Annotated in this window: 32 protein-coding genes and 1 pseudogene; 15 read left to right on the top strand and 18 right to left on the bottom strand. The window is 69.9% G+C overall.

Annotated elements, in window-relative coordinates; translation table 11 throughout:
- Window positions 1–20: 20 nt before the first annotated feature.
- The 3 genes from Ssi02_RS37535 to Ssi02_RS37545 form a co-directional block, all read right to left on the bottom strand.
- Window positions 21–632: a transcriptional regulator gene (locus Ssi02_RS37535; protein WP_204033478.1), complete on the bottom strand. Its 612-nt coding sequence runs from the start codon at window positions 630–632 to the stop codon at window positions 21–23.
- Window positions 629–1,723 (bottom strand): TetR/AcrR family transcriptional regulator, encoded by a 1,095-nt coding sequence (locus Ssi02_RS37540; protein WP_204033484.1) that lies wholly within the window; start codon window positions 1,721–1,723, stop codon window positions 629–631. The genes Ssi02_RS37535 and Ssi02_RS37540 overlap by 4 nt, the downstream gene beginning before the upstream one ends.
- A 205-nt stretch (window positions 1,724–1,928) precedes the next feature.
- Window positions 1,929–2,858 carry a LysR substrate-binding domain-containing protein gene (locus tag Ssi02_RS37545; protein ID WP_204033497.1) on the bottom strand — a complete coding sequence of 310 codons (930 nt, stop codon included), beginning with the start codon at window positions 2,856–2,858 and terminating at the stop codon, window positions 1,929–1,931.
- A gap of 139 nt (window positions 2,859–2,997) precedes the next feature.
- Here Ssi02_RS37545 and Ssi02_RS37550 point away from each other — a divergent pair, with 139 nt between their 5' ends.
- The 6 genes from Ssi02_RS37550 (at window position 2,998) to Ssi02_RS37575 (ending at window position 10,053) form a co-directional block, all read left to right on the top strand.
- Window positions 2,998–3,999, top strand: a complete 1,002-nt coding sequence (locus Ssi02_RS37550; RefSeq protein ID WP_204033499.1) for an amidohydrolase family protein — start codon at window positions 2,998–3,000, stop codon at window positions 3,997–3,999.
- Between the two features lie 306 nt (window positions 4,000–4,305).
- Window positions 4,306–5,679, top strand: coding sequence for an MFS transporter (locus Ssi02_RS37555; RefSeq protein ID WP_204033501.1), 1,374 nt, complete (start codon window positions 4,306–4,308; stop codon window positions 5,677–5,679).
- An 18-nt stretch (window positions 5,680–5,697) separates the two neighbouring features.
- Window positions 5,698–6,897 carry an NAD(P)/FAD-dependent oxidoreductase gene (locus Ssi02_RS37560; protein WP_204033510.1) on the top strand — a complete coding sequence of 400 codons (1,200 nt, stop codon included), beginning with the start codon at window positions 5,698–5,700 and terminating at the stop codon, window positions 6,895–6,897.
- 551 nt (window positions 6,898–7,448) lie between these two features.
- Window positions 7,449–7,694 (top strand): class I SAM-dependent methyltransferase, encoded by a 246-nt coding sequence (locus tag Ssi02_RS37565; RefSeq protein WP_204033519.1) that lies wholly within the window; start codon window positions 7,449–7,451, stop codon window positions 7,692–7,694.
- A gap of 513 nt (window positions 7,695–8,207) precedes the next feature.
- A complete protein-coding gene (locus tag Ssi02_RS37570) occupies window positions 8,208–9,479 on the top strand; it encodes a S1 family peptidase (RefSeq protein ID WP_204033521.1) in 1,272 nt (423 codons plus the stop codon).
- Between the two features lie 121 nt (window positions 9,480–9,600).
- On the top strand, window positions 9,601–10,053 hold the full coding sequence (locus tag Ssi02_RS37575) for a hypothetical protein (protein WP_204033523.1): 453 nt from the start codon (window positions 9,601–9,603) through the stop codon (window positions 10,051–10,053).
- A gap of 37 nt (window positions 10,054–10,090) precedes the next feature.
- On the opposite strand, the gene Ssi02_RS37580 is transcribed toward Ssi02_RS37575, so the two are convergent.
- Together Ssi02_RS37580 and ybiA are read right to left on the bottom strand one after the other, a co-directional pair.
- The gene (locus tag Ssi02_RS37580) at window positions 10,091–11,245 is read right to left on the bottom strand and encodes a Cmx/CmrA family chloramphenicol efflux MFS transporter (RefSeq protein ID WP_204033528.1); all 1,155 of its coding nucleotides are present in this window, start codon (window positions 11,243–11,245) and stop codon (window positions 10,091–10,093) included.
- A gap of 262 nt (window positions 11,246–11,507) precedes the next feature.
- A complete protein-coding gene (ybiA, locus tag Ssi02_RS37585) occupies window positions 11,508–12,098 on the bottom strand; it encodes a riboflavin biosynthesis intermediates N-glycosidase (protein ID WP_204033533.1) in 591 nt (196 codons plus the stop codon).
- A gap of 148 nt (window positions 12,099–12,246) precedes the next feature.
- On the opposite strand from ybiA, the gene Ssi02_RS37590 reads away from it, so the two are divergent.
- Together Ssi02_RS37590 and Ssi02_RS37595 are read left to right on the top strand one after the other, a co-directional pair.
- On the top strand, window positions 12,247–15,660 hold the full coding sequence (locus Ssi02_RS37590) for a HAMP domain-containing protein (protein WP_239130385.1): 3,414 nt from the start codon (window positions 12,247–12,249) through the stop codon (window positions 15,658–15,660).
- Window positions 15,661–15,669: 9 nt separating this feature from the next.
- Window positions 15,670–17,994, top strand: a complete 2,325-nt coding sequence (locus Ssi02_RS37595; protein WP_204033543.1) for a SpoIIE family protein phosphatase — start codon at window positions 15,670–15,672, stop codon at window positions 17,992–17,994.
- On the opposite strand, the gene Ssi02_RS37600 is transcribed toward Ssi02_RS37595, so the two are convergent.
- From Ssi02_RS37600 to Ssi02_RS37620, 5 genes and pseudogenes are all read right to left on the bottom strand, one after another.
- Window positions 17,991–18,368, bottom strand: a complete 378-nt coding sequence (locus Ssi02_RS37600) for a barstar family protein (RefSeq protein WP_204033548.1) — start codon at window positions 18,366–18,368, stop codon at window positions 17,991–17,993. The genes Ssi02_RS37595 and Ssi02_RS37600 overlap by 4 nt on opposite strands.
- A gap of 2 nt (window positions 18,369–18,370) precedes the next feature.
- A complete protein-coding gene (locus Ssi02_RS37605) occupies window positions 18,371–18,766 on the bottom strand; it encodes a ribonuclease domain-containing protein (protein WP_204033554.1) in 396 nt (131 codons plus the stop codon).
- A gap of 74 nt (window positions 18,767–18,840) precedes the next feature.
- Window positions 18,841–19,195: pseudogene (locus Ssi02_RS37610) on the bottom strand (ADP-ribosylation/crystallin J1).
- Between the two features lie 126 nt (window positions 19,196–19,321).
- Window positions 19,322–19,966, bottom strand: a complete 645-nt coding sequence (locus Ssi02_RS37615; protein WP_204033560.1) for an isochorismatase family protein — start codon at window positions 19,964–19,966, stop codon at window positions 19,322–19,324.
- A gap of 92 nt (window positions 19,967–20,058) precedes the next feature.
- Complete coding sequence (locus Ssi02_RS37620) at window positions 20,059–20,538, bottom strand: MarR family winged helix-turn-helix transcriptional regulator (protein WP_204033569.1); 480 nt, start codon at window positions 20,536–20,538, stop codon at window positions 20,059–20,061.
- A 103-nt stretch (window positions 20,539–20,641) separates the two neighbouring features.
- Between Ssi02_RS37620 and Ssi02_RS37625 the strand changes: the two genes are divergently transcribed.
- The 3 genes from Ssi02_RS37625 (at window position 20,642) to Ssi02_RS37635 (ending at window position 22,885) form a co-directional block, all read left to right on the top strand.
- Window positions 20,642–21,046: a GNAT family N-acetyltransferase gene (locus Ssi02_RS37625; RefSeq protein WP_204033576.1), complete on the top strand. Its 405-nt coding sequence runs from the start codon at window positions 20,642–20,644 to the stop codon at window positions 21,044–21,046.
- 127 nt (window positions 21,047–21,173) lie between these two features.
- A complete protein-coding gene (locus Ssi02_RS37630; RefSeq protein ID WP_204033581.1) occupies window positions 21,174–21,827 on the top strand; it encodes an NAD(P)H-binding protein in 654 nt (217 codons plus the stop codon).
- Window positions 21,828–21,880: 53 nt separating this feature from the next.
- Window positions 21,881–22,885 carry a sigma-70 family RNA polymerase sigma factor gene (locus tag Ssi02_RS37635; protein ID WP_307825886.1) on the top strand — a complete coding sequence of 335 codons (1,005 nt, stop codon included), beginning with the start codon at window positions 21,881–21,883 and terminating at the stop codon, window positions 22,883–22,885.
- 81 nt (window positions 22,886–22,966) lie between these two features.
- Here Ssi02_RS37635 and Ssi02_RS37640 read toward each other — a convergent pair whose 3' ends face one another.
- From Ssi02_RS37640 to Ssi02_RS37660, 5 genes are read right to left on the bottom strand one after another with little or no spacing between them, the layout of a single operon-like run.
- Complete coding sequence (locus Ssi02_RS37640; protein WP_204033586.1) at window positions 22,967–24,682, bottom strand: hypothetical protein; 1,716 nt, start codon at window positions 24,680–24,682, stop codon at window positions 22,967–22,969.
- Between the two features lie 5 nt (window positions 24,683–24,687).
- Window positions 24,688–29,016, bottom strand: coding sequence for a hypothetical protein (locus Ssi02_RS37645; RefSeq protein WP_204033588.1), 4,329 nt, complete (start codon window positions 29,014–29,016; stop codon window positions 24,688–24,690).
- A gap of 32 nt (window positions 29,017–29,048) precedes the next feature.
- On the bottom strand, window positions 29,049–33,983 hold the full coding sequence (locus Ssi02_RS37650) for an FG-GAP repeat domain-containing protein (RefSeq protein WP_204033596.1): 4,935 nt from the start codon (window positions 33,981–33,983) through the stop codon (window positions 29,049–29,051).
- Window positions 33,984–34,006: 23 nt separating this feature from the next.
- Entirely contained in the window at window positions 34,007–37,351 is a 3,345-nt protein-coding gene (locus Ssi02_RS37655; RefSeq protein ID WP_204033598.1) for a DUF6603 domain-containing protein, read from the bottom strand.
- Complete coding sequence (locus Ssi02_RS37660; protein WP_204033606.1) at window positions 37,348–41,535, bottom strand: peptidoglycan-binding protein; 4,188 nt, start codon at window positions 41,533–41,535, stop codon at window positions 37,348–37,350. Before Ssi02_RS37660 ends, Ssi02_RS37655 begins: the two co-directional genes overlap by 4 nt.
- A gap of 278 nt (window positions 41,536–41,813) precedes the next feature.
- Between Ssi02_RS37660 and Ssi02_RS37665 the strand changes: the two genes are divergently transcribed.
- The 3 genes from Ssi02_RS37665 (at window position 41,814) to Ssi02_RS37675 (ending at window position 44,444) form a co-directional block, all read left to right on the top strand.
- The gene (locus Ssi02_RS37665; protein WP_204033608.1) at window positions 41,814–42,353 is read left to right on the top strand and encodes a hypothetical protein; all 540 of its coding nucleotides are present in this window, start codon (window positions 41,814–41,816) and stop codon (window positions 42,351–42,353) included.
- A 319-nt stretch (window positions 42,354–42,672) separates the two neighbouring features.
- Window positions 42,673–43,173 carry a SigE family RNA polymerase sigma factor gene (locus tag Ssi02_RS37670; RefSeq protein ID WP_204033614.1) on the top strand — a complete coding sequence of 167 codons (501 nt, stop codon included), beginning with the start codon at window positions 42,673–42,675 and terminating at the stop codon, window positions 43,171–43,173.
- Window positions 43,170–44,444, top strand: a complete 1,275-nt coding sequence (locus Ssi02_RS37675) for a TolB-like translocation protein (protein ID WP_204033618.1) — start codon at window positions 43,170–43,172, stop codon at window positions 44,442–44,444. Before Ssi02_RS37670 ends, Ssi02_RS37675 begins: the two co-directional genes overlap by 4 nt.
- A 116-nt stretch (window positions 44,445–44,560) precedes the next feature.
- On the opposite strand, the gene Ssi02_RS37680 is transcribed toward Ssi02_RS37675, so the two are convergent.
- Window positions 44,561–45,892, bottom strand: a complete 1,332-nt coding sequence (locus Ssi02_RS37680) for an MFS transporter (RefSeq protein WP_204033624.1) — start codon at window positions 45,890–45,892, stop codon at window positions 44,561–44,563.
- A gap of 233 nt (window positions 45,893–46,125) precedes the next feature.
- Here Ssi02_RS37680 and Ssi02_RS37685 point away from each other — a divergent pair, with 233 nt between their 5' ends.
- Window positions 46,126–46,710, top strand: a complete 585-nt coding sequence (locus tag Ssi02_RS37685; protein ID WP_204033630.1) for a TetR/AcrR family transcriptional regulator — start codon at window positions 46,126–46,128, stop codon at window positions 46,708–46,710.
- Between the two features lie 173 nt (window positions 46,711–46,883).
- Here the strand turns inward: Ssi02_RS37685 and Ssi02_RS37690 are convergent, their stop codons facing one another.
- Together Ssi02_RS37690 and Ssi02_RS37695 are read right to left on the bottom strand one after the other, a co-directional pair.
- A complete protein-coding gene (locus Ssi02_RS37690) occupies window positions 46,884–47,102 on the bottom strand; it encodes a hypothetical protein (RefSeq protein WP_239130388.1) in 219 nt (72 codons plus the stop codon).
- Window positions 47,103–47,358: 256 nt separating this feature from the next.
- Window positions 47,359–47,754 carry a hypothetical protein gene (locus tag Ssi02_RS37695; protein WP_204033640.1) on the bottom strand — a complete coding sequence of 132 codons (396 nt, stop codon included), beginning with the start codon at window positions 47,752–47,754 and terminating at the stop codon, window positions 47,359–47,361.
- Window positions 47,755–48,066 lie beyond the last annotated feature (312 nt).

Raw genomic sequence — 48,066 nt, forward strand, 5'->3', positions numbered from 1 at the left:
CGTTTACGAGGGGGAGGATGTCAACGGGGGATCCCCAGGGTGGCGAGAAGGTCTTCATGAAGCTCGGCCCACACGGTGTGGTACGAGGGGACGTTGTCGGTGAGATATTCCAGTTGTCCTGCGGCGGCACGCTCAAGGGCCTCGGCCAGCCTTATCCGATAGCGGGCAAATCGCGGCAGCGCCGCGGCGAGCTCGGCACTCACCACCGCAGCACGCTCGTCCAGCTTGACGAACTGGTCAAGCACACGGGCGTCGTACGTCGGGTCACTGTGGTCGTTGACGGTCAAGACCCCGCCGACATGCCTCATCTGCCAGGCCGTACAGAGGTCGAGCAGTTGGGGGTTGAGCACAAGAAAGCGCTCAAAAGCCGCGTGTACTGCGGAGCGTGCACCATTGGCCTCCAGCTCCTCGGTGATGCGCTCGGCATCCGCGACGCGGCCTTTATCCGTTAGGCCCCACACCCCGAACTCACCGGAGGAACGTAGGACAAGCCCGGCGACCGCGAGATCGATCAACTCGGACTCGACTTCGAACTCGTTTAGTCCCGTGGCCGCCATCACGCGGGCGATGGAGGAATAGCCACCACAACGCAGGGCGTGAAGCACCAGCAGGTCGTCGGGGGTCTTGATCATGCTTCGGCCTCCCGTGACCGCGCGCCGACCGCAGATGCCGCATAGGCGGCACCCCGCCCGTGGCTTCTGGCGACGATCACACCGTCCCGCACCCGCACGGCGGCCTCCGTCTCGTCGTCGACGCCGGTCAGGCCGATGGCCGACGCCGTCAGCGCCGCATCGTCGACGACCAGCCGGACGTGCCGCCAAGCCTCGGCCGGGAACACCCGGCGCAGGCAGCCGACGAGGTCGCCGACTCTGAGCCGCATAAGGTTGCCGGTCTCGGACGGGGAGCCGGTGACGGCGACCACCGTGACCTGCTCGCCGGGCCGGGCCGAACGCACGGCCTCCTCGGCGGCGGCCAGGCGATGCGCGCCCAGCACCGCCACCAGGCCGTCGGCGCCGAACTCGACGTGGCGACCGCTGATCTCGTCCGCCAGCCCGGCCGGTGGGGTCCAGACGTCACGGCAGGGTACGGCGGGAGCGACGTAAGGCAGGTGCGGCGGCGCCCAGGTGTCCGCGAGATCGAGCCCCGCCAGATGTTCACAGGCACGCGCGCGGTCGAAGGGGTCACCGAACCCCGGGGCCAGCTCGGCCATAAAACCCGAACCCCCCAGCAACGTCAGCACCAGCTCGGCCAGCCGCACCCGCCGGACGGGCTCGGGACCCGGCACGATGGACTCCAGCCCGACGGCGAGCAGCAGCGCCTCCAGCCTGGCGAGTTGCGCCAGCGCGATGCGCCCGTAGTCGTCGTCGACGACACCCACCAGCGAGCGCAGTTGCAGCCGGCCCCCCAACGCGGTGTCACCCGCCAGCGGCAACCGCTCCAGCCACGCCCGCGCGAACGCGCCAAGCGCGTCGGCCGGCGACCCCGGCGACGCCACGGGCCCACCCGGCTCGGCGTCCTTGACCATCTCGACGAGCACCGCGAGATACAACGCCCGCTTGCTGGGGAAGTTCGAGTAAACCGCCCCCCGGGTCAGTTCCGCCCGCTCGGCGATCCGGTCGATCTTCGCCAGGACGTATCCGTGCTCGACGAACTCCTGCCTCGCCGCCACCAGCACCGACGCACGCGTACGCGCCTGCTGCTGCACCCGCGTCAACCGAGCCATCGCCCCTCCTTCCCCTACGGCCCTCTTACGACCGAAATCAGGATACTCAGAGAATCCGAATGATGTCACCATCTGAACCGCGACCGCTCTGGCAGCCCAACATGATCATCAATCGTGCACACCTTCCTCCAAGCCTTCGGCGCCGACGCCGGCTGAACATGTACGGCGCAGCCCGCATGTTCACCATGTACGGCGTCGGGGCCGGTTAGGAAGGCATGATGGCGGACGCCTGGGCCTGCAAGTGATCGAGCATGAGCTGAGCCGAAGGGGTCGGGGGGCGGCGGGCGGGTAGTGTGACGCCTACCGCGCGGCGGATCGAGGTCAGCGGCAGCGGGAGCGTGCGCAGCGCGAGGTCGCTGGTGGCGACCAGTTCCGGCAGGGCGGCCACCATGTCGGTGTCGTGCAACAGGCTTCGCACGGTCAGGATCGACGTGCACTCCACGCGGTTGGCGGGGAGGCTGAGGCCCTCTTCGGCGAAGACACGTTCGAGTTCCTGCCACAGCGACGTCTGCTGGAGAGGCAGAACCCACGGGTAGGCGAGCAGGTCAGAGAGTTTGAGGCCGAGGGCCTGGTGGGCGGGATGGTCTTTGCGGGCGACCAGCCGGACCGGCTCGCTGTACAAACTCACCTGGCGTAGCGCGGGTTCGTCGCCGAGAGGGGAGAGACGGCCGAGGATCAGGTCGATCTCGCCGTCGAGCAGGCGGGGCACCTGTGTGTCGAAGGTGGCTTCCTGCACGATCACCGTGATGCCGGGGCGGCTCTCCTTGAGGGCGGCGATGGCCCGGGGGAGCAGCACGTTCGATCCCGCGAGTAGGGTGCCGATGGTCACGGTGCCGACGTCGCCGCGGGCGAGGCCGGTGATGCGCTCCTGGGCGCGGCGCAACTCGGCCAGCACGGTCCTGGCGTGCTCGATGAAGGCGTCTCCGAACAGAGTGGGCCGCACTCCCCGCGGGCCGCGGGTGAAGAGTTCCGCGCCGACGATCTGTTCAAGTTCGCGGAGTGCGCGGGTGACGGCCGGCTGGGCGAGGTGAAGGTGCTCGGCGGCGCGTAACACGCTGCCCTGCTCGGCGATGACCACGACCAGGACGAGGTGCCGGAGCTTCAGCCGCCCGTTCAGCAAGTCGACAGCGACCATGCACGTCACTCCTATCACCAAATGGTCATATGTCCTATAAAAAACGGTATTAGCAAGTTATAGCCGTGTGGCTCATCATTCAACTGTCCGAGGTGTCCCTGAGCCTGGCGCCCCGTCGCAGTGGATGAACGGAGCTCCCTTGACTGTCATCGATGTCCACGCCCATGTCTTCCCGGTCATCTCGCGGGACGAGAGCACTGTCCTCCGGGGCGCGGGTGAGCCGTGGTTGCGGGTGCACGCCGACGGCACGGGAATGATGATGAGCGGCGACGAGGAGTTCCGCCCGGTAGGCGCCGCGCTCTGGGATCCAGCACGGCGACTCGCGGAGATGGACACGCTCGGAGTGGATGTGCAGGCGGTGTCCTCCACCCCGCTCATGTTCGGATATGCCGCCGAACCCGCACGGGCCGCCGACTGGTGTGAAATGGTCAACGAGCGCATCCTCGACTATTGCTCGCACGCTCCGGATCGGCTGTTGCCGCTGTGCCAGGTGCCGCTCCAGGACCCGGAGGTCTCCGCCGAGATGGTGAGCAAAGCCGCCGCGGCCGGCCATCGGGGCGTGCACATCGGCAACCACGTCGGCGATCGATATCTCGACGACGGCGCATTGCACGAGTTCCTCAACCACTGCGCTCACGTAGGGCTCCCGGTGCTCGTGCACCCCTGGGACATGCTCGGCGCCGATCGAATGCGCCGGCACATGTTGTCCTGGCTGGTCGGCATGCCGGCCGAGACCCACCTGAGCATTCTCGGCATGATTCTCTCGGGCGCCTTCGAGAGGATCAGCCAGTCGCTGAAACTCTGTTTCTGCCACGGCGGCGGCAGTTTCGCCTATCTGCTCGGGCGCGCGGACAACGCCTGGCACAACCGTGATCTGGTGCGTGCCGACTCCCCGCGCCCGCCGTCGGAATATGTCTCGCGCTTCTACGTGGACTCGGCGGTCTTCGATCCCAGGGCGCTGCGCCTGCTGATCGACGTGATGGGGGCCGACCGGGTCATGCTCGGCACCGACTATCCCTTCCCCTTGGGCGAACTGGAACCGGGCTCCGCCGTACGCGCCTGCCCCGGGCTGAGCGACGCCGACACCGAGCGTATCCTCGGCGGCAACGCCAGGGACTTCTTCGGCGGCGGAGCCTTCTGACCTGACAGCGGCTTCGCCGTATGCCGTGCTCCGGCGTTTCGCCGCGGCTTGAACCGGTGTACGGCGGAGCCGCATTGACGCCCGCCCGCACGGACCCCTCGTCCGGCGGTTCTTCACGATGACCGGATCGCCACTTGGCCGAGCGTCCTTCTAGATATACCGATCCAGATATAGCCGACCGTCGAAAAGTTATTTGACCCGCATACCTCCTGGTCGCAGACTGTCACCATCGTCAAGGCCGGCTGCATTACCCGGGGGAGCGGTCATAAGCCGCTGATGTCGCCGTCATCGAATGGAAGGCAAGCCATGAGCCAATCTGCGGGCAGACAAAGACAGTCGCCTCAGGGTTCCAAGCCCACTAGTGTCGCCGCCGCCAGCTTCATCGGAACCACGCTCGAATGGTATGACTTCTACCTTTACGGCACGGCTGCGGCTCTGGTGTTCAACAAACAGTTCTTCACCTCGCTCAGCCCCGTCGCCGGCACTCTCGCGGCTTTCGCGACCTTCGCCGTCGGCTTTCTGGCACGGCCGCTCGGCGGCATTCTCTTCGGCCATTTCGGTGACCGAGTAGGCAGGAAGAACACCTTGGTCATCTCCTTGCTGACCATGGGGCTGGCCTCGACGCTCATCGGTGTGCTGCCGACCTACGCCGTGATCGGCCTTTGGGCGCCGGTTCTTCTGGTGGTGCTTCGCATGTTGCAGGGCATCGGCCTGGGCGGAGAGACGAGCGGCGCGGTTCTCATGTCCGTCGAGCATGCGCCGGGCGAGCGCCGCAACCTGTTCGGCGGATTCCCGCAAATGGGAGTGCCGGCCGGACTCGTGCTCGCGAACCTGGCCTATTTCCTCTCGACCTGGTTGTCCACGGCCGAGCAGTTCAGCGCCTGGGTATGGCGGGTGCCGTTCCTCATGAGCGGCCTTCTCATCGTCGTCGGCCTCGTGATCCGGTTGCGCATCACCGAGTCGCCCAGTTTCAAAGCCGTGCGCGAGAACAGCGAGATCATCCGTATGCCCGCCTGGGCGGCCCTCAAGCAGTTTTGGCCGCGGATCATCGCCACCGCCCTCTTGGTGACCGCCGCCTCAAGCTGTTCCTATGTCTTCACGGTGTTCTCGTTGTCCTACGGGCGAACGGAACTCGGCCTCGACCAGGAAACGCTCCTGCTCGGCATCACCGCCGGGAGTGTGGTCTGGCTCGCGTCGATCCCCTTCTGGTCGCGCGCCGCCGACAAACACGGCCGCCGCTCCGTCTTCCTCTTCGGGTCGGTCGCGCTTCTCGTCGCCGCCGCCGCGTATTTCCCGATCCTCAACTTCGGCACGACCACGGCGGCGATGATCGCCTTCCTCGTCATGGCGCTGGCCACGCCGATCTCACACGCTCTCCAGGGCAGCATCATGGCCGACGTTTTCCCCGCGGCCATGCGCTATTCCGGAATGGGCATCATCCTCGGGCTGGGGGCGCTGCTGGGCGGCACCGCACCGTTGATCGCGACGGCTCTGTTCGCCGCGTACGGAACGACCATGCTCATCACCTGGTATCTTTCCGCCATTTGCGCACTCGCCCTCATCGCCGCGTTCGCGCTGTTCCGGATGGCGCCCGACATCGACCGTGGCCGACAGCACACGCCGGTGCCGGCTGCGGAGAGCAGCCGAGTGCCCCACGAGTCAGCACCAAGCATCAATTAATACGAAATAGGAGTTTTCATGGTGGACATACTTGTGATCGGCGGCGGGTTCGCCGGCGCGTGGAGCGCCGCGGCCGCGGCCCGGATGCGTGAGGAGACGGGCGCCGATCTCTCCATCGCGCTCATCGCCCCCGGCGACGACCTGGTGATCCGGCCGCGGCTCTACGAGGCCGATCCGCACGAGATGCGTGTGCCGCTGAGCAGATTTCTCGCCCCGATCGACGTGCCGCATGTGCGGGCGACCGTCTCCGGAATCGACACGGCCGGTCGCATCGTGACGACCGTTGACGAGGACGGCCGTACCAACACCTTCGCCTACCGGCGCCTCGTCCTCGCCTCGGGCAGCCGCCTGCGGCGCGCGGAAGTGCCCGGCGCCGAACACCTGCACAACGTGGACACGCTTGAGGGTGCCGTGGCACTCGACGCACACCTGCGCGGCCTCCCCGAAGGCCCGGGCAGCCGCACCGCGGTCGTGGTCGGCGCCGGTTTCACGGGACTTGAGGTGGCCACCGAGCTCGTCGGCAGATTGGCGGCACTCGGAAACGGGGCCGAGCCGCCCAGGGTCGTCTTGGTGGAACGTTCCGAGACGATCGGCCCCGACCTCGGGCCCGGCCCCCGCCCGGCGATCACCGCCGCGCTGGCCGAACTGGGGATCGAGGTGCGCCTCGGGCAAAGCGTCGCCTCCGTCGAGCCCGGCGCGGTGCTGCTCACCGACGGCACGCGGCTGGCCGCCGGGACCGTCATCTGGACGGCGGGTGTGCAGGCGAGCCCGCTGACCGCGGACATCCCAGGTGAGCGCGACCACCTGGGGCGTCTGGCCGTGGACGGATATCTCAAGGTCCCCACGGCACCAGAGGTCTACGCGGCGGGCGACACCGCGGCGGCCTTCGCCGAGCCCGATCAGCGGGTGCTGCAGTCCTGCCAGCACGCCATCCCGCTGGGCAAATTCGCCGGCCACAACGCGGCGGCGGACCTGCTCGGCCTGGAGCAGGCCGTCTTTAGCCCGGCCCCCTACGCCACCTGCGTGGACCTCGGCGCGGCGGGCGCCGTGCTGACCAGCGGCTGGGAACGCACCGTGGAGGCCACCGGCGACCAGGCCAAACAGCGCAAGATGACCACCAACCGGGAGCGCATCTACCCGCCCCTCGACGACGCCGCAGAGATCCTGCGTGTGGCCGACTTCCGCGTGGGAGTCCGCGCGTCCGGCGCTCGCATCTGAGCCACCGGACCCACCTTGAGAGCCGCGCCCCCCACAGGGGGCGCGGCTCTCAAGGTTTACCGGCCTGCGGCAGGTGGCGTGTCGAGTGGTTTCCCTAGATCTCCCCGGTGCGACCTAGACCGTCTTGAGTGCGATTAATTGATCGCGTCATATTGGGGGGCGAGTTTTCTGGGCTCTCCCTGCGGTGATGCATTTGTCGGTTTTAGCGTTCATCGCAGGAAAAATCGTGTATTTGGATACTCGCTGATCCGGGACGGCGAGAGTCGAGCTCCTCCATAAAAACGACATCTCACCAGAGTTGGAACTTAATGGAGATCTCTGACTATCTAGAGCTTGTCGCGAGCCCACAGAATCGATCGGACAGATATGCCGACATGGTCTGCCCTACTACGACATGGCCACCCCCTACTACCGTCAGCTCTGGTCGGACTCCTTCCATTTCTCATGGTTCGACGACGGGCAGAGTACGGCAGAAGCCCAGCTCGAACAGGAACGCTGGCTGGCCGACACGGCGGGCTTCCGCCCCGGCATGCGGATCGTGGACGTCGGCTGTGGCATCGGCGGGCTCGGCGGCGACGGTCGCGGCGCACACCGGCGCTCACATCGCCGGCGTCAACATCTCAGCCGCCCAACTGGAGGTCGCCCGCACCGCGAACTTCGACCCGCAGGTGCGGGACCTGCTGGAATTCGTCGAGGGGGACGCGATGGACCTCCCCTTTCCCGACGAGCACTTCGACGGCGCTTTCTCCATCGAGGCGCCTTATCGGCCTGCTAGGTCAACCTCAAATGGCGCGTAGCGCTGGGATGGCCTGACCCGCTGCCGCTGCCAGGGCGTTGAGCGTCACATGCGTAGCCGTTGAGCAAGGCCTTTCGTGATCGGGTGGCTCCAATATGTGATCGCTGTTTGCGGATGATTGCGGACAGGTCAAAAAATGCTTCGATGTGACCGAAATTTTGGCACGGTCGATTTTGGCATCGCAACGTTAGTGCGTGATGACCTGTTGTAATAACGAGCGCAATGCGCAAAGAATCGTTCGCCAACACCTTGATTGAGTTGAATCTCTCTGCTTCGCTGTGAGCAGGAAGAGACGGCTTTGGAGCCGAGTTGCTCCCTTGCGGCCTAGAGGTCAGGAAGCGAGTCTTCATTGCGGAGCATTAAAGTTGTAAGGCGAATCGGAGCGATCGCGACTCTGGTTGGTGGCTCAACAACACTTCAGTCGGGATCCGAGTGGGCCTCGGCCGCGCCAACGGTAGTCATTTTGGCCGGGCATGAACAGCCTAAGCCGCAGCGACCGATGCTAGAAGGTCTCATGCGGATCGCTAAGGAGAACAAGGAGGACTTGTCGAGTGCCATCGATCGTTATGTTGCTCAGAAGGTTGCCGCAGATCCGAGTGTGACCGCCAACAACCCTGATCGCGAAAGCGTTCAGCCGGACGTGTTCATCGATGGCATTCCGCTATCAGAGTTAACGGATCTGAAGCTGATCGCTAGGACCGAGAAGATCTCCTACGAAGAAGCTATCAACCGATATGCATGGATTCCATCCCTCGACAAGGTGGCAGCCTCCATCCGGAAGACATATCCCGAGGAGGCGGCCGGACTGGCCATCGTGAATGATGGTCGAGGTCTCATTGTTGGCTTCAAGGGGAAGATTCCAGACGACGCTGTCAATCTCGCCAGAACGCTACCGGTCGAGGTCAAGTTTATCGGTAACAAAGGTTTCTCTGAAGAGGAGCTAAAGCGTACGCTGGAACATGCTCACCACGCGTTGGCCACACGTGAGGACCTTGCCAAGATAGCGGGAGAGTATGATATCGAAACCGGAGAGATATCCTTCCTGGTGCGGCCGGAGGTCGCTCTCAGGAATGAGCGAGATCGGCAGGGGTTAGAGGCTCGTCTTCTCCCTTCGCCCCCGGTGAACCCCAATATCCGATTTAAGTTGACTGTTACCGATGCGGATATTGCAGTTCCTGTTGATGGGTACATCCGAGGCGGAGGGTTGCAAAACTTCGAGGGCGTCTGCACCAGCGGGTTCAATATCACCAATGGGACCGGTCGTCGCGCCACAACGGCCAATCACTGTAGGGATATTAATTCGAGCGGCTTGCTCCGTTATAACAACCATCCGACCCAAGGGGGAGGTACGGACACCTCCGCCCAGACCAGAAGCACATACTATGATATCGCAAGCTATTCGGTCGGGCTCTTCACTGGAACTCGCACTTTTTACTACGACTGGAATCTGCCTCGGTATGTAGATGATTTTGGGATCAGCCCTACGATTGGGCAGAGGGTTTGTAAGTTTGGCCGTACGACTGGTGCAGACTGCAGCACCATCGATTCGGTAAACGCGACACGGACCTACGCTGGCCGCACCTATCATGCCCAAATCGTGACTGACGCGAGGATCACGGATGGTGGAGACAGCGGTGGGCCTTGGTACTTCGGAAACAGGGCATGGGGATTTTCCGCTGCGAAAGTGGATCCGTGGATCGGTGATCTAAACGGCGAATCGACCTTTTCTCCTGCCTATCTCATTCCAAGTGCCCTGGGTGCTGCCTGGTCCATCTATGAACGATAGTCGCGGATTGCCGGACGCAGTGCACAGGAAAGCTTAATGCGTCCCGCGGTTCGCTCTCGTCGGAAAATATCCGAGAAGGTGGCGCTTGAGCTATCCGTGCATCTCTGTCAAGAGTGCGGTCTTGCTGGTTGCGGTCGGTTTCCTCGCGGCAGGATGCAGTGGCGAGACCGAGTTCAGCGTTATGGGTGTCGATCCAGTGGTCGTCACGCATGACTATAAGCATGAGAGCAGAGGCACCGCCGGCTTCAGGGGAAGGGTGGAGTTCTCCTCTGAGAGCAGATGTTTCCGCATTGTGAGCGACATTCAAAAGGGTAGAGGTGAGCCGGGTTACCTGCCGGTGTGGCCCGCGGGAACAGAGGCGCTGTCCGGGACGGGGCGGCGGGGGGTGGAGGCATCTGGAGTCGAAGTCTTTGACGGTGACGTGGTGCAGTTCACTTACACGCAAAGCCTGGACTGGAGTGTGGTCCCCGCCGCGTTGACTCTGCCGGAGGGGTGTGTTCCGCGGAGTTCGTCGGATGCCAAGAACGTCATGCTCGTCCCCGATGACTTCACGCTCAATCCGACGACTCCCTGACGCTAGGCCCCGGGAGCGGGGCTCCCGGGGCGTGGGGTCAGGCTGTTTGCTTCTGCCGTACCAAGGTCAGAGAACCGGTGATGAGGGCCGTCGCCACCAGGGAGGCGCTGACCCAGAGGGCGGAGCGGTAGCCAAGACCGGCGGTGATGGTGAGGGCGCCCAGCGCCGGGCCTGCGGCGGCGCCGATGTTGAGGGCGGCGGTGGCGAAGGAGCCGGCCAAGGAGGGGGCTTCCGCGGCGGCGTAGAGGATCTGGGCGATCAAGGTTGAGCCCACGGCGAAGGACAGGGTGCCCTGGATCAGGATGAGCACGGTCGTGGCCACCGGGTTGTGGGCGGTCAGGGCGAACACCGTCCAACCGGCCAGAAGGGCGAGGCCGCCCGGGATCAGGATGCGCATGGGCCGGGTGTCGGCCAGGCGCCCGCTGAGGGTGACCCCGGCCAACGACCCGAGGCCGAACAACGTCAGCAGGGCCGGCACCCAGCCGTCGGGGAAGCCGCCGACCTCGGTGGCCAGGGGAGCCAGGTAGGTGAAGGTGCAGAAGGTGGCGGCGTTCACCAGTGCGCCGAGCAGCAGGACCACCAGGAGGCGCGGGCGGCGCAGGGCCCGCAGTTCGTGCCGGGCGCCGAGCCGGGTCTCACCCCTGGCCTCGGCGCCCGGCACCGAGCGGAGAACGGCGAAGACGGCGGGCACCGAGATGAGGGCCACCGCCCAGAACGCCGAACGCCAGCCGAACGCCTGCCCGAGCAGGGTGCCGGCGGGCACGCCCGCGACGCAGGCGAGGGTGATGCCGCCGAGGAGTACGGCGGTGGCCCGGCCCTTGGCGCCGGGGGCGACCATGCCGGTCGCCGTGGCCAGGCCGACGGCCAGAAACCCGGCGTTGGCCAGGGCGCCGAGCACACGGGTGACGAGGAGTACGGCGAAGCTCGGGGTGAGCGCGCCCACGGCATGCACGGCGATGAACACGATCAGGAAGAAGAGCAGTGCGCGTCTTCGTGGCCAGCGGAAACTGAGGATCGCCATCAGCGGCGCTCCTACGATCATCCCGACGGCGAAGGCCGAGGTCAGGGTGCCGGCGGCCGGGATGGACACATCCAGGTCGCGGGCGATGTCCGGCCCCAGGCCGGACAGCATGAACTCCGAGGTTCCCTGGGCGAAAACCGCCAGCCCAAGGATGTAGATGGCAAAGGGCATGAGTGAGAGCTCCATGGCCGCGAAAAAAGGCACGGAAAAGCAGCACGTGCCAAAAAGGGGAATCAGTCCGTGTGACGGCGTTCCGGCGGCGATGGGTGATGTGAGAAGACGCGGTTTCAGCGCATGCGGCTGCCCGGCGTGACACCACAAGAAGCCACCGGAGGACCGGTGGCTAGCGTCTTGATGCCTCGGGACTGGACATGGGCCACACGATAACCCCGGCGCCGGGGCGCGTCCACCGAGTTACGCGTCCACCGAACCACTACGGAGGCGTTGTGCGGCCAGGTTGTCTCGTCGCTCCCCCAGGGCGGCGATTGAGGTCGCGGGCCTCCATGAGGGCGAAGCCCAGAAGATTGAGCCCGAGCCACGTGCCGGCGGAGGCGGCGCGGGGGTCGGAGGCGGTCAGGCCGATGCCCCAGACGCGGTCGAGTGGGCTGGCCTCGACGAGCACGCGGTCGCCGGTCCCGAGCAGGTAGTCCTTCAACGCCGGCGACTGGCCGAACTTCGCGACGTTGCCGCGCACGACGATGCCGAAACGGTGGGCGGCCCAGTGGGCCTCGTCGAAGTCCTTGACCGCGCGTCCCAGCGACTTGGCCTGGCCGGGGTGGGGTGAGGCGAGGATCCGGGCCGCCGTTTCGGTGTCGCCGAACAACCACGCCTTGTGGGCCATCATGTAATGCTCGGCGGACACAAAAGTGTGACCGTCCTCGGTGAACACGCAGGGCCACCACTGGCTGAGGCACCCCGCGCCGGGGCTGCCGTCGCGGGCCGGCCGGTGACCCCAGAAGAACAGATAGCGGAGGCGGCGGCCCGCCTTCTCCGCGGCGACGGCTTGTTCGAGACTGCGCGGCATGGTTGCACGGTGTCAGAGAATGGCGGCGTGTGCCACGCGGTTTTTCCGGGGAAAGTACGGCACAGCCATGGCTAGAGGGTTGGCCAGGCCGTTGCCGCCTGCGGTAGCCTCCCGGGGATTTGCCCTATAACCCTGAGGGGGCCGCATCGTGAATGGCAGCCGGACCAGTGCACAAAAGGTTGGCGATGCCGGCGAACTCGAACTGCGGCGGCTGCTGGCCGGTCTGACCGCCGTCCGGGACGGCGACTTCGGCACCCGGCTCCCCGGTGACGCCGACGGGCTGCTGGGGGAGATCGCTCATGTCTTCAACGGCATGGTGGACCAGCTCTCGCTCTTCACCTCGGAGGTCACCAGGGTGGCCCGCGAGGTCGGCACCGAGGGGCGGCTGGGCGGCCAGGCCGATGTGCCGGGGGTGTCCGGCACGTGGAAGGACCTCACCGAGTCGGTGAACGCGATGGCCGGCAACCTCACCGACCAGGTGCGCAGCATCGCCGAGGTGACGACGGCGGTCGCGAGGGGCGACCTCAGCCAGAAGATCACGGTGGCCGCCCGGGGCGAGATCCTGGAGCTGAAGAACACCGTCAACACGATGGTCGACCAGTTGTCGTCGTTCGCCGACGAGGTGACGAGGGTGGCCCGCGAGGTCGGCACGGAGGGGCAGCTCGGCGGCCAGGCCGACGTCAAGGGGGTCGCCGGCACGTGGCAGGACCTGACCGCGTCGGTCAACTACATGGCGGGCAACCTCACCGCTCAGGTGCGCAACATCTCGCAGGTGGCCACGGCGGTGGCGCGCGGCGACCTGAGCCAGAAGATCACCGTCTCGGCGCGCGGCGAGATCCTGGAGCTGAAGAACACCCTCAACACGATGGTCGACCAGTTGTCGGCCTTCGCCGACGAGGTGACGAGGGTGGCCCGCGAGGTCGGCACGGAGGGGCAGCTCGGCGGCCAGGCCACGGTGCGCGGCGTCTCAGGCATCTGGAAGGACCTCACCGAGAACGTCAACGAGCTGGCCGGCAACCTGACCCGCCAGGTGCGCGCGATCGCCGAGGTGACGAGCGCGGTCACCTCGGGCGACCTGACCCGTTCCATCACGGTCGACGCCGAAGGCGAGCTGGCCGACCTCAAGGACAACATCAACTCGATGGTGATGTCCCTGCGCGAGACCACGAAGGCCAACCAGGACCAGGACTGGCTCAAGACCAACCTCGCCGGCATGTCGGGCCTGATGCAGGGACACCGCGATCTGACGACGGTTGCCGAGCTGGTGATGAACGAGCTGGCGCCGCTGGTCTCCGCGCAGTACGGCGCGTTCTTCCTGGCCGCCGACGACGAGGTGCGGCTCATCAGCGCTTACGGTTACCCGGCCGGCGAGCCGGTCACCCGGTTCAAGATGGGTGAGTCGCTCGTCGGCCAGGCGGCGCGCACCCGCCGTACGATCGCTTTGGAGGACGTCCCGTCCGGCTACGTCACGGTCTCGTCGGGGCTCGGCCGTTCGACACCCACTTCGCTCATCGTGTTGCCGATCGTGGCCGAAGAGCAGGTGCTCGGCGTGATCGAGCTGGCCTCGCTCTACACCTTCACCGCGGTGCACAGGGCCTTCCTCGACCAGTTGCGCGAGACGATCGGGGTCAACCTCAACACCATCGTCGCCAACGCCCGCACCGACGAGTTGCTGGTGGAGTCGCAGCGGCTGACCGCCGAGCTCCAGGTCCGCTCGGAGGAGCTGCAGGACCAGCAGGAGGAGCTGCGCCGCTCCAACGCCGAGCTGGAGGAGAAGGCGGCGCTGCTCGCCTCGCAGAACCAGGACATCGAGGCGAAGAACCTGGAGATCGAGCAGGCCAGGCAGGAGTTGGAGGACCGCGCGCAGCAGTTGTCGCTGGCCTCGAAGTACAAGAGCGAGTTCCTGGCGAACATGAGCCACGAGTTGCGCACGCCGCTCAACTCGCTGCTCATCCTCGCGCAGCTCCTGGCCCAGAACCCCACCCGCAACCTGACCGCCAAGCAGGTCGAATACGCCGGTGTCATTCACTCGGCCGGCTCGGATCTGCTGCAGCTCATCAACGATATTCTCGACCTGTCGAAGGTCGAGGCGGGCAAGATGGACATCAGCCCCGAGCAGGTGTCCCTGCGCGGGTTGCTGGACTATGTCAAGGCCACCTTCCGGCCTATGACCACCGACAAGAGCCTTGAGTTCCGCATAACGACCGCGCCCGGAGTGCCCGACGAACTGGTCACCGACGACTCCCGGCTACGCCAGGTGTTGCGCAACCTGCTGTCGAACGCGGTGAAGTTCACCGAGACGGGCAGCGTCGAGTTGCGCATCGAACCGGCCCCACAGAGCCAGGTGCCCGCGGCGGTCAGGCCCTACGGCCCGGCCGTGGCGTTCCGCGTCATCGACACCGGCATCGGCATCGCCGAACAGCAGCTTGAGAGCATCTTCGGTGCCTTCCAGCAAGCCGACGGCACGACCAGCCGCAAGTACGGCGGGACCGGGCTCGGCCTGTCCATCAGCCGGGAGATCGCCTACCTGCTCGGCGGCGCCATCGTCGCGCGGAGTGTGCCGGGCGAGGGGAGCACGTTCACGTTGTTCCTGCCGGTCGCGCGGCCCGACTTCGCGGAGCAGCCGGCCGAGTCGGCCACACCGTACTCCGCGGAGGGCGAGATCGTGCCGCGGCCGGGCCTTGAGCCGGTGCAGCAGCCGGCGCAGCAGCGCAGGCTGCTGGTGGTGGAGGAGCGGCCGCGCGGGTTGTTGTCGCTGGTGGCCGAAAGTGTGATCGCCGACCTCGCCAAGCGTGACACCGGACAGGGGCGCGTCGAGATGGTGACCGCCGCGGGCGCCCAGGAGGCGGCGGCGACACTGGCCGCCGAGCCGTTCCACTGCATCGTGCTCGACCTCGACATGCCGGGAAGAGCGGGCTTCGGGCTGCTGGACGCCATCGACGGCGATCCCACGCCGCGCCGGGTGCCCGTGCTGGCGTACAACAACTGGGCGATGGACCTCGCGCAGGAGCAGAAGTTGCAGTCGCGGGCCGCCTCCCAGCCGCTGGAGCTGCTGTCGAGCCTGGACGAGCTGCGTGAGCGCATCGCGCTGCACCTGACCGCGGACCAGCCGGGCGACGTCGTGCCGCTGATGCGCGGCGAGCGCCCGGCGCAGGCGGGCGCCTCGGCCCGGCATGAGGACGGCACGCTGGCCGGGCGCACCGTGCTGGCCGTCGACGACGACCCGCGCAACCTTTTCGCGCTGACCAGCATCCTGGAGATGCAGGGCATGCGGGTGTTGCACGCCGAGAACGGGCGCAAGGGCATCGACATGCTGACCACGCACCCCGAGATCGACATTGTGCTGATGGACGTGATGATGCCGGAGATGGACGGCTACGCGGCCACCGCGGCGATCAGGGCGATGCCGCAATATGCCGACCTGCCGATCATCGCGGTCACCGCCAAGGCGATGCCGGGCGACCAGGAGAAAAGCCTGGCGTCGGGGGCGAGTGACTATGTCACCAAGCCACTGGACGCCGATCACATGGTGAAGCTCATCCAGCGCTGCCTCGCGGGTTAGGTGATCTGAATGTCTCCATGGAGGAACCCCTCTCAGGGCCGGTCCGCGACCATCGGCAGGCTGTCCGCCACTATCGAGCGGCTGCGTGCGGAGATCGCGCAGGCCCAGCACGCCGCCGAAGGGCGGGCGCTGATCGAGCTCGCCAAGGGCATCCTGGTCGAGCGGCTGCGCTGCGGCCCCACCGAGGCCGCGCTCCAGCTCACCGCGCTCGCCGCCCAGGCCGGGGTGTCCAAGCTTGAGCTGGCCGCCGACCTCATCAACCAGGCCGCCCAGGACCGCGTCGCCCACGTGGCACGCGAACTCCTCCTGGCCGAGGGCGGGCAATCGGTCGCGGTGCAGTTGCGGGAGGCCGAAAGCGGCATCCTGGGCGCCGCCGACAGCCAGACGGTGGCCGAGTCGCTGCTGGAGCACGCGCTGACACCGCTCGGCGCGTGCTCCGTCGCCCTGTGGGCGGCAGGGGCCGACGCCTCACTCACCCTGGTGGGCTTCGCCGGGCACAGTGTGGAAGAGGCGAGAAGGTGGCGTTATGTGCCACCCGGGGTGCCGACGCCCGCGCGGCGTGCCCTTATGGAGCGTCGCGCGATGTGGTTCACCGACCTCGGCGAGTCGACTCTGCCGTCCATCGGCCACCGCCAAGGAGTGCGGGCCGGGCGTGTCGCGGTGCCCGCCGGCACCGGCGGGCGCATCCTCGGCGTCCTGGAGATCGGCTGGCCGGAGCCGCTGGAAGAGCAGCCCGCGCCGATCCACCGCCAGATTGAGGCGCTCGCCGAACTCTGCGCCCGCACGCTGGAGGACCACGCCGCCCAGCCTCCCCACGGGCCCGACGTGGCCGAGCTCGTCGAACTCGCCGACGCGCTCACCGACCCGGCCCTGGTGCTCCGCCCCGAGGTCGACGCCGACGGGCAGCTGACCGACTTCCGCATCCACCACGCGAACCCGCGCTTCGCCGACCCCGCCGGGCGGCCCCGCACCCAGGTCGCCGGCGCCCGTCTACTGGAGGCATATCCGGCGGCGGGCGAAGAGGGCGGCCTGTTCGACAACATCATGCACGTCCACGCCACCGGGCTGGCCTTCAGCGCCGACAACATGATCCTCACCGCGCTCATCGACAACGTGCCGGTGACCAGCGTGGCCGGTGTCAGCGTCACCCGCCACGGCGACTGCGTGCTGCTGATCTGGCGGGTGCAGGACGAGTCGCTCAGGCTCGCCAATCTGCTGCAGCACTCCCAGCGGCTCGGCCGGATCGGCGGCTTCGAAGAAGACGCCCAAAGCGGTGAGATCACCTGGAACAGCCAGCTCTACGAACTCCACGGCCTGGAACCCGGCGACCGGCCCATCCCGCTGGAGAACCTCCGCGAGCACGCCCACCCCGACGACGCCGACGCCATCGCGCGTTTCCTGCGCACCGTGCTCCACCACAGGCGGCCCGCCTCCGCCTCCCTGAGGCTGCGCCGCCCCGACGGGAACGTCCGGCACATCCGCGTCGTCGCCGAACCCGTCTTCGACGCGGGCAACCGGCTGCTCGCCGTACGCGGAGCCCACCAGGACGTCTCCGCTCAACACTGGACCGAGGTCGCCCTGGCCGCCACCCGCGACCAACTCGCCCACTCCGAGCAGCAGGCGGCCGAACGCAACCGGCTCACCCTGCAACTCCAGCACGCCATCATGCCCCCAACTCAGGCTGGGGTGGAGGCGTTCGGCCTCAACATCGCGGTCCGCTACCGGCCCGCCGAGGAAGGCCACCTAGTGGGCGGCGACTGGTACGACGCGGTCGTGCTGCCGTCGAAGAAGGTCCTGCTGTCGGTCGGCGACGTCGCCGGGCACGGCATCAAGGCGGCCACCGGCATGGTCGTGCTCCGCAACGCCCTGCGCGGCCTCGCCACCACCGGTGCCGGCCCCGCCCAGCTCATGGGCTGGCTCAACCTCGTCACCCACAACCTGACCGACCCCGTCACGGCCACCGCCATCTGCTGCCTCTACGACCCCGAGACCCGCGAACTCCGCTGGGCCAGGGCGGGCCACCTGCCACCGGTCCTGGTCCGCGACGGCGTGGCCGAGGAGGTGCCGCTGATCGGCGGGCTGATGCTGGGCGTGATCTCCGACGTCGAATACGAGGAGTCAGCCGTACGGCTTGAGCCGGGGGACACCTTGTTCATGTACACCGACGGCCTGGTCGAACGGCGCGACATCGCACTGGAGCGGGCGCAGGAACACCTCCTCGCCACGTTGAAGCAGCTCGACACCGACCTGGAGCGAAGCCTCGACCGGATCCTCACGCACAGCATCTCCGACACCGACGACGACACCTGCCTCATCGGGGTGGAGGTGCTCTAGGCGATCGTCGAGTCCGCCAGGGCGTCGCCGACCCTCGCGCGCAGGGCGTCCTCATGGCCGGGGGCCGCAGACAGCGTCACGGTCAGGCCCCCGACCAGGGTCAGGGCGTCCAGCAACGTGGTGAACTGGTGGGGCGGCTCGTCGGCCAGCAACTCCTCGGCGTGGGCCACGATCAGGGTGACAGGGCCCTCGTCCGTCGCATCGGTCAGGCAGTCGACCAGGGCGTCCCAGTTGTGGCCGAAGTAGTCGGGGAAGGCCAGCAACTCCGCGATCTCGGTGAACAGGGCGGCAGCCGTACGGCAGTCGCGAGCGTCGAGGACGGCGGGCGGCGGGGCGGTGGTCACCGTCAGCCAGGGTGGCAGCGGCCGGGTCATGGTTACATCTTGTAGAAGTCGTTGTAGTGATCGGGGGAGAACCACACCGTGCCGGTGCCGGAGTCCCGCACGAGCCGGTAGGCGTCACGCCGGGCTCCCTGCCGCCGCGGGTTCACGTCGTATTCGTAGTAGACGCCTCCGGCGGGAAGCTGGCGGTTGAGGTTGCGGTAACGACCGCCGGAGAAGTTGGCCTGCCCGTAGGGCCAGGCGTGCCAGGCACGTGTCGTCGGGTAGCCCAGCCTGCCCCAGCCGCTGTTCGCGGTGTATGCCGCGGGACAGTCACGGTGGGTGCAGGCCGGGTGAACGGTCGCCGCCGCGGGCGCGGCCCCACCGACCGGAACGGCCAGGGCCGCCGCGGCCACCACCACGGCCAGTCGAAGGCGCAGGGCAGCCGGCACAGGTCCTCCTCGTCGAGGAAATCAGCACGGACCCTGATGATTGCCCTCCGTGGCGACTGTCAAACCCTCAGTAGTCACTCCTGGTGGAACTCGTGGGTGACCTCGATCAACCCGACGATGTTCGCGTTGAAGGCCGGGAGGTTTTGCGGGCACCCACAACTCAAGGATCGTCCGCCCGCCTGCCTGCCGCACGGGATAACGCTCCAGGAACTCCGTCCGCACCTCGAACCGGGTCACGTAGCCGGCTCCGGAGTGCGGGACGTTCCAGTCGCGGGCGATCTTGACGGCGTAGTCCTCGTTGAGCACCGGGTAGAAGATCGGCTGCTCCGGCAGCCGCGGCGGCCACTCCCGCCAGCCGCTCCGCCGCACCAGCTCCAGCTCCTCCGGGCCGGCCGGCCGCCACAAGATCGTCGTCTCCATGCGCGGCATTCTTCCGCTTTCCGGATGAGAATCCCGCTGAATATCGCCGGTGGGCTTCCACCGTAAGGCTCGGCCGTGTGCGACGCCGGAGGGAGCCTGAGCCCGGCGCCCCGCTCGGGGCGCCGGGCTTGCGGGCTAGCCGGCGTTGCTCGCGGCGGCGTGACTGGCGGTCACGGCGCCGTAGAAGGGCATCGCCAGGCTGCTGAAGACGTCGGCGGTGCCGCGACCGCCGGGGCTCTTCCAGTCGCGCAGCAGTTCGGAGATGACGCCGACGGTGCTGTTGAGGGTGGCTCCGGCGTGCTGCAGGCGCAGCAGGGAGGTCTCGCGGGCGAGCTTGTTGGTCGTGCCGGAGGCGTCCAGGACGGAGTGGACCTTGTAGCCGAGGCCGAGGGCGGACAGGGAGGCGAACATCAGGCAGACGTCGGTGATGACGCCGGCGATGACGAGGTTGGGGCGGTTCATGGCGCTGACGGCGGCCTCGAAGGCGGGGTCTTCGAAGGCGTCGACCTCGCCGCTGCGGTGGATGATCGGCGTGCCCTCGGGGAGTTCGGCGACGAGTTCCGGCAGGAGGGGGCCGTTGGGGCCCTGCGGCGCGGAGGTGGTGGCGACCACGGGGAGGCCGAAGACCTTGGCGGTGCGGGCGAGGGCCTGGGCGTTGCGGCGGACCTGGTTCTGGTCGTGGTCCTGCACGCCGAGGATGAGGCCGGTCTGGTGGTCGACCAGCAGGATGCCGGTGTTGTCGGGGGTGAGGCGGTCGGTCAGATAACCGTTGGTACTCATGTCCTGCTGTTCCCTTCTAGGCGGTTTGTTGCTTGCGCAAACATCTAAACCCTTTGGGTGGGATGCGCATTCCGCCCGTAGTGTGAGCCTCGTCACACCTCCGTGTCGCACCCCCGGCCGTGGTCCTCCGCCGACAACCGGCCCAGCACACCCTGGAGCCCCAGCAGCTCCGCCGGGTCGAGCCTGTCGGCGAACATGTGCTCCACCACCTCGGCGTTCGTCCGCACCGCCGCCCGCAGCAGCGTGCGGCCCTCGTCGGTGAGGCGGATCAGCGCTCCCCGCTGATCGCTCTCGATCGGCTCACGCGACACCAGACCCCGCAGCGCCAGCCGGTCCGCCATCCGGCTCACCGCGCTCTGCGTCAGTACGACGCGCTCCTTGAGATCCTTCAGCCGGGTGCCGTCCAGCGGGATGTTCACCAGCAGGTCGAACTCGCTCACCGACAGCCGGTGCCGCGCGTCGAGCTCACGCCCGATCCCGGCCAGCACCGCGTTGTGGACCTCCATGAACGACCGCCACACCCCGACCTTGAGCGACCTCGACACCTTTGTCACGTCGTCAGTGTTCGCCATATCCGTTTCCTCACTTGCATGCGTACACAACATTCTCCCGAGTCCGGCAAATGCAGGTCCCAACCGACCCGGGAGGCTCGTGCCGTACGGAAAATCCGGATGCGTGGCGCGAGACCCCGGTGCGAGACTGCCCGGCGTGGACAGGGAACTGCGTGCGATGCAGGAGCTCTGCGCGCACATCTGGACCCCGGGTTCCCAGTGGCACATCGGCGGCCTCGCCTGGGCACGCACGCAGCATGCGGGCAGAGAGTGGCCGACCATGGTGTGGCTGGACCAGGCGAACCGGACCGCGGAGATCGAGCCCGCCGGGACCGCCCCGGCCGACAGGCGGCGCGGCCTGGCCCGCGCCGTCTGCCTCGCCGCACTGCGCGCCGCCCGCGAGGCGGGGGCGGAGTCCGCCGTCGTCACCCCGCGGGGCGACGACGGCCACCCGATCCCGGCCCGGCTCTATCGGAGCCTGGGCTTCCGCGAGCGGGGGAGGAGTGTGCTCTTTCGCGCGGGGACTTAGCCGTGGTGAAAGTCCTTGCGGGGTGCAGCCGGGCCATCCGGTCGTTCGGGTCACTAGAGGCGCGGTCCGGGGGCGGGAAGATCTTCGCCGGGGGCTGTGGTTGCATGATCTGGGAGGGGTGAGAGCCATGAAGGTGTTTCTGATCGGTGCCGCCGGAGGTATCGGGCGGCGGCTTACCCGGTTGCTCGCCGCTCGCGGTGATCTGGTGACCGGCATGCATCGCGAGTCCGCGCAGGCCGAGACCGTGCGGGCGGCGGGGGCGGCGCCGCTGGCCGGGGATCTCATCTACGACTCGATGGAGGACCTCGCGCAGAAGTTCGGCGGGCACGACGCGGTGGTGTTCTCGGCCGGGGCTCACGGGACCGGGATGGACAAGACCACCGCGATCGACGGCTGGGGGCTGGAGAAGGCGGCCGCCGCGGCTGCCGAGGCGGGGGTCTCGCGGTTCGTGCTGGTGTCGGCCTTTCCCGAGGCGGGGCGTGACCGGGAGACGACCGAGGGCTTCGAGCACTACATGAAGGTCAAGAAGGCCGCCGACGCGCACCTCGCCGGCACCGACCTAGACTGGCTCATCGTCCGGCCGGGCACCCTGCTCGACGAGCCCGGCACCGGCCGGGTCACCGCCGGGCCCGCGCTCGAATACGGCTCCGTGCCCCGCGACGACGTCGCGGCCTTCATCGACGCCGCCCTCCACGAGCCCGCACTGAACCGGGTCATCATCGAACTCACCACCGGCGACACCCCCGTCGCCGAAGCCGTGGCCCGGCTGGCAAGACGCTGACGCTCAGCTTGCTCCACCGCGGATCCCGCGGCGCGGGATCCGGGGGTATTCGGTTGAGTACCCTCGCCGGTATGGGGGAGAAGGTGGATCTGGAGCAGTTCCGGGTGGAGTTGACTGGTTACTGCTACCGGATGCTGGGGGCGCCGTTTGAGGCGGAGGATGCCGTGCAGGAGACGCTGGTGCGGGCCTGGCGGGGCATCGACACGTTTGACGAGGCGCGGGGGGCGTTGCGGACGTGGGTCTATCGGATCGCGACCAACGTCTGTGTCGACATGTTGCGCGGAGCTCGGCGACGGGCGAGGGTGCTGGACTTCGAGCCGCAACCGCCGCCCGGGGGTGAGCTCGGGGTGCCGTTGCCGGAGAGTGCCTGGGTGTGGCCGGTGCCGGATGGGCGGGTGGTGCCGGTGGGGGCCGATCCCGCGGAGGAGGTGTTGTTGCGGGACTCGATCCGGCTCGCGTTCGTGGCGGCGCTCCAGCGGTTGTCGCCGCGGCAGCGGGCGGTGCTGATCCTGCGGGATGTGCTGTGCTGGCGGGCCGAGGAGGTGGCCAGGCTGCTGGAGGCCTCGACGGCGTCGGTCAACAGCGCGTTGCAGCGGGCCCGGGCCACGCTCCGGGAGGCCCGGGTCGCGCCCGGGGAGCCGCTGGACGAGGAGGGGCGGCGGCTCCTCGCCCGCTACTGCGACGCCTTCGAGCGGCACGACGTCGAGGCCATGGTGGCGCTGCTGCACGAGGACGCCACGACCACCATGCCTCCGTTCCTGTGGTGGATGCGCGGCCGGGAGGAGATCCGGCGCATGCAGCTCGCCGCCGGCCGGCCGTGCGCGGGGGCGCGGCTGGTGCCGGCGACGGCCAGTGGCTCCCCGGCGTTCGGGCACTACATGCCGACCGGCCCCGGCGGCGAGCTGCAGCCATTCGCACTGGTGGTGGTCACGATCTCCGGGGAGTTGATCGCCGAGCTGACGACCTACCTCGGCGCCGGCCGCCTGTTCCCGATGTTCGGCCTGCCCGCGACTCCGCCGCCCCGGGGAGAGTACGGCGGAGCCACTAGGGCACGGTGACGTGGTCGAAGGCCAATGCGGGGGTGGGCTGGGGCGCGCCGGGCGCCTGTTCCCGATGGTCGGCCTGCCCGGCGGCCTGGGTTAGGGCACGGTCACGTGGTCGAAGGCCAAGGCCGGGGTGGGCTGGGGGCGGGCGGGGCGTTTGGCGCGGGTCAGCCAGAGATGCGTGGTGCCGTCGGCCCAGCGGGTGAGCCGCCAGTGGCGGGTGACGCGGGTGCCTTCGGCGGGGACCTCCTCCTCGGGGATGAGCAGCCGGGCGGGCGCGTCGAGGACGCGGCCGAGGGCGGGGACCGCGGTGTAGCCGCCCGGGGTGGGACGCTGGTTGTCGAGGCGGTCGAGCGCGGTGACGCCGGGGCGCAGCTGCACGGGGGTGAGCGGGATCCAGTGCTCCGGCACCGGGTCCTGCAGGCTGTAGACGAGTTCGGCGCCGCCGGACTCGGCGGGGGTGACGCGGCCGGGGAGGGCACGCTGTTCGGCCTCGTGGCGGTCGACGGGGTGCCCGGCCGGGCCCGTCACGGTGGTCTCCACGGCCCAGGCCATGTTGTTGGTCTCGTCGCGCAGGAAGACGACCTCCTCCACGGGGGCGCTGTTCAACCCCCCGGCCGAGGTCGGCAGGAGCACCAGGTGGGGGGAGCTGCCAAGACCTGAGGTGTGGGAGTTGCGGAACAACGCGAAGCCGTCGTCGGTGTCGCCGATCAGGTGTTCCTCGCCGAAGGAGTCCACCACGCGGAGCCGACGCACCGACGTCACCGACCCGATGGGAAGCTCGACCGGGATGACGAAGTGGTCCCCGGCATAGACGGCCGCATATTCGATGAGCAACATCCGCGCCAGGTCGGTGGTGTCGACCGCCGTGCCGCCCCAGTGGATCTTGGCGTCCTCGAACTCCCACCAGCGGGGGTTCGCCATGCCGCCGAAGGCGGCGACGGTGGGGATGACGGTGATCTTCTGCGTGTTCCGCGACTCGGGGGAAGCGCCAAGAGTGGCCCCGGGGTCGTGGTCCAGGTCCTGCCAGTCGAGCCCGTTGCCGTCGTACTCGTCGGCGGTGAGCACCACCTCCCCGAGCGACGCGTCGGTGAAGGCGGCCGACAGGGCGAAGCGGTGCTCCATCCGGTCGCGCCGCCAGCTCGTGGCCGCCGGGGCGCCAAAGCCGAAGGTGCGGCGATACCACTCCAGCCAGGCGCCGAAGACCGCCTCCATCCGCGGCCGGAGCGCATCGGTCGTCGGGATGCCAGGCGGCACTCCCCCGGTGGTGCGGATCGTGTCGGCCACGGCGTAGCCGTCGACGGTGCGCCCGCCGAGCACGGACAGGTAGGTGGCCGTGGCGGGGTCGGCGTCGCCGGGCACCGGCGCGGCCAGCGGATACACCTTGTGCAGCCAGGCACGCAGCGTGCCCCCGCCGCTCACCGGCTCGGCCCGGTCGAGCTCGGCCTTGGACAGCAGGCGCAGCAGGTGGCGGCCGGCCTCCACCGAGGTGCGCAGGTCGCGGGCGAGCGCGTCGGGTTCGCGTTCGACGAGGGCCGGCAGCGGGGCGGCGGTGAGCGCCGCGTCCACGGCCGACCGGGGGATCGTCTGCGGGGTGGCCGACGAGTCGCGGCGCACCCGTGTCAGCGGCGCGGTGTCGTAGGTGAGTTCCGCGCTGACCGGTGAGCCGGTGTCCTCCCCCTGGAACTCGCCGAGCTGCCACTGCCGGGCGAGGAACCAGGCCGGGTCGGCGGTCTGGGCGCTGAGCGCGGGGCTCATGTCGGCGGCGCGGGTGCGGGGTTCGACCCGCGTCCACATGGTGATGGATGCCATCGGATCTAGATCTCCCAGCTCGGGGCGGGGTCGCCAAGCTTCTGGACGTCGTCGGTGAGTCGGGTGGTGGCGGCTTCGCCGTCCAGGTTGAACGGCAGGGTGACAGCGGGGAGCGGCATGCCCGCCTCCAGCAGGGCGTCGTGGTCGACGGTGCGCAACATCGCGAGGTCGAGCGCCTCCTCCAGGGTTCGCCGCACCAGCTCGGAGGTCCAGTGGGTCCCGTCGACCGGCGGCGGCACGGCGAGCAGCACCGCTTGCGGCGCCGCGGCACCGGGGGCGTCGTATTCGAAGGCCACACCCGTCGTCGCGGTGCTCGCCGGGATCGTCTCGGTCCACTCGTCGACGACCATCCCGCACACCGGAACGCCGGGTTCGAGGGGGAACGGGGCGTAGGCCACGATCGACAGACGCGAGTTGCCGGGCGCGCCGGAGGGACGGGGGAGCGGCAGCCCCCACCAGCGGTCGCCGTCCGCGTGCGGCAGTTGCGCCACCTGGAGACCGCCCGTGACGTCGGCTGGGCGCTGCGGCACGTTGGGCTCGATGTCACGGGTGGCGTCGGCCAGCGTCAGAGCCTCCTGGAGGCGTCCCGCGCCTGGCCGTACCCTCGCATATTTCATCAGCCAGTCGGCCGCGGCGGTGGCGTCGCCCCCCTGCAGGGCGGTGCTCGCGGCGAAGGACGCGAGCATCGCCGGCTGAGCGGGGGCGGTGAAGCCGCCGATCAACGGCAGCGCGTCCTGGCCGAGAGCGGCGTGCAGCCGTTCGAGGTCGTGGTCGCGGAGTTGCCGGGGCGTTTTGCCGGTGCGCGGGCCGAAGGTGTGGACGGCGGTGAAGTGCAGGTGGATGCGGTCGTTGATGTGGTTCCGCGCGGCGGCCACCAGCGCGGAGATGTCGGCGGGCGCGGGCGGCGGCACCACGTCGGGCACACCCAAGCCCGCCGCCCGCAGCAGCCCCTCCCGCCACGTGTTCTCGTCCGGCCCGTTGAGCGCGCTCAACGCGCCGGTCACCGACTGCATGGCCGCGTCCGCGGCGGCCTTGAGCTGGAGGTCCTCCGCGGTGAGCTCGTCGGCCGCGCCCGGCAGGTCGAGGTCGGCGGGCACGAGCGGCCTGGCTCCCGTCAGCAGCCGCCGCACGACGTCGACCTGCGCGAGATATTCCGCCACCGACATGACGTGCGGCCGGTCGGCATAACCCGCCACCCTTCCGTAGTCGAACCGCAGCCTCCACTCCTCGGTCACCTCGGCCGGCTTGTGGTTCTTCCACGCGAGCAGGGTGAGCCGCCGCTCCAGCTCCCCGCCGTCCACCGGGTGGTACGGCCGGGGCATCATGGCCAGCCAGTCCAGCGCGGAAAGTTCGAGGAAGCCCAGGTTGGTGATCGCCTCGATCGTGCGGCTCCCGTCCGGCGCGTCCCACAGCAGGTGCACACTCGCGCGGTACGGCATGGGCAGCAGTGACGCGGCCAGCGCGTCACCCGCCGGGTTCAGCGCGACGCGGGGGTTGCGGGTGCGGTTCACCGGCCATCCGCCGGGACGGTCGGCCCTGTGGCTCATCAGGGCCACGACGCGGTGGGTGACGGCGTGCCCGCTCCGCGGGGTGCGCAGGAAGTCGAGCTCCGGCGGCGGCACCTGCCCGCGCGCCGCCGCGTCCAGGGTGGCGCTCGCCCGGTCGGCGTTGCCGTTCACCAGATGGTGCACGCTCTCGGCGAGCAGCGCGTCGCCGACCGCGTCGACCGCGTCCGCGAGCACGGCCAGCACGTCCTCCACCGCGGCGACGTCGGCGGGCGCACCCGGCAGCCCCCCGGTGCCCCACGCGATCGTCGCGGCCTTCGCGGCGCGGGCCAGCGCGAGGCCGTCCACGACCGTCGCGGTGCCCTCGCCTTCGGTCCGCCCGCTCGGTTGCAGCAGGGTCGCCTTGCACGGATATGCCTTCCGGAACGCCGGGAGGTAGCGCGCGAGGGTCCCGTCCGGATGTTCACGCAGGTCGCGCTCGAAGCGATAACCGAGGAGCGCGCTCAGCGGACTGCCCTGCCGTACCCCGTCGAGCAGCGTCTCGGCGAGCCGCGCGCGGCGTGAGGTGAGGTCGATCGCCAGCGTGTTGTCCGCGCCCTCCGTGGTGCCGCGCGCCCGCCATCCGCTGCGCAACACCGACGCGGTCGTCGCCTGGGCGAGGGAGGGCGCGTGCACATAGCCGCCCGGCGCCGGCCGCCCGCGGGGTGCCAGGTCGACGGCCCAGCCGTACCCTCCGATGTGGGTGCGGCTGGGTGCGGCGGCGCGCATCGCCTCAAGCCGCTGCCAGGCGACCGAGGTGATCCACGCGTCGAGCCGCCCGGCATAGAGCCCGAGCCCGGCGGCGAGGTGGCGGGCCAGGTCGGCGCCCGGCATCGCCGCCACCTTGGCGAACTCCGCGCGGAGCCGCCGCAGCGGCTCGGCGCGGACGGCTATCCCGTCGTTCAGCGGCTCGGCGGCCAGCACACGCGTGGCGAGCAGCCGGCCCACGGACACACCGGGCGGGTGCCCCGGCAGGGTCCGGTCGAGCCGCCGCCAATAGCCCTCGGGCGCGTCCGGCTCGCGGACGCCGAGCAGCTCGGGCTCACGCGGCTCGGGCCGCACGGGGTTGTCCCCGATGCCCGCCGCGATCGAATACTGCGCGAGTACGGCGAAGCGCAGCAGCCTGTGCAGCAACGGCCGCGGCCCGCCCGGCTCGGTGCGCAGGTCGTCGGGCGTGAAGCCCGCGTGCAGGGCGGCCAGGTAGCTCAGGTCGTCGCCGACGAGCGGCGCACCCAGCGGGAACGACCGGTGGAGCGCGGGAACCAGGTGAGCGATCGGCGGCGGGTCGCCGTCGGCGTCGGCCCCGTAAAGCCCGAGGCGGCGCAGCAGGTCCCGGCGGCGCGCGAACACCCCGCCCTCGGAGTCGTCGGCCAGGGCCACCCGCCGGTGCCGCCACGCCCACGCGGCGTACTCCCCGCCGTACACCGGCCGCACCCGCCCCTGCCGGGCCACCGCGTCCGCGCCGAGCACGTGGAACAACTCCTCCTGCGGCGTGTGCCCCGGCCGCGCCGGCACACGCGGCACCTCCGCCAGCGCCGGACGCCACACGTGGTCGCGCAGCAGCCGCATCATGCGCACGCCGTACGGCACGGGCCCGCCGGGCCGGTCGTTCCAAGCGTCGAGCGCCATCACCGGCAACACGCCATACGGCTGGGTGTCGACCCGCAGCGCCGGCAGCGGCCCGTCGGCCCGCACGAACGCCGACATGTGGGCCGCGACGGCCTCGATCTCCTGCTCCGACACACGCCCGGTGAGCATGTGCCGCAGGAAGTAGCCGAGCGTCGCGGGAAACAGCGCCGCGTAGAGGTGGCCGGGCGCCGTGTAGCGGTCGTCGCCCGCTCCCGGCACCCGCATGAGCGCCGTGGGAGCGCCCGCCCGCACGGCTGTGCCGCGCGCCGCGGCCAGACCGCCCGCATCGCCGAGTCCTGGCACCCCGAGAGCCCTGGTGAGCCGGGCCGACTCGGTGAAGTCACCGGCCGGGGCGGTGTCGCCCCACGTCACCGGCGGGGGCGGCACACTGGCGAAGCCCGAAGGCGAGGACTGCGTGTTGTTGGTGGGCGTGCCCGGCGCCACGAGGCCGAGCCCGCCGGTCGCCGCGTGGTTCTCCAGCAACTCGGCCAGCAGGTCCTGACCCGGCTGGGCGCCGTCCTCCCGCACGCCGAACACCAGCAGCCGGTCGACGCCCCCGCGCAACTCGGCCGGCACCCGGGTGAGGTCGACCGTGTGGGCCATCCCGGCCGACACCGCCTCCGCGTAGTCCGTCATCCACTTCATGCCCGCGGGCAGCGGCAGCCCCTCCCCCTCGGGCGGCAGGTCGGGCCCCGGCGAGAGTTGCAGCCCCGGGCGCACGGGGTGGGCGAAGACCTCCTCGTGGCGTACGGCACCGCGCGCCATGACCAGCCGCCACCTCGTGGGCAGCCCCGCGGCGGTCGCGGCGCGGATGTCCTCGGGCCTGACAGGTGTGGGATCGGGGAAGTCCAGCGTGCCGGCGGGCGGCTCCATGAGCCGGGCCACCCAGGTGGCGCGGTGCGCCCCCACGTCGGCACGGAGCGCCTCCCATGCCGACCGCACCCCCTCGGCCGAGCCGTCGGCCGAAAGCCTGGTCCAATAGCGCTTGCCCGCCTCCAGTTCGGCGGACGTGAGCCGGGGCTCGTGGTCGTCGACGTGGATCTGATCGGGATAGACGCGGATGCGCAGGGTGTTACCGGCGGCGAAGCGGGTCTCCAGGCGCACCGGCAGCAGCGCCACGGGCGCGTCGAGTGTGAGCCCTGGGAAGGTGTCGGTGGTCACGGTCTCTCCTGTGGAGGTCTTTCCTGTGGAGGTCATGCCGGAGCTCCGGGGAGGAGGTCGGTCGCGTGGACGGCGATGAGGGCGGGGCGCTGCACCACGACCCTGGCCATGTGGCCGGAGTTGAGGCCGTAGGTCGCCTCTTGAGCGGTGTGCCGATGCACCGGGGTGTGCTCCGCCGCCGCGAACACCGGGGCGCCCGGCTGCGGCGCGGACCGCACGACGTGGCCCCAATGCAGTTCGTCCCAGGCGGCGGGCGGTGTCGTCGAGGCCCCGGGCGGAGGCTCGTCCACGCCGAAACGCAACGCGCTCGGCTGCTCTCGCAACACCACGAACCAGCCGGCTTCGCCGTTCTCGCCTCTGGCCTGCCGGGCTGTGATCGGCATGCCGAGCAGCATCATGTCGGGTGAGAACCACGCGGAGAAGACCGGTCGGCGCTCCTCGGTGTCGAGCTCGCGCACGCCGCCGTTCCAGCGGGCCTTGCGCACGGTGACCGACGCGGACGGGTAGCGCCGCAGCAGCTCGCCCCGGATCACCAGCACCAGTTCTTCTGCCGTGCCCGAGGGGGCGTGCGAGCCGAGAGCGCCGCGTACCCACTGCTGGAGGGGAAGGATGTCCTCCCTCGGGGTCTGACCGCGGGTGTCCCAGAAGCGGGTGAAGTAGGTGTGTTTGGGCTGGGCGGGGAACTCCCGCCACAGCAGCTCGCGGGCGAGCTCGTGGTTCATGCCGACGAGGAACGCCTCCATGAACGCCCGGTTGGTGACCAGCAGCGACACCGAGTCCGGCGGCACCTGCTCGATGCCGGGCAGCACCAGGTCCGGCGACACCCGGCGCAGCAATTCATACGTCGGCACAGGGAACCGCACCGCGGCGAGCAGCGGGCGCAGCGGATCCGCAGTGCTCAAGGCTGCCGTGCTCGCGCCGGCGTCCGCCGACTCGGTCGTACGGCTGAAGGCGGGGGTGCCGGGTGCCGGGATCACGGTCAGGCGGGCGGAGATGCGCGCGTGCACCGTGCGGTCGGGGGCGAGGCCCGTGCGCAGGGCGTCGGCGAGCGGGGCGGTCGCGACCCGCGTCAGCTCGTCGGGCTGGGCGGCCACCCCGTCGAACCAGCCGGTCACCGCGGTGTGGGCGGTGGCGAACCTGCCGCGCACCACCTCCTGCGGGCTGCCCGGCTGGAACAGGTCCGCGATCGCGATCGACGCGCCGCTGTTCTCCCAGCCGAACCAGCCAGGCACCCGCCGCTCTGCCGTCCAGCGGCGCGCGACGGGCGGGTCGTCCGGCCCGGCGCCCACCGGATAGTGCAGGTCGAGCCCGGTGCGCAGGTACCCGCTGTTGTCGGTGGGGCCGTTCTCCAGCCGGAACACCACGAGGTCGGGCTGGCGGGTGCCGGTGAAGTCGGCCATCGCGACGCCGAGACCCTGATGGCCGGCCTGGGTTCCGAGGGGGACGCGGGCCTTGGCCGTCCAGCCGCCCGTGACCAGGCCGCGGCGGTTCACGGCGCGCCCCACCAGGTAGGTGAGGGCCGCTCCCTGCGGGCTCGGCTCGACGGCCGCGACGAGCAGGTCGGGGGTGCCGTCGAGGTCGATGTCGGCGATGTCGGCGGCGATGCCGTGGGCGGGGTTGTGCACGCCCGGCACCACGATGGACTCGGTCCAGCCCTGGGTGACGTCGCCGTTGGTGTCCAGGCACCAGCCGATTCGATAGAAGATCTGGTCGCCCACGGCGTAGACGAAGATCAGCTCGGGGCGTCCGTCGCCGTCGAGGTCGGCCGTGGCGATGTCGGCGCCCACAAGCCAGCCGTAGACCGACTCCGGCAGCGTCTTCGGCGTGCTCCAGCCACCCGTGGGGTTCCCGCTCGCGTCGAGGTTCTTCGCCACGCGGTACGACACGGTGAAGTTGGCCGGGTGCAGCACCGAAGGGTCGAGGTTCAGCGCGATCAGGTCGGGCCGGTCGGTGTCGTCGAGGCGGACCGTCGTGAGCGCCGCCGCGGCGCTCTCCGCGCCGTATTGCAGGCGTCGCGGCACCGGGTCGTCCCAGGTGGAGGTGGCTCCCTCTCGGTCGAGGTTCGCGCCCACCCGGTAGTAGAGGGCGTTGGCCCCCGAGGGGTTGTCGAGGTGTGAGACGAGCAGCGCCGCGCCCTCGCCCGCCGGGCAGGCCCAGCGGGCCGGGTCGGCGGGCGGCGGATCGGTGTCCTTACCGGTGCCGCCCCTGGTGTGCCACGGCACCTGGTGAAGTGTGCCGGGGGTGCCGTCGGTCACCTCAAGCAGGCGTGAGCCGTACGGCACGAACACCGTGCGCTCGTCGACCGCGCCGCTCAGGCCGGCCGTCGGGGACCCCGGCTGCCCCTGCGGCACCTTCCAGGTGGGAGTGGTGCCGGTGAGCGACAACGCCGCCCAGTCCTCTCCGAACCGCGAACGCCTGCGCACGATCACGTGGTCCCTGGTGGGCGCGGGCCTGCCGAACACCTCGTCGCCGAAGGGCTCGCCCCACGGCGCGGGGGAGCCGTACTCCGTCCACTTGGGAAAGAGGTGCGCGGTCCAGGCGTGGAGCCTGCCCGTGCCGCCCGTCATCCAGAAGTCGTTGTCCTTGCGGGCGAGGTCTGAGACCCCGCTCGTGGGCGTCTGGGTGAGTTCGGTCCACTCCCAGGTGCCGCCTGTGGTGCGGCGGGCGGCGACGAGGCGGTGGGAGAAGGGCGCGTCCTCGGGAGCACCGCCCACGATCGGCTCGCTGGTGCTGTAGATCCAAAAGTCGAGGGCCGAGCCGAGCCGCAGATATCTGCGCTCGGACCCGACGGTGATGTAGGGCCGGCCCAGCGACTCCCACGTGCGGGCGGGCTGGGAGTAGCTCCACACGACGTCGCCGGTCCCGACCACCAGCACCGTCTGGTCCATCGCCGCCGGTGGACCCGTCATCCTGCCCTGCGGCGGAGGGCCCGCGACCGTCCACCGCCACAGGTTGCCGTCCCAGCGGCGGCCCGCCAGTTCGCCGCCGTTCGTCACGCACCAGACGGAGCCGTCCGTCGTCGATCCCCGGGCCACGGCGACCACGTGGCGCCGGGTGCCGCCGGGGCCGTCCGGCGGCCTGCCGTGGTCGCGGAAGGTCCAGCGGCCGTCGAGGCGCCGCATCTCATAGAGGCGCCCGTCCCGCAGCGGCATGAAGAACCGCACCCCGGGCAGCGCGTGCCCCATCTGGTTGATCTGCCCGCCGGGGGTGTCGACGTGCAGGTCCTCGGGGTTCTCCTCGTACGGCACGGGCGGCACCCATGGCCGGGTCTCGTCGGCCTTCGGCACCACCCGGATCCGGTTGTCCGCCAGCCCGTCGAGCAGCTCCCCGCGCGCCTCGGCCACCCCGGCCCGGCGCGCGAGCGGCCCGAAGGGGCGCAACATCCGCCGGAACTCGGCGCTCGCCGCCGCCTCGGCCGACACGTTGGCGCCCAGCCGCCCGGCGACGGTGTCGGCGAGGGCGGCCTGAGCGGCGGCGGCCTCGGCAGGGGCGTCGGCGAGGGCGTCGGCGGTGACGGCGGCGAGCGGCGCGGGCACGGTGATCTTGCCGAGAGCACCCGAGGCCAGTGACAACAGCGCCGCGTTCGGCGCCGGTGCGGCTGCCGCACCGGCCGTGTCCGTGTGGCCCGGGTCCTGTGCGGCTTCGCCGTTCACGGTGTCCGCGGTCGTGCCCTCGCGGGCGAGCCGCCCCCTGGCGGCCGACGCGGAGGCCCGGAGGCGGGCGGCGGCCGGGAGACGGGCGAGGTAGCGCCGGTCGAAGAGCTCGTTGCCGAGTTCGCGGGCGAGCTGGGCGCGGCGGAGCAGTTCGTTGGCCTCCCGGATCTCGCCGGCCTGGGTCCAGGCCGCGGCGGCGAGCTCCTCCTGCTGGTCGCGCACGATGGACGCGCCGATGGCCGCCGCGCCCCGGTAGCGGGGGTCGAGGTTGAGCTGACGGAGCCAGTGCTGCGGGTCGGTGGCGGGCAGCGTGGTGTTGGTCAGGTAGCCGAGGCCGTACACCGGCGGGGTGAGGCGGGTGGCGGACTGGCCGAGGAGGGCGAGGAGCCTGGCCGACCAGGGGCCGGCGATGTTCCAGCCGGAGGTGGAGAGGGCGGCGGCGCGGAGGCCGCCTTCGAATCCGGTGTAGCCGCCGATCGTGCCGTCGAGCGGGGGCACGTACATCTGCCGGCGGCCGACCGTGCCGGGCAGCTCGGTGCGGGCGAGCCGCCGCACGAGGGTCTCGAAGTCGCCTTCGGCTCCGGTGGTGAACCGCCAGTGGTGGTAGACGGGCAGCGGGTCGGAGCGTTCCCGGGTCCAGGCGGGCTTGGCCTGCGGCTTGCCGCTCACGATGCCGAGCCCGGCCTCCCTGCCGAGGTCGAAGGCGGGCACGACGGCGGCCAGATAGGTGATGGCGGGTTCCAGTTTGCGCGGGCAGATGATGCGCGACAGGTTCCGCTCGGGTTTGGCGAGCGCGTCGGCGACGCTCTGGCCTGCGCTGTCGAGCACGACCTGGGCGTGGGCCCAGGCCCACGACTCGGCGAGGTCGGGCAGCTCCTCGGGCGGGCACGTGAGCACCGGCGGGCGCCCGGGGGCGGCCGGGGTGAGCGTCGCGCGGGACTCCGGCACCACGACCAGGGTGAGCCACGGCCGCAGCCGCCCCTCCGGGTCGGGCGCGGCGGGGGTGAACGCCCACGGCAGGTCGGGCCGGTCGAACTCGACGAACGCGAAGCCGGTGGGTTCCACCCCGTCGGCGCCGGGCGCGGGATAGGTCCTGATGATCTGGCGCGGGTCCAGCCCGGTGACGTCCCCTGGGCCGTGCAGGACGGCCTTGGTCGTCGGGCTGAAGGGGCCGGTCGGGCCGCCGTGCACGGTGACGCCGACGGTCACGGTCGCCCGCGCGGGAGGCGTGGCGATGACGAGGGGGCCGCTCCGGCCGAGACCGGCGGCGACTCCGTCGCGCACCCACGGGAGGAAGCGCAGTCCTCCGCTCATCGGTACTCCTTAGATTTCTGGCTTCAGGCGGGGTTGACGGTGACCTGGCGGAAAGGCGCCCGGTAGTAGACGGCTCCCGAGTCGCGGGTCGCCGCGTGCGCGGCGGGGCCCTGGGCGGCGAAGGCGCCGAGCAGGTCCTGGCCGAGCCGTTCGCGGGGAAACTCCCTGGCGGGTTCGTCGGGGTGGTCGATCAGGGCGACCTCGTAGTCGAGCGTGGTGAACGCCGTGTGCGCGTCGGGCGGCAGCAGGGGGCCCGCGGTGCCGAAGGACCGCCCGGCCTCGAAGTCGCGGAAGGACGGCGAGCCGAGCAGTTCGTGGTCGGACAGGTTGAGGAACTGCCCGGGGGCGAACTGGTCTAGCACCTGATAGGTGATCGGCGCGACGAGGGCGCCGAAGACGGCGGATCTGATGGAGAAGGTCGCGGGGCCGCCCGTGAGCGGCGCCTCGCCGATGCGCTCGACGCGCACACCGAGGGGCAGCACACGTTGCCGCACCGAGACCGAGCCGAGGGGATGCACGAGGAACTCGCCCGCCTTGGGCTTCGCCGTACCCAGGGTGACCAGGGAGTCGCCCCACAGCGGCGGGTGGGCGCTCCACGCGCCGGGGGACGACAGGGCGCTCCAGAGTTCGTCGCGGGCGTTGACGGCGCGCACGGGGTCGGGGGCGGGGCCGCCACCCAGGGTGACCTCGAAACCCACCCGGACCTTGACGAACAGGAAGGTGAAGGAGACCTGGCCCCGCGCGTGCCAGGGGCGGGGGCCGCGCAGGTGGAGCACCAGCGCGAGCGCCATCAGCAGGCGGCTGCCCCACTTGACGGCGACCGCCGCGGACATGTCCACCGTGAAGCCGAACGGCGCGAACCGCACGAGGGCGTCGAACTGCCCATGCCCCTCGACGGCGAACTTGCCGACGGCGGCCCGCAGATCGGCGCGGGATCCGAACTGCACGGTGTTGGAGGTGACCGCGAAGTAGCCCTCCAGGCGCAGCCGGGGGTTGTCGCCCGAGGTGAGCGACAACGCCAGCCTGGGCAGGTCGGGGAAACCGGGCGGCGGGGTGAAGGCCGGGTGGAAGCCGCCGACGGCAAGCGCGAAGCGCGCGTTCGGCCCCCAGCTCATGCGCATCGCCATCTCGCCCGACAGCGCCAGGCCCGCGATGGCGGAGTCGTAGATGACGGCGTCCAGCGACGCCTCGCGGCGGCCGGTGTCGACCACTCCCGCGGCGTCGAGCTGGATGCGCACGACGGGCCGCGTCACGGACGGCAACCCCAGCAGGATGCGGCCGAGTGCGATAATGCGCACCGGCGCGGGCAGTTCGAGCAGCAGCGCGAGGTCGAGCCTGAGCAGCAGGGTTTCCGCGGTGGCGCCGCCCCACCCGATGCGGGCCATCACCCCGGCGATATGGCGGCCCCTGGCGGCGGGGAACAGCCCGCCGAGCACCGGCAGCAGCGTCGGCGCCTTCGCGACCGGGTCGTCGGGGAACAGCACGGCGTCGAGCGCCCGGGCGCGCAGGCCCGTGCGCAGCGCGTCGACGTTCGCGGTGCGGTTGACGCCGACGACGGCGCCCGCCCCGGCGATCGAGAAACCCATGCCGACCTGCACGGGGGACCACTCGCCCGCCCCGAGCAGGATCATCGACCAGCCGTCTGAACCGTCCGGCATCCTGGTGCCGATCAGGCCGAGCGCCTTCACCTGGAAGTCGCCGAAGCCGAGCTGCAGGGCTCCGCCGTACTCCCCGGTGGCCTCGTCGCGGGACAGGTAACCGCCGCCGGTGACCGGCCCGGCGGCGATGACCAGGCCGACGCCCGTTGGGGCGGCGAACTTCGGCGAGAGGTCGACGTCGCCCCCCTCGGCGGAGAAGCCGAGCGACAGGCCCGCGCCCTGCAGTGTGGCCTTCGCGATGCCGAGGTCGACGGTGAGGTCGGCGGTCACCCGCGCCCGCACCTGCTCAGGCTCCGATCCCGCCCCCGCCGCGGCGTGCAGAGCCAGATGCACCTGCCTGATCTCGACTGGGCCGAGCGCCGCGTGCACCGGCAGCGTGGTCTCCAGGCCGGCCGTGCCGGTGAAGTGCAGCCCCTTCGCACGTGACCAGCCGATGCCCAGGTCGAAGGGCACCCGCAGCCCGTTGGGGAAAACCTGGCGCACGAATCCGTCGGCGTCGGGGTCGGGGGTGAAGACCAGCGCCGCCTTCCCGGCCTTGGCCTCGAGGCCGTAGTCGATCCCGTCGGGACCGCCGGGGGCGGAGCGCTGCCGCACCGCGAGGTGGGCGGACGCCTCTGCCCGGCCGACCTCCAGCCGCAGGCCGCCGGCCACGCCGACGGTCCACGGGCTGCCGTCCTCGTCCACCCTGGTCGCCGTGAGGGTGGCGCGCAACGCCGGCACGCCCGCGGGCAGTGTGAGGCCCTGCGGGCCGATCGCGAACGGCGCGTCCCCTGCCTCCGCCGTCAGCCGCACAGCCCAGTTCCCTGCCATCAGCCCGAAGTCGGCCGTGCCGCTCGGGATCACCACCAGCCCGAGGTCGCCGCGCTCGGGCGGGGACAGGGCGAGGGTGGCGCCGAACCGCGCGTCACCGGCGACGGGGTTGGGGCGTGTGCTCAGCTGCAGCATGTCCTTGGCGGCGGCTTCGCCGTACACTCCGAGGTCGGGCCCGAGGCCGGTGTCCAGGCCGGCGTCGAGGCCGAACACGCTGTCCAGCCCGAGTTCGCCGGCGAGATCGGCGACCAGCGGGAACAGCAGCGCGGCGGTGTCGGCTCCGGCATACAGGTAAAGCTCCCGCAGCAGCGCCTCCGGGTCTCGCACCAGCGCCGGCAGCCGGTTCAGGTGCAGGGTGTCCCTGGACACGGGCAGCCGTACGGCGACGCCGCCGATGACGCGCGCCTCGCCCGCGGGGGCGCGGCCCGCCGGGACGAGCAGCCCGAGCAGCACCGCCGTGCGGTAGACCGCGGGGCGGTTGCCGCGCAGATGTGCCGTCACCAGGTGCGCCAGCAGGTCCGCGGCGAACAGTTCCGGCAGGTCGGCGGGCACCTGGCCGGTGCCGAACAGCGAGGTGGGGGTGTTCCTGACCGCCTGGACCACGGTGCGGATCTCGGCGGCGTGGCGGCGCAGGGCGGCCAGGCCGTCCGGCGGGTCGGCCAGCAGGTTGCGCGCCGCGTGCACGGCGGTGCCGAGGGTGCGGATCCACGCGGTGAAGGCGGTGTTCTCCAGGGTCCAGCCGAAGCCGCGCAGGAACTGTTCCCGGGACACCTCGTTGTCGGCCAGGGCGGCCAGGGGTTCGACCAGGTCGAGGATCTCGGTGAGGAACACGCCGAGCGCGTCGCGCCTCTCCGTGCCCGGTCCACTGAGGGCCGGCGTGTTGACAAGTGGCTCGGTCACAGGCCCTCCCGGGGCAGGTCGGTGGTGTCGAGGCGGAACGACCCGCGTGTCTCCGACAGGCGGCGGTCGGCCTGCGGGATCGTCAGTGTGTAGCCGTGGGGGCCGCCGGTCGCCTCGGGCCAGGTCGGCCAGGAGCGCACCTCCGGCAGGCCGTCGTCGTCGCCGAGCACCTCCGTGAGCGCGAAGACGAGCCGGGCCTCTGCCTGGCTGTTCCACGCGCCGGGGGCGGCGTCGAAGTGCGACTCGTGGCCGGTGCGGGCGAAGGTGAAGACCTCGTGCAGGAGGCCCGCCGCCCGGCCGGAGGCGATGACGGTGCCGGGTGACTTGACGTGCATGCGGTGGATGAGCGCCACTGCCTTCTCCGACGTGAAGACCTCTCCCACGGTCGGCCTCCGGCCCCCGTTGGCCGGCATGCCCGGCTGAGGTGAGGCGGCGGTGTCCCAGGGGGACCGGAGCACGTCGTGGAGGCGCTGGCGGGTCATGTGCCACATGCGCCGCCGGAACACCGGGTCGAGCCTGGCCGCCATGGCGAACCTGTGGAACCAGTGCCATGTGCGGAAGTAGTCGTACTCCTCGGCGCGGTTGTCCAGGAGCCGCGGCGTTCCCTCGTGGTCGAGGAGAGTCGGCCTGCACTCGTATTTGCGCTGGCCTTCTGTGGCGATCGCGGGGTCGTCCCATACGGTGTCCACCCCCACGCCGAACCTGCCGATGAGGTTGTGCACGGCGGTCTGGTCCTTGGTCCGCAGGTAGGCGAGGTAGGCCCACAACTCGCCCTTGTCGACGTACCACCCGGCGCGGTCCTCCCCGCGGTCGCCCTGGGGCACGGTCGGGTCGGTGCGGCTCGCCGGGCCCGCCGTCCAATGGCACGGGCCGACCGACACCACCGCGTTGTCGTAGGCGTTGATCGAGTCGAGGTACCCGAAGCACACCGCCTCCGACACCGCCCGTACCACCTTGAACGTCGACAGCGTCGCCGCCGCGGCCTCCCGGACGGCCACCGGTAGGGCGGTGTTGTCGCGGTCCGCCGCGAGCTCCCCCAGGGTCGGGCCGCGACCCGTGCTCCCCTTCAGCGGCAACAGGTGCTGCGGCAGCACCTCGCCCTCGGGCCGCCACGTGTGCCCCTCAGCAGGGGTGGAGCGCGGCCCGGCGAAGCCAGGGCCCGAGGCGGGCAGCGCCTGCCGGTCGCCGAGGATCACCAGCTCGGGGTGGGCGGGCAGGTCAGGCGCGCGGCCGGAGAGTTCGTGGCGTCCGGTGAGGTCCACCACGTAGACCTGCGCCGACGGATCCCGCATGTCGGAGGGCAACCACAGGTTCTCGGCCCGCTCCCCGGCGGCGGGGGTGTGGAGGCGCGGCTGCCCGTCTCCCGTCTGCCATGCCTCGACCACGACCGGGCAGCGCAGCCGGTTGGCCAGCCAGAAGTCCAGCGCGTCGCGGGTCCTGCCACAGGCCGCGCCCGTCACCTGTCCCCGGTAGCGGTTCGCCGACGCCACCGGGAACCGCCGCAGCCGCGTCGAATAGCGCTCGCCCGGAACCGGCTGCCGGTCGGTCTCCTGCGCGGCGTTGTGCATGCGGGCGTAGCCCTGGAACTCCCGCACCGCCCACCAGGTGCGCATGCCGAACACCCCGTCGGGCTCCCCGGCCAGTGTGAACCCGAGCTTCGCCAGGTCGGCCTGGAGGTCACGCACGTGCTCGCCCGGCGGCACGTCGGACGTCACCTCGGCTCCGCCGTACCTCCTCGGCCCGGCGTCGCGGTCGCCCCGGCGCAGGGTGAAGCCGCCGTAGCGCGGCCTGGGCGCCGGCTCGGGCACGGCGGGCTGGGTGGTGCGGACCGCCGTCACCGTGTCGGTCAGCGGGCGGGCCACCGGGACGTCGCCCGGCAGGACATACCAGAGGCGGTGCCGCACGTTGCGCACGCCGCCGTCGACGGCCGAGAAGTTGACCTCGCCGATGTTGGTGTGGCCCACGACCCGTTTGCCGTTGGCCCAGAACTCGTGGTGGCGGGCGAAGTTCATGCCGGCCTGGCCGTATTCCGCGAGCACGAGATCCCGCCGGCCCGACAACCGCGCCACCGGCACGGGGTCGCCGGCGCGCGAGTGGGAGTCCGGCTCGTCGTCGTGGTTGACGGAGAAGACGCGCAGTGTCCAGTCCGGTGGTGTGACGGGAACCCTGTCGTCGTACATCGGCGTGATCGCCGGACGGCCGGTCAGGGGGACGACTCCGGCCTGCATTCCGAACGGTCCTGCCAGGCGGGCCGCGTTGAACCAGCCGCCGCCCACGTTGTGCCAGCCGGCGTATTCCTCGTAAGGCGCGTTCGCCCCGATCGGGTGCAGCGCGACGCGTTGCTTGCCGCCCGAGTTCTTGAGCGAACTCGCCACGAGCTGCACGAACGTCGTCGACACCGGGTCGGTGGCGGGCTCACCCGTCACTGAGACGAACGGTTTGTCCCCGGTGAGGCTCGCACGCGCGGTGAAACCGTAGTGCACGTCGCCGGAGAGCAGCACGACGTGGCCGTGCCGTACGGTCGCCCCCTGCGGCCTGGGAAAACGGGTCGCCAGCCGGGAGAGCAGCTTGTGGCGCGCGGGCTCGTCATAGGACCACGCCTCGAAGTCGTTGTCCCGCTTCATGCCGGGAGTGGGCGCGGTCAGCTCCTGAAGCCACTCGACGAGGTTGTGCCCGAAGACGGGCGCCGGCGAGATCACCACGGTCACGCCGCCGGGGCCCACGCCCTCACCCGGCATCATCTTCTCGTACGCCGCGTCACCCCAGATCAGGGACGGCGCGTCGTGGTCGCCGCCGCGGAACACGCGGTAGGTGCGCGGATCGAGAGCGATCAGCTCGTAGTCGTCCCAGCGGAGGCGGTGGTGGTAGTCGAGCGCGCCCGGGGAGCGGCGCGGCACCCCGTTGTCGATGTGCGAGGGGAGACCGACCAGCGCGGCCACCTCGGTGTCCTGCGCCGGCTGGCCCGTCCAGGCCTTCGCCGCGTCGAGCAGCAGCCGGCCCGGTCGCCCCGCCTCGTAGTCGAGGGGATTGTTGCCCCAGTTCTGAAAGATGGCATAGGCCATCAGGCCGTTCTGGATCACGCGGCGGCCGAACCGGTTGGTGTCGGTGCCGATCACCGCGTCGCGCATCCAGGCGCGCGACAGGTTCCAGTCGTCGGTCACCTCGTGGTCGTCGAACATCGTGAAGACCGGCACATTGGCGAGGGCGCGGCGCACTGCGTGCAGGCCGTTCTGGAAACTCGGCAGCTCACCTGCCTCGGTGAGGAAGTGCACGAGCCGCTGCACGGCGGGCCCGCGCGTGTCGTTCGGCACCTCGCGCAGCCGGCCCGCCATCGCCTCGTCGTAGAGGGCGCGGCCCATCTGCGTCACATCGTGCGGGAACAGCGCGTCGAAGGTGGGGTGCGACTGCGGCCACAGGGTGGGGGACCAGGCCATCAGGTACATCGCGGTGAACTCGGCGAAGGAGAACAGGTGGTTCTTCGCCTCGTGGGAGGTCAGTTTCGCGGCGAGTGTGCTGTCCTGCCGCCGCCCGAGCGCCTTGCCGGCCGGTCCCGGGGTGCCGGGGACGGGGGCCTCGACTGGCAGCTTCAGCATGGTGACGACCTGCTGGATGCGGTGCATCACGACGTCGGCGACGTCGTCGGCGTAGATCTGGTCACCGGTGAGGAGAAGCTGATGGGGGCGCTGCTTGGACGAATCGAGCGCCTGGCGGATGATCGCGTCCGCCATCGGCAGCATGTCCGTGCCCGGCCCGTGCGGTTTACGGCATGAGCCGTGCAGGAGCCGCAGCTTCGACAGGTCGCCCGGCAAGGTGACGAAACTCGGCAGCGCCGGACCGTTCTGGTACGTCAGAGCCGCCTTGGCCAGGTCGGCGCTCGTGGCCACGACCCCCGCGGACATGAGCGTCTGGCCGCCGCCGAAGCCCAGGTCGTAGGTGTAGACCGTGTCCTTGCGCAGTGGCGCCGAGGAGGCGGCGCGCAGGGCCAGCACGTGCACGTGGTCGGCGAGGCGCACGGTGGCACCGGTGACGGCGAACTGGTCGGCGCCGTCAAGCGAGCGGACCCGCAGCTCCACTTGGGAGCGGGCCTCCCGGAGCACCACGAACACCGTGACCGACTCCGCGTCCACCCGCCGCAACATCGGCCCGCACAACACGAGGGGCAGTTCAAGGGGGTTGTTCGTCACGTTTCCTCCGCATGCGCTCCACGTACATCGGGGGAATCGTGTGTTGGGTGCTTAGGTGTGCTCAGCCGGCTTGTGATCCGGTGTGGCCGCAGCCCGTGGGCACCTGGGAGATCCCGCCCGCCGGCGAACAGTGATCATCCGGTTCGCTGCCGCGAGCTTCGCTTGCGCGACTTGGAAGTGACTTGGAGATCACTTGTGCAGGGGCATTTCGCCTATGCCGGGCGGCTGTGCGTTACTTTTTGATCATGGCCTTGAAGACTCGGGATACGACCCCTGTCATGTGGGTCGTCATCGCCCTGCTTGTCGGCGGCGCGGTGACATTGGCAGCCGTCACGATCTACAAGTCGGTTGCCCCCGGCATCATGTGGCTCTTCGACCCGGTGGTCATCTTCGGGTGGTTCGGGCTTTTCCTGGCGTGGTTCGCCGCGATGATCGTGGCGGGACTCCACCGTTTCCCCTCGTGGGCCGCCGCCGCACCGCCGCTCATCGGAGTGGCGGCGGGATTGATCGCCTTCACCTCGCTTCCCACGAAGGCCGGGGTCGAGATGTGGGAGTCCGAGTTGCGAAGTCACGCCGTCGCGGTCGCCGACGGGAAGGTCGCCGACGGAGAGCACCGGATCGGCCCCTTCACCCTGGACAGCGCCGTCAAACTGCCGAACGGCGCCGCCTTCACCTTCGACATGAGCGGCTGGATCTTCGAGAGCTACGGCATGGCCTACCTCCCCCGGGAAGGGGGCGACGCGTCGAAGGAACTCTCAGAGAAGTTCACCGAGTTCGAGCACATCGGCGGACCTTGGTACTGGGTGAGGAGCGCCTGAGCGCGCTCCCGCTCAGATCGGCTCGACGACCAGATCGGACGGCAGTCCCCCCGAGGACGTCGAGTGTCGCGGTCCTGCCTTCCCTGATCGTGACCGTGCCCTAGGCGGTGCCCGCGACGAAGGGGAAGCGCCTGGCCCGTTGGCCGACGCGCGGCCGCTGACCGGGCGCTGCTGGTGAAGGTTGCGTTCTTCGCCGGGCTTGGCGTCACCGTACATTCGTGTGGGGAGACGCCTCTCTCGTCGTGATTTTTCCGGGGGATTCAACAACTTCGCCATCGGGTGCGTCTTGGGGACGTGAACTCACGAGAGGCGAAGACAGGTGGAGGATGACAGCCGTTTTGCGGACTTCGTCGCTGAGCGGGCCGATGCGCTGCTGCGCTACGGCTATGTGCTCAGCGGCGATCCGCACGACGCCGCCGACCTGACGCAGGAGGCGCTGATCCGGCTCCACCGTGCGTGGCCGCGGGTGCGCCGCAAGCACAACCCGGAGAGTTATGTACGGATGACCATGGCTCGGCTGCACGTCAGCGTCTGGCGTCTGCGGCGGCGAGAGCGGCTCGTCTGGGAGTTGCCGGAGGTGCCGCATCGGGACGCGTTGCCGTCCGAGGCCGAGCAGGGGCTCTGGGATCTGCTGAAACGGCTGCCGCGTAAACAGAGGGCCGTGCTTGTCCTGCGCTACTACGAGCAGCTCACCGACGACGAGATCGCGGGAGTGCTCGGCATCTCCTCGGGGACCGTGCGCAGCCACGCGTCCCTGGGGCTCGGCAAACTCCGCTCCGCCGTACCTCGCCCCCAAACCGCGAAAGGGCGTGCAAGATGACCGACGATGTGGAGGCGGGCCTGCGCAGTGTGCTGATGCGCGCCGCGGAGCAGGCGCCGCAGGCGCCAGGAGAGTTGTCGACCCGGCTCGTGACGGTTTCGCGGCGCCGGCGCAGAGCCCGCTTGTCGGGCCTCGCCGCGGTCGCCGCAGCCGTTGTGGCGGTCGGCGGAGTAGGGGTGACGTGGGGCGTGGCGGCACAGCCTGCTCCGTCGCCGTTGGGGCAGGCCACCACGGCGGCGAGTGTGGAGGCGACATCCCCGGTTTCCCCGGTTGAGGAGATCGCCGGGCCGTCGGGTGACCTTATAGAGAAGGTCTGGCCGCAGGCAGTGCGGACGGTGCCCAAGGATCTTCCGGGTGGGGAGAAGATCCGGCCGGTGGAGTTCATCGACGACGACACACTGCTTGTGACGACCTGGGGGAGCTTCGAACGGACCAACGCTCTCTACGCCTACGACCTCGGCTCCGCCGCCCTGCGCAAGATCGCCGACGTGCCGACGCCGGAGGGGACCGTGGGATTCGCCACGGACTTCACCATCGGTGCCGAGCACGTGGTCTGGTGGTCGCAGCGCCGGACCGGGGACATCGATCTGTGGGCTGCACCGCTGGGCGGGGGAGAGGCCAAGCGCGTCGCGGTTCACAACAACGGCAAGGGAGTCGAGGACGACGGGGTCGGGATCGAGCCGCCTTCTGTGACAGGGGACGGGAGAATCGTCTTCTCCTATTCGATGCAGGCCGGCGTCTTCACGGTTCCCCTCGGGGGCGGAACCGTGGAACCGCTTGCCGGTGGAGAAGGCCTTTACCTCCTGCGATGGCCGTGGATCGGTTCTGTGGAAGTCGAACGGCATGCCCATCCGGACACACCGAGCTTCGGCGAACTCGTCAATATGGAGACCGGGGAGAAGCGCACAGCCGTCGTGCATCCGGGGGAGCGGGAGGTGCGGTGTGGATTGACCGTCTGTACGGGGCTTAAAAGTGATGGCAAGGCGTTCTACCGGCTCCGTGACGGCTCGCAGGAGAAGGAAGGGGGCTTGAGAATGTCGCCGGGAGGCCTGGCATATGACCGTTTCCTCATCGCGACCGGGCGGGGTTCTGCGGGGGCGATGCGGGTCTTCCTGCAGGACCTGGCCACCGGCACATCCGCCGATCTTGGAATTGAGCCTGACAAGGACGGCAGCATCGGCTACCCGGCCATCGGAGCGCATACCGGCCGGCTTTACTCCTACGAAGTAAAGGACAAGTTGGTGCTGGTGGATTTCGGCAAGATCTCCTAAGCGCGGCGGCTTAAGGAGCGTCTCGGCGGTGAATGGCGTCTCCGTCGTGTGGAACGAGCGGTGTCCCCCCGCTTTTCCGCACGACGGAGATTCACCGGCCAATTCCTACGGACTCGTCACCCACGCGGTTTCTTGCGCACGAAGGCCACCACCACAAGTGTGGCCACCGCCACGACGCCGAGGCCCGCGCCGAACGCGGCCCGCATTCCCTCGGCCACGGCCTGCGGTCCGGCGCCGGGCTTCACCAGGGCGTACACCGCCGACAGAATCGCCACTCCGAGTGAGGCGCCGGTCAGGTTCAACGCCTGAAGCACGCCGGACGCCACACCCGATTCGGCGGGATCGACCCCGGTCATGACCACGACGTTGAACGGCACGATCACCAGCCCCAGGCCGACCCCGGTCAGTAACACCGGGCCGAAAACGCCGTCGGCATAGCCGGTCTCCGCGGAAAGCCGCGTCAGCCATCCGGTCGCCGCCGCGAGCGCCGCCAGTCCGCCGAGGCCGACAGGCCCGGCGCCGAACCGGCCCACCAGCCTCGACGCGTACTGCGCGGCCACCAGCATGCCGATCGCCATCGGCAGGAAGGCAGCTCCCGCGGCGAGAGGACTGAACCCCATGACCTCCTGGAGAAACTGGACCAGCAGAAACTGCATGCTCAAGGTCACCATGGGGACCAGCAGCATGATGGCGAACGCCGCCGCCCTGGTCCGGTCGGCGAACAGGCGCAGCGGCAGGATCGGTTGCCGGACCCGCCTTTCCAGCCACACAAATGCGATGAGCAGCACCACCCCCACGGCCAAGGCCGGGACTCCGTCTTCCCACCCGTGGTCGGCGGCCCGCACCAGCCCGAAAGTGAGAGCGGTCAGCCCAGCCACCGACGCCACCGCCCCCACGAGGTCGAAGGAGCCGGAATCGGCTGCGGATTCCTCGACGTACCTGGGGGTGAGAAACAGGACGACCAGGCCGATGGGCACGTTGATGAGCAGCGCCCACCGCCAGGACAACGCCGTGGTGATGACACCGCCGAGCACCAGGCCGAGCGTCATCGCCGACGCGGTGACCGATGAATAGACACCGAGCGCCTTCGCCTGGAGCACGCCGCGGAAGTTGGTGACGAGCAGAGCCAGCGTGCTCGGCCCCGCCAGCGCGGCCCCGACCCCTTGCAAAGCTCTTGCGAGAACCAGTATTTCTGCCGTCATCGCGAGCCCGCCGACGAGCGAGGCGGCGGTGAAGAGCGACATTCCGGCGAGGAAAACCTTCCGTTTCCCGAGTAGGTCACCTGCTCTTCCGCCGAGGAGTAGCAGCCCGCCGAAGGCGAGCAGGAACGCGGTGGTGACCCAGGACAGGCCGGTGGGGGAGAAGCCGAGGCCCTCTCTGATCTCGGGGAGAGCGACGTTCACGATCGTGCTGTCCAGCATGAGGGTCAGCTCACAGGACACGATCATCGCGAGAACCAGCCGTGACCTGCGATCGAGACGGGCGGGGGGTGGCTCGGCGGCAGAGCGGTCCGCCGGTATGGGCTGCTTGGCCGGCGCAGATGGTTGCGAGCTCGGCGGACTCGATCTTGGGGGATTCGACACGACCCTCCCTGAATTAAGGAACTAGTTGGTCTACTAATGATTCGTTTATAGTAGACCAACTAGTTCAGTAAGCGTCTAGAGGGCCGTCCAGGGGACTTATGAGCGACTCACCGCATCCGCCGACCCGAAGGCGTGGCGAAGCCCTGCGCCGGGCCATCTTCGACGCGGTCGTCGAACAGCTCGGCACAGTCGGCTACGCGAAACTCAGCACCAACAGCGTCGCCGCGGCGGCCGGCACCGGCAAAGCCGCCCTCTATCGCCGTTGGAGCAACAAGGAAGAGCTGGTCAGAGAGGCTCTGAAGGACCTGCTTCCGCCCCCGCCCGAGATCGAGCCCGGCACCCCGCTCCGCGAGGGGCTGCTGGAGCTCCTCCGCTATCTCAACCAAACCCTGTTCGACTCCAAGGGCGCCGCGTTTCAGGCGGTGGCGGCAGCGGGCGGCGGGGAGACGGAGAAACTCCGGGTGCTGTTCCACGAGACGGTCACCGTCCCGTGCCAGGAACGCATCGCCGAGCTGGTGCGACGGCACGCCTCGGTGCCTGAGTCGCAGGAGAGGCTGATCGTGATGACGGGCCCCGCGATGCTTATGTACCACTGCCTCAGCGGGCAGCCCAAGAGCACGGATCACCAGGTGGAGAACATCGTCGACGAACTGCTCTTGCCATATCTGCGGGAGCGATCGTGAACTCGGCTGGGTGCCCTGGGCAGGCGTCCTTTAGAAGGGCGCTCGCCTCGGTGGGCTTGATCGGCGCCTGACGGACTCGCGCTTCGCGCTCAACCTGACCTCACCTCGGTGGAGGCGGCACGTGCGGCATTCAGCGGGTCGCGGCGCGGCTCAGAGTGGAGCGCCGGCGTGGTTCAGAGTGGAGTGCCGGCGTGGTGAGGCCCCGTCGCGGGGGTGTCGCGTGGGCGCCGGAGCATGAGCGCCGTCTTGTGCAGTGCCCAGGACATGAGGATGATCCCGAACGCCCCCTGGGCCAGCCGGGCCACCGCTGTGCTGTCGACCGCGGCGAAGACCACCACACCCAGCCATAGGAAACCGAAGCCACCGACTAGGGCGATCGCCGCCCAATTCAACCCCCGCTGCCACATGTGTGCAGTGTTACAGATCTTGTTTCAAGCGCAGGTCAACTGCGTTCCCGCCCCCATTGACCGCACCGGCTCCACCCCTCCCCGGCGCCGGTGCGGCCCCCCTGGTGAACCACGCGAGTGAACCTCGCGTCCCGTGAGAGTCCGATGACTCTCACGTCTGGTGAACCTCGCGTCGTTCCGTTCGACGGCCGGCCGGCATCGGTGCCCGTCCGCCGTCCCCCCGGAGCGATGTGCTTGACAATCAGCCAGGCAACGTACGGCTGGCGCCCGCGCATCGCCGTAGCCGCGGCCCCGTGACGCGCATCGGTGTGGACTCCAGACCCGTGACCATCGCCGTGGTCCCCTTGGCGTCGGACAGGATCTGGTGAACGCCTTCGCCCGCGAGCGGCAGTTGGCCGTTGACGCTCAGTTCGTGCTGGATGAAGGTCAAGGGCTCGTCGTCGCCCGCCATCTGAGCCGCGATCGCGGCCCGGGCGGCGGTAAGCAGTCGGAGATAGTGGGTGCGAAGGCTGGCCTCGCGCTTGCGGGCGTGCTCCAGGTCGTCGAGCAGGTTTCGGGCGACGCGCAGCAGGTCCCCGGCGTGGTCCGCTTCCGCAGCGATGTAAGCGCGGATGTCGTCGAACTCCGATCGGGTCATTGGACGTACACCTCCACAGGAGGACTGGCTCGTGGGTACTTCGTACCGGGAAGTGATTGCGAAGCGCTTGCCGAACGGTTGCGCTGAAGCCACGTCCAGCTGAAAGCGCGGGTTTGGAGTGAGGTAGTGGGGGGAATGATTGACGAGTTGCGTGTGCGGTGTGTGGAACCTGCGGTGGACTGCTAGAGTCTGCGATGCGGAAGCGCAAGCGCAACACCCACTTTGGGTGGAAGCGCCCAGGGTCTCCGCCCCCTCTTTCCCCGGATCCTGTGGACTCCTGAAGCAAAGTTTGCTTCTGGCCAGAAGGACTGG

Origin of the sequence: Sinosporangium siamense, assembly GCF_016863435.1 — a bacterium.
Lineage (GTDB): Bacteria > Actinomycetota > Actinomycetes > Streptosporangiales > Streptosporangiaceae > Sinosporangium > Sinosporangium siamense.

Bases quoted from the DNA above. Each gene is read 5' to 3' on its own strand.
- Ssi02_RS37545 (WP_204033497.1), bottom strand. From the start codon at position 2,858: ATGGTCGCTGTCGACTTGCTGAACGGGCGGCTGAAGCTCCGGCACCTC.
- Ssi02_RS37665 (WP_204033608.1), top strand. From the start codon at position 41,814: ATGTGGGTCGTCATCGCCCTGCTTGTCGGCGGCGCGGTGACATTGGCA.
- Ssi02_RS37640 (WP_204033586.1), bottom strand. From the start codon at position 24,682: ATGGCATCCATCACCATGTGGACGCGGGTCGAACCCCGCACCCGCGCC.
- ybiA (WP_204033533.1), bottom strand. From the start codon at position 12,098: ATGCCGCGCAGTCTCGAACAAGCCGTCGCCGCGGAGAAGGCGGGCCGC.
- Ssi02_RS37695 (WP_204033640.1), bottom strand. From the start codon at position 47,754: ATGACCCGATCGGAGTTCGACGACATCCGCGCTTACATCGCTGCGGAA.
- Ssi02_RS37675 (WP_204033618.1), top strand. From the start codon at position 43,170: ATGACCGACGATGTGGAGGCGGGCCTGCGCAGTGTGCTGATGCGCGCC.
- Ssi02_RS37595 (WP_204033543.1), top strand. From the start codon at position 15,670: ATGTCTCCATGGAGGAACCCCTCTCAGGGCCGGTCCGCGACCATCGGC.
- Ssi02_RS37630 (WP_204033581.1), top strand. From the start codon at position 21,174: ATGAAGGTGTTTCTGATCGGTGCCGCCGGAGGTATCGGGCGGCGGCTT.
- Ssi02_RS37570 (WP_204033521.1), top strand. From the start codon at position 8,208: ATGCGGATCGCTAAGGAGAACAAGGAGGACTTGTCGAGTGCCATCGAT.
- Ssi02_RS37600 (WP_204033548.1), bottom strand. From the start codon at position 18,368: ATGACCCGGCCGCTGCCACCCTGGCTGACGGTGACCACCGCCCCGCCG.
- Ssi02_RS37580 (WP_204033528.1), bottom strand. From the start codon at position 11,245: ATGCCCTTTGCCATCTACATCCTTGGGCTGGCGGTTTTCGCCCAGGGA.
- Ssi02_RS37535 (WP_204033478.1), bottom strand. From the start codon at position 632: ATGATCAAGACCCCCGACGACCTGCTGGTGCTTCACGCCCTGCGTTGT.
- Ssi02_RS37560 (WP_204033510.1), top strand. From the start codon at position 5,698: ATGGTGGACATACTTGTGATCGGCGGCGGGTTCGCCGGCGCGTGGAGC.
- Ssi02_RS37650 (WP_204033596.1), bottom strand. From the start codon at position 33,983: ATGAGCGGAGGACTGCGCTTCCTCCCGTGGGTGCGCGACGGAGTCGCC.
- Ssi02_RS37540 (WP_204033484.1), bottom strand. From the start codon at position 1,723: ATGGCTCGGTTGACGCGGGTGCAGCAGCAGGCGCGTACGCGTGCGTCG.
- Ssi02_RS37555 (WP_204033501.1), top strand. From the start codon at position 4,306: ATGAGCCAATCTGCGGGCAGACAAAGACAGTCGCCTCAGGGTTCCAAG.
- Ssi02_RS37615 (WP_204033560.1), bottom strand. From the start codon at position 19,966: ATGAGTACCAACGGTTATCTGACCGACCGCCTCACCCCCGACAACACC.
- Ssi02_RS37685 (WP_204033630.1), top strand. From the start codon at position 46,126: ATGAGCGACTCACCGCATCCGCCGACCCGAAGGCGTGGCGAAGCCCTG.
- Ssi02_RS37680 (WP_204033624.1), bottom strand. From the start codon at position 45,892: ATGATCGTGTCCTGTGAGCTGACCCTCATGCTGGACAGCACGATCGTG.
- Ssi02_RS37620 (WP_204033569.1), bottom strand. From the start codon at position 20,538: ATGGCGAACACTGACGACGTGACAAAGGTGTCGAGGTCGCTCAAGGTC.